We start from the raw sequence: 57,040 nt of genomic DNA, 5'->3' as shown, positions 1-57,040 counted from the left end.
TGGTGACCCATGAGATGGGGTTCGCCCGGCAGGTGGCGGACCAGGTGGCGTTCATGGATCGCGGGGTCGTGGTCGAGTCCGGCGTACCGGAGAAGCTGTTCACGGCGGCTGAGTCGCCGCGGTTGCAGCAGTTCCTGTCGCAGGTGCTCTAGCTAAATCCGGCTCGGCGGCCGATGGTGGAGATGAGTGACTCGTCGACGCCTGGGGGTTCGGATGGCCGGCCGGATGATCAGATTGCTGGTGGCGGTCGGCCTGATCGCCATGCTGGCTGGGTGCCGTCCCCAGGCTGCCGGCAGGGCGCCTGCGGCCGCTGCTCCGCGGGGCGCGGTCGCGGCGAAGTACGTGGTGCTGACCTTTGACGACGGGCCCAGTCCGCAGTACACGGCTCAGGTGCTGGCCATTCTGCGGCGGTACGGCGTGCAGGCTACGTTCTTCGAGCTGGGGCAGAACGTGCGGAAGTACCCGGCCGTCACCCGCAAGGTCCATCAGCAGGGGCACAGCGTCCAGAACCACACTTATTCGCATCCGGATCTGCGGAAGGTGTCGGCGGCAACCTTCCGGTCGCAGATCCAGAGCGCGGATCGGTACATCCGGGCGCAGACCCGGTCGAACCCGCGGTGTCTGCGGCCGCCGTACGGCGGGGTGAACGCGACCGTCCGGCGACGAGCGGCCGCGCTCCACAAGTCGATCCGATTGTGGACCGTGGATCCGCGCGACTGGTCCCGGCCGGGCACTTCGGTGATCACGCGGCGGGTGCTGTTGTCGGTACGCAACGGGTCGGTCATCCTGCTGCACGACGGCGGCGGGAATCGCAGCCAGACGGTCGCCGCGCTGCCGACGATCCTGCGGACGCTGAAGGCGCGCGGCTACACGTTCCGGTTGGCGTGCTGAGTCAGGACATCGAGGCGATCAGCGGTACGACGTCGGCGATCGACTCGACGATGCGGGTCGGGCGGTACGGGAAGCGCTCGACCTCGTGCTCGCCGGTGGAGCCGGACAGGACGAGGATGCTGCGCAGACCGGCTTCCAGGCCGCTGATGATGTCGGTGTCCATCCGGTCACCGATCATCACGGACGTCTCGGAGTGCGCCTCGATCCGGTTGAGGGCGCTGCGCATCATCAGCGGATTAGGCTTGCCCACGAAGTACGGCGCGACCCCGGTCGCCCGGGTGATCAGCGCGGCAACCGATCCGGTCGCCGGCAACGGCCCCTCGGTCGACGGCCCGGTCGGATCCGGGTTGGTCGCGATGAAGCGCGCCCCGTCGGCGATCAGCCGGATCGCCCGGGTGATCGCCTCGAACGAGTACGTCCGCGTCTCCCCCAGTACGACGTAGTCGGGTGCCCGCTCGGTCAGCACATACCCGACCTCGTGCAAGGCCGTCGTCAACCCGGCTTCACCGATCACGTACGCCGTACCGCCAGGCCGCTGATCGTCGAGGAACTGAGCCGTCGCCAACGCCGACGTCCAGATCGCCTGCTCCGGCACATCGATGCCCCCAGCAAGCAGTCGCGCCCGCAGATCCCGCGGCGTGAAGATCGAGTTGTTCGTCAGTACCAGAAACTTCTTCTCCGAAGCCTGCAACGACGCAATGAACTCACTGGCCCCCGGAATAGCCCGCTCCTCATGAACAAGCACCCCGTCCATATCGGTAAGCCAACTCTCCACCGGCTTGTGCTCACTCATCCCTGCACTCCTCGCTAGACACCTGGCAACCACTTCGCATCGTAGACGAGGGCTCCCTCAGGCGGGCGAAAGCCGCACCACACCCACGTCCACATGCTCAGCACTGATCTCGACAGCGGCGATCCGCCAGCGTCCTGCCTCGATCTGCACAGGAGCCTCGGACGGGAAGCCAAGGCCATCCGGGTACGGCACGCCCAGATCCTCGCCTGCCTCGGCCGAATCCATCAGCACGGCGGCGCCGTCCGTCTCCCAGACGCCGCAATCCACCCACGGCGTACTGTCGTCGGCGAGCACCGCCTCGGCAGCTTCGAACAGTTCGGCCGCTGAGCTGGCCACGCTCCATCGGATGAAGACGCGGTGCTCGGCCAAGTAGCAAGTTCTGTAGGAGACCTCGCCCAGTACCAACGCCTGGTGATCGCCGACCTCGATCACACCGGCCCAGTCGTCGACCCGGCAGGCACGGTCGTAGTCATCGACGACCGTGCCATCCCCGATCATCGTCCCCTCCATGGTGCAGCCGTGCCAGCTGTCCAGCGCGGACACCGGAACAACAATCAGCGGACCACCCATGGACTCAACCCATGCCGCGCCACCCGCACCTGCTAACACCTCGCTCGCCGGCACCTCACTGGCTGGCACGTCGGTGGGTGGCAACTCAGTGGGTGGTGACGTCGGCGGCCAGGGTGCGGAGTTTTTCGACCATGGTGTTGGGGTCGTCGGCGTTGTAGACGGCTGAGCCGGCTACGAAGACGTCGGCGCCGGCCTCGGCGCAGCGTTCGATGGTTTCGGTGGAGATGCCGCCGTCGATCTCGATCCAGAGGTCGAGGCCGTGCTTGGCGATCAGGTCGCGGGTGCGGCGGATCTTGGGGACGCAGACGTCGAGGAACTTCTGGCCGCCGAAACCGGGCTCGACCGTCATGATCAGGATCATGTCGAACTCGGCGAGGATGTCCTCGTAGGGCTCGATCGGGGTGGCCGGTTTGAGGGCCAACGCGGCGCGGGCGCCCTTGGCGCGGATCTCGCGGGCGGTGCGGATCGGGGCCCGGCAAGCCTCGGCGTGGAAGGTGACGCTGGAGGCGCCGGCCTCGACGTAGCCGGGGGCCCAGCGGTCGGGGTCCTCGATCATCAGGTGGCAGTCGAGCGGTTGCGCGGCGGCCTTGGCGAGCGACTCGACGATCGGCAGTCCCAGCGTCAGGTTCGGGACGAAGTGGTTGTCCATCACGTCCACGTGCAGCCAGTCGGCGTTCGACACCGCCGCCGCCTCGTCAGCCAGCCTGGCGAAGTCGGCAGTCAGGATGCTCGGCGCGATCTGAATTCCCATGAAACGACAATCTACCGGCGGTACTCCGCACGGCTGATCACCCGGTCCAGCCCTCCACTCCACCCGCCGCCTCCAGCCAGCCGGCGATCCACCGCACCGCGCTCCGCCGTCCCCAGTCAGTCAGCCTCCGCCGTCCCAGCCAGTCGGCGCCGCGCCCCGCCGACTCCAGTCAGTTGGTGAGCCAGCGGCGTACTTCGTCGGGCGTCTCCGCCATGGCGATGCCGGGTGGAAGGGGTGGGCGTTCGATCAGTACGACCGGGATGCCCAGCTCGCGAGCCGCCGTCAGCTTGGCAGCGGTCATGTCGCCACCGCTGTTCTTGGTGACCAGTACGTCGATCCGGTGGTTCTGCAGTAGGTCCAGCTCGGCGGGCAGCTCGTACGGGCCGCGGTCCAGCAGTAGCTCGCACCAGGTGGGGAGCGGGTCGGGCGGGTCGACACAGCGTGCCAGCGTCCAGAGGCCTGTGGTGGCGAAGGCGGCCAGGCCCTGGCGGCCGATGGTTAGGAAGACTCGTCGGCCGAGCGCAGGCAGGAGTGCTGCGGCAGCTGCAACGTCGGGGGTCCAGTGCCAGATGTCGCCGGGCTGCTCGCGCCAACCGGGGCGGCGTAGTACGAGCAGGGGAAGACCGAGGGCGCTCGTGGCTGCGACCGCATGCGCAGTCATCGTTGCGGCGAAGGGGTGCGTGGCATCGACCACCGCCTCCACCCCGTGCTCGACCAGCCACGCGGTAAGTCCCTCCACTCCGCCGAACCCACCCTGCCGAACCTCCCCCACCGGCAACCGCGCCTCCCCGATGCGCCCGGCCAACGACGACACAACGTCGTGCTCAGCGGCCAATACGTCCGCCAGCCGCCGTGCCTCGCCGGTACCGCCGAGCAGCAGTACCTTCATGAGGGCGGGCCCTGGACATCAAGGTGGAAACAATTGGTCGCTGGGTGCAAGTTAGTTACCACCTTGGTCGCCAGGAGGCGATCAGGCACGGTCTCGGGTGGTCGAGTACAGGTGGCTGTCGCGGAAGGCTGTTGCTGCTAGCACCTTGCCGACCAGGATGACGGCGGTTCGGCGGATGTCGGCGGCGCGGACCAGGGCGGCGATGTCGGCGAGGGTGCCGCGGAGGATCACCTCGTCGTCGCGGGAGGCACGGGCGACCACAGCGACTGGGCAGTCGGCGCCGTAGTTGGGGGTCAGCTCGTCGACCACCCGGTCGATCTGCTGGACGGCCAGGTGGAGGACGAGGGTCGCCTGGCTCGTGCCGAGGGTTGCGAGGTCTTCGCCGGGGGGCATGGCGGTGGCTCGGCCGCCGATGCGGGTGAGGATGACGGTTTGGCCGACCTCGGGGACGGTCAGTTCGCGGGCCAGGGAGGCGGCTGCGGCCGCGTACGCCGGTACGCCGGGCGTCACGTCATACGGGATCTCCAACGCGTCGAGCCGGCGCATCTGCTCGGCCATCGCGCTGAAGACGGAGGGGTCGCCGGAGTGGAGGCGGGCTACGTCAGCGCCGGACTCGTGGGCGGTGGCGAGTTCGGCGATGATCTGGTCGAGGTTCAACTCGGCTGTGTCGACCTTGCGGGCGCCGGGCGGACAGTGGTCGAGCAACTCGAGTGGGACCAGCGCACCGGCGTACAGGCAGACGGGCGAGGCGGCGATCAGGTCGCGCCCCCGCACGGTGATCAGGTCAGCGGCACCCGGCCCGGCCCCGATGAAGTGCACAGTCACGCGACCACGCTCCCGAAGGACGGGAGCTGGGTGACCAGGCCCCGGTCGGTGCGGGGTGGCGCGGCGCTTTGGGGGTGGGTGGTCATTTGGTGAGGCTCCAGATGGTGACGGGCATCGCGGGGCGCCAGCCGGTCATGGTGCCTACGGCGGATGCTCGTTGGACGGCTAGGCGGACCAGGTCGCCGCCGCGTTCGGCGTACCAGCGGGCGATCAGGGCCTCGGTCTCCAGGGTGACGCCGTTGACTACCAGGCGACCGCCGGGGCGTAGGGCCTCCCAGCAGGTCTCGATGACGCCGGGGACGGTCGCGCCGCCGCCGACGAAGATGGCGTCGGGTGACTCCAGGCTCTCCAACACAGCGGGCGCGGAGCCGACGACGGTGCGGACGGCGACTCCGAGGGCTGCGGCGTTGCGGTCGAGGCGTTTGGCGCGGTCGGGGTCTTGTTCGATCGCTACCGCGCGGCAGCTCGGGTGGTGCCGTAGCCACTCGATCGCGATGCTGCCCGCGCCGCCGCCGACATCCCACAGCAGCTGCCCCGGTACCGGCGCCAGCCGCGACAACGTCACCGCGCGGACCTCGCGCTTGGTCAACTGCCCGTCACTCTCGTACGCCGAGTCAGGCAACCCCGGCGCCGTCGACAACAACTCCACGCCGTCGTCCGCCGCGCAGAGCACCCCGATGACGTTGAGCGCGTCGACCTCGCCACTCCATTCGTCTGCCCTGGTACTACGTACGCGCTCCTCCCCCGACCCCAACTGCTCGAGCACCGTGAACGCACTCCCGCCGTACCCGCGCTGGACCAGCAACTCCGCCACCTCACCCGGCGTCTGCGCACCCCAACTCAAGATGACGAGCCGTCGCCCCGGCTGGACGTGCGGCTGGACGAGTTCGAGTGGATGCCCGACCAGGCTGATCACCTGCACCTGATCCTGCGGCCACCCCAACCGAGCACAGGCCAGCGAAACACTCGACGGATGCGGAATCACCCGCACCGCCTCCGCCCCCAACATCCTGGTCAACGTTGTCCCGATCCCATGAAACGTCGGATCCCCACTGGCCAACACACAGATCCGCCGCCCCCGATGGGTAGCCAGCAACCCAGTCAAAGACTCCGACAACGGCGAACTCCAGGCCACCCGCACCTGTCCCTCGTTCGCAGGGAGGAGGGCTAGTTGGCGGGTGCTGCCCAGGAGGACTTCGGCTGTGGTGACGGCTTGTTGGGCGGTGGGTGAGAGGCCGGGCCAGCCGTCGGCGCCTATGCCTACGACGGTGAGGGGGTCAGGCATTGCCGAGGACCTTGGTGATGGTGATCTCCAGGACTACCCGGGTTGGGTTGACGCGCGGCTGGCGGTAGCGCTCGGCGTACCGGCGTACGGCGTCGGCGACCCGCTCGGGATCGTCGCTCACCACCGCGCGCCCCTCGAGCGTCGACCAGCGCCGGCCCTCGAACTGGGTCACCGCGACCGCCGCACCAGCCGACCCGGCCGCCCGGACCTGCCGGGCCTTGTGCGACCCACCCGAGCAGATCACCCGCGCGATCCCCGTCTTGAGATCCACCGTCACCCCGACCGGCGTCGCGTGCACAGTCCCGTCCGAGCGCACCGTGCTGAGCACACACAGATGCCGCTCGGTCCAGAAGTCCACGAACGACCCAGACCGTTCACTCAGCGCCAGTTCCACCCCGTGATCGTAGACACCGCCCCGGCGGGTTCAGGCAGCCACCGTGTACGTCTTCGTGACAGCCCGCCCCGACGCGTGCCCAGTCCGCCCGCAGGTGACTGCGGCGTACACGGTCTTCTTCGCCATCGCAGCGGTCAGCACCAGACCCGACTTGGTACCGCTGGCAACTGCCTTGCCAGCGGAGTACCACTGGTACCGGTACGACGTACAGGCCGGCGCCCAAGTCCCCGCGGACACGGTCACCGCCTTCCCAGCCTTCACCGTCCCCTTGAGCACAGGCAACACCTTCGCCACCGGAGCCAGCCCAGCAGCCACCACTACTCCGGCAGACGTAGCAGCAGCACTTGTGGACCCGGCCCGCGAAGCAGTAACCGTCACACTCAACTTGTGCCCGACCATGGCCGCCACCGGCGTATAGGTAGCCGCCGAGGCGCCCCGGATAGCCACCCCGTTGTCCCGCCACTGGTACGCATACCCCGTAGCCGCAGGCACCCACTTCCCCGGCGTAGACCGCACCACGGCACCTACCCGCACAGGCCCCACCACGGTCGGCGCACCTGCAACCGCCAATGCCTTGGGCCCAACCGTGAACGCCTTGGCCAGCGTCACGGTCTCCCCAGCAAACGACCCCACAGCAAGCGTCCGCACTCCCGGAGCCGCCCCAGCCAGATTCGCCGTCACCGTGGCCTTGGTCCGATCAGCCGACACCGTCTTGACCACGCCGGCCACCGCCGGCAACCCAGAAGCCGTCAACCGCACCACATCCTTCAGATGCAGCGACTTCCCGGTCATGGTCAACGTCGCCGTAGTACCTGCAGCCGCACTCGCCGGAGTCACCCCACTGACCCCGAACACAGCCCCACCACACAACGGGATGTCGCAGCCGGCGCTGAGTCTGTACTTGACCGACGTCGACTTGTCCTCCGGAAGGCTCAGCACGATGATCTGGTTCCAGCTGGGCGTGCTCCAGCCGTAACAGCTGAAGCCGCCCTGACCGTCACCGAACGAGTTGCAGTTCTCGCCGTTGGCGCTCCCGATGCCGCTGACGAACAACTCCGGCCCGCCGCTCGCCAGATTCACCGCCTGGCCGGTCAGTTGCTTGTTCGCGACCATCGGGAAGCTCGTACAGGTAGCGGTCCTGGCAGTCGTCAGCTCCCCGGTGAACGGCCCGAATCCGTAACCACTGTTGGCCACCTTCGTGCACTCCGCCGCCGGCCCGGCCGCCGTGGCGACCTTGAAGGCCTCCAGTTTGTACGCCGCCCCCGGCACCACGGCTCCACCCTGCTGGACGATCACCTGGTACGACGCGAACCCGGTGGCCAGGCAGCCCGTGCCACCGGTGAAGCGGCAGGCCTCCTGCCCGTCAGGGCCGAGCACCGTCATGCCGATGTCCCCTGTGGCGTCCCGGGTGTTCATCAGGAACTTGTCGGTGGTCGCGCCGGTGAGCTTGTGGCAGCGCACTTGCGTACGGTCGGTCGTGCCGCTCGCAGCAGTCGTCCCGACCACGGTCGAACCGACGGCGCCACACCCCTTCGCTCCGGCCGTGACGTCTCGCCGCACGGCCTGGTACGTCGACGTCGCATCGGATCCGACCAAGTAGGCCTGATAGGCGCTACCGGTGTCGAGCAGGCAGAACCTCCGCTCGTTCGCACTCTGGTTCGAGGCGCACTGCTCCCGCCCGGTGCTGTCCAGTACGAAGATCCGCGCGGTTCCGGTGCCGGCGGTCCGGTTGAACTGCACGATCTCTTCCGTACTGTGCGCGCCGGCCGGAATGGTCAGACAGGCCGCGAAGCGATCCGGCCGCAACGCCAGCGACACGCCACCGGGCGTGGTGAAGTCGCCCTGCGGGAACGCCTGGCATCCGGTCGTCTCGTCGATCCGTGGCATGGTGAAGGCATAGCTGGACGGGTTCTGGCCGACCCGGGACGTGAGCAGTGCCCGGAAGGGCGCCGTACCGGTCAGCTTGCACGGATTGTCGTCCCGCTCGCGCAGGCAGAGTTCCGCGCCGGTCGCGTCGAGCACCACTCCCGAGGTCAGGTCGGCACCGGACGGCTCGATCGGCAGCAGGACAGCACCCGCCGGAGCGTTCAGCTGCACACAGTCGAACTGCGCGTAGCTGGTCATGGTGCCCCGTACCGGCGTGAAAGCATCAGCCGGTTGCGGCACGCAGCCGTCCGTCGCGGTGACCGGGAACGCGGCGATCCGTGCGGTCTGCGGGGTGATGACGAAGTACTGGCCAGCCTGCAGCGAGCACCGCGCCAGGTTCTCGCAGGCGTGCAGCCCATCAGTCCCGTACGCCGGCTTGCGCTGCGTGACCTCGTCTCCCTGCGTCATCCCCGACTCGATCATGTACGTCGCGGGAGTCGTCACGGTCAGCTCGCGGCAACGGCTACCGTCCGGACCCGCCGGTGGTGCTACTCCGAACTTCGTCAGAGCCAAGGGTGCGCAACCAGCCGGGTTCGTCAGCCGGCCGAAGTCCAACTGGTACTCGCCGCTGTCGGAGTTCCCCGTCGACAGCACCCGGTAGGGCCCGGTGCCCTCGAGGACGCACTCCTGCTGCCCCCAGGACCGCTCACAGGTACCAACGCCGTCGCGGTCGACGACGCGGACGCTGGCCGGATCTCCGGACCGGATCATCAGCCGGTCACCGGCCACGGCCTTGATCGGCTGGCAGTCGAGCTGGAGGGCGACCGTGTTGGGCTTGCTGAGCACCGGAAGGTTCCAGTCGGTACCCACCTCAGGAGCACAGCCACGCGTGTCCCGCAACGCGATCACCGAGGCGCCGAAGGCGAGTGCCTGGTCGCGGTAGTTGCCGATCTCCAGCAGATAGGTGCCGTCGGCCGGGATCTCGCACGAGTCCCGGCTGCTGCCGTCACACAATGATCGGCCGGCGTGGTCGTAGAAGGAGAAGGTGACCGGATCTCCGAAGCCGCCCGCCTCGGAGTACGTCCGGATCGCATGCCGGCCGGCCGACAGCGTGACCGATCGGCAGGTCGTCGCCTCGGGCGCCAGGGTGCCGCTGACGGTCGCGGTACCAGGTGTCCCGAAGGGCGCGACGGCGAGTGCCGGGCAGCCGGTCGCGTCGTTCAGCTTGGCCAGCCGCAAGGTGTAAGCGGTCTGGTTCTCCCGCGGCTGCAGCACCAGGGCGCGGTACGGCCCCGTGCCGGTCATCGTGCAACTGGTCGGCTGATAGAACCTCGAGCCGCAGACCTCGGTGGCTCCGGCGTCGTAGATCGTGACGATCTCCGTGCCGCCGCCGATCTGCACGATGTCGTCGGCTACTCCGGCGAACTGGTAGCAGTCGCCGACCGTGGTCGCCGCCAGGTCACCGGTACGACCGGGCGCCGTCGGCGAGAGGTCGGCCGCGCTCAGCGGCGTACAGGCCGAGGAGCGGATCGAGGCGACCGACAATGTGTACGCGGACGATCCGTCGCTGTCGACGGTGATCCGGTAGGTCCCAGCTTCGCCGACCGCGCACTCCCTCACGTCCGGAAACGGGCTGAAGATGCACTGTGTGCCGTCGGGGGCGGTCAGATGCCCGACGACTCGCGCCTCCGGGTTCGCCTCCGACATCCGGAACAGCAGCCGGTCGGGCGCCTCGAGGCTGGGCAGCGTGTAGGCGTGCTCCTGCCCGTCTTCGATTCCGGCGCACGAGACGACTGTGTACCAACTGATCGCTCCCCCGCAGACCTCAGCAGAGGCCTTCTTGGCAGCGCTGGTCGTCTTGGCGGCCTTCGTGGTGGCTTCGGCCGGTTTGGGAGGCGTTGCCGACGGTGTCGCCGCGGCGTTCGTGGCTACCAGCAGAGAGCCGGTCAGGGCCAGCAGTACACCGGCCACCAAGGCGGTCAGTGTGCTGCGGCGCCCAGCTCCGGGCATGCTGCTGCGGACGTACTTGCCGGTCAAAGGTCCTCCCCAGATTGCTCACCCCGAGCGCGGGGAGCGTACCAGCGCTCGGGGTGTGGGAGGAGCGGATTGCAGCTTGTTGCAAAGGGCTAGCCGATGTCTCGGCGGCGGAAGGTGGTGGCGCCGGTGAGGAGGAGGGCGGTGGCTATTGCGGCTAGGACGACTACTGGGGTTGCGGAGAAGTCGCCGCCGGGGAGGCGGGGGGTGTGGGCGTACGGGGAGATGTCCATCAGGGCTTGGGGTAGGTCGAAGAGGGGGCCGAATTGCCCTAGCAGGATGAAGGCGCCGAAGAGGGCCCAGGCTGCGGTGATGAGCTTGGGGGCCAGGCCGAAGAGGAGTACTACCAGGGCGGTGACCAGCCATATGGCGGGGAGTTGGACTGCCGCGGCGGCCAGCATGCGTGGGAGTTGGCGGCCCATGTTGCCTAGTGAGGCTCCACTGGAGATGCCGGAGCCAAGGCCGCCTACGAGGACCAGTGCGCCGGTACCGAGCAGTGCCATCAGTACATGGCTGGCAAGCCACTGGTAGCGCGTGACACCCGTTGCCAGCAACGGTTCTGCGCGTAGGGCCGTCTCCTCGGAGCGAAGGCGGAGCGCTGCCTGGATACCGAAGGCTGACGCGAGCAGGCCGAGGATGCCCATCTCGGTGGAGAGGAAGGCGTCGGTGATGCCGTTGACGCCGCCGAGCTTCTCCACCATGTCGCGGGCGCCGTCGCTGGTGACGAAGCCGTCGACGTTCGAGGCGATGTTGCCGACCACGAAGCCGAGCAGCAGGAAGGCAGCGCCCCACGCAGAGAGCGAACCGCGATGCAGCCGCCACGCCAACGCGAGCGGTGACCGCAGGGACGCCGCACCCGTCGCAGGCCCCGGCCGCGGCCGGACCAGGCCGGCGCCGACGTCGCGACGACGCAGCAGCGCGAAGGCGGCGGCGATCAGCAGCCCCAGTAAGGCCAGCGGAAGCAGCGCGACCAGCCACCGGTCACCGGCGTACGCGCGGATCTGCTGGGCCCAGCCGATCGGAGACAACCAGGAGATCCAGGCAGTACCGCCGTCGGAGGCCGAGTCGCCGGCCGCGCGGAGGATGTAGCTGACGCCCAGTACGACCGCAGTGATGCCGTTGGCCGTGCGGGCGCCTTCGGTCAACTGCGCGGCCAGTGCACCCACGCCGGCGAAGGCGAGCCCGGCAACGATCCAGGTGAGCCCGAAGGCGAAGGATCCGGCGGCAGGGAGGCCGGTACCGATCAGGCTGAGCGCGGTCAGCAGGCCGAGGACGATCACAGTGCCGGCCGAGACGATCAGCGCTGAGGTCAACGCGGCGTACCGGCCGAGCACTCCGGCGCTGAGCAGTTCGAGCCGGCCGTTCTCCTCCTCGGCGCGGGTGTGCCGGACCACCAGCATCGCGCCGAGCAGTCCGACCAGCAGCGCACCGAACGCGGTCAGCTTGAACAGCGACAGCTCGCCGAGCGACGAGGGGTCGAAAATCCTTCCGTACAAGGAGACCAGGGCCGGTGAGGAGTTCGAAGTGTTGGCGGCCGAGACCCGCGAGGCGACGTCCGGGTAGAGATCGATCGACGCCTTGGCGGAGCCGGCGGCCATCGAGACGAAGACCAGGATCCAGATCGGCAGCAGCACCCGGTCCCGCCGCAGCGCGAGTCGCACCAGGGTCGTAGTACCAGCGAAGTCGTTCATCGCGCGGCCGCCACCGGTTCAGGCGCGGCATCGTCCTCGTAGTGCCGCAGGAACAGCTCCTCCAGCGTCGGCGGCTGGGCGACGAGGCTCTTGATCCCGCTCGCCGCGAGCTGCTTCATCACCCCGTCGAGTTGCGCGGTATCGACCTCACAGCTCACCCGGTTGCCTTCGACATCGAGGCTGTGTACTCCGGGCAGCTGAGCCAACCCATTGGGCGAGGAGGCCAACTCCGCCTGGATCGACGTCCGGGTGAGGTGCCGTAGGTCGCCCAGCGTGCCGGTCTCGACGACCTTGCCGCGCCGGATGATGCTGATCCGGTCACACAGCGCCTCGACCTCCGACAGGATGTGGCTCGACAGCAGCACGGTGCGATCGCGGTGCCGCTCCTCCTCGATGCACTGCCGGAAGACCTCTTCCATCAGCGGGTCGAGGCCGGAGGTGGGCTCGTCGAGGATCAGCAACTCGACGTCGGAGGCGAGCGCCGCGACCAGCGCGACCTTCTGCCGGTTGCCCTTGGAGTAGGTCCGGCCCTTCTTGGTCGGGTCCAGGTCGAAGCGGCGGAGCAGGTCGTCGCGCTTCTTCGGGTCCAGCCCGCCGCGGAGCCGGCCGAGCAGGTCGATCACCTCGCCGCCGGTCAGGTTCGGCCACAGGTTCACGTCACCAGGGACGTACGCGAGCCGCCGGTGCAGCTTCGCCGCGTCGTGCCACGGATCGCCGCCGAGCAGCGACACGTCGCCCTCGTCGCCCTTCAGCAGGCCGAGCAGGACCCTGATGGTGGTCGACTTCCCGGCGCCGTTCGGGCCGAGGAAGCCATGCACCTCACCGGTCGCGACATCGAGGTCGAGACCGTCGAGGGCGTGCGTGCTGCCGTACGACTTGTGCAGTCCGGAGACCACTATGGCTGATGTCATGATTCATAACGTACACTTCATTCAGAAGTTTGTGAATCTTACTAACAGATTTCTCACGCGTCAGGTTTTTCGGTGCCGGAAGGAGATGATGGGACGGTGAGCGCAGCGATGGAGCGAGACGAAGCGGTGGTCCAGCGGTACGCCGAGCAATTCGGCAACACCCTGGCCGAGCAGGGCTGGCCGCGGATGTCGGCCAGGGCCTTCACCGCCATCCTGGCGAGCGAGGACGGCCGGCTGACCGCCGCCGAGCTGGCCGAGCGCCTCAAGGCGAGCCCGGCCGCCATCTCCGGCGCGGTGAACTATCTGCTGCAGCTGCGGCTGGCCACCCGCGAGCGGGAGCCCGGCAGCCGGCGCGATGTGTACGTGGTGATGGACGACTTCTGGTTCCAGTCGATGATGAGCCAGGACCGCGGGCTCAGCCGCTGGGAGGAGATCCTGCGCCAGATGCTCCCGTACGTCGGCGCCCGCACCGAGGCGAGCCGCCGGATCCGCGCGACGATCGGCTTCGTCGAGTTCATCCAGAACGAGGTCGATGGCCTGAGCGAGCGCTGGATCAAGCGCAAGGCGGAGATCGACGCCGAGATAGAAGCCGAAGACAACAGCTGAAAACCCCGCCTTCTCGCTCCGCTCGAAGGCGGGGGTGGCGAGAGGCAGGCGAGCGCTCCAGGTGCTGGGTGCCTGGCACTAGTCGGCGGCTCGCACTCGTCGGTGACTGTCGCTGGTTGGGGGCTGGTGGTGCGGGTGGCCGGCAGTGTGCCGGCCACCCGCAGTGTGGTTACCGCAGGGCGCTGGCTGCGACGGTGTCCATTACCTGCTGGAGGAGCGGGTTGGTCTTGGGGGCGGCTGCCTTCGACTTCGGCAGGTGCACCGATTTGCCGTCGACCGGGCCCTTGACGGCGTAGACCGAGAGGTCGCCGGGCAACGGGGTGGTGCCGCAGAACTGGTCCTTGGCGGGGAGTTCGCCGGTGAAGATGTACTTGTCGCCGATCTGCTCGGCGCACGAGGAGCGGTTGCCGAGGATGTACTGGCCGTGCTGGCCCTCGTCGTCGATCGCGACGAAGCGGGTGGCGTTCTTGGTGTCGTTGTGGGTCCGCAAAGACCCCTCGTACGCCGTGGCCGGGTCCATCTCGCTCTGCACGATCAGGATCCGCGGCGACCCGGTCAGGTCGAGCTTTCGGTCCTGCGGCGCGTACTTCCAGAAGGCGCACATCGGGACGCCGTTCAGGTAGCCGAAGAAGTCGTACTTCCTGGCCATCCGATCGGCTTCCTTCAGGTAGAAGTTCGTGTCCTTGCTCCACGCCGTGTCGTTGCAGCGAACCGTCGTGCTGATCGCCCCGACGTTCACCAGCTCGTCACCCGACCTGGCGCGAGCCGCCGAGACCTTCGCGTCCGCGATGATCGACCGCAACGTGTCGACCTGCGTCGCCGCGACGGCGCTCGCCGTCGGAGTCGTCGGCGTCACGCCGTACCGGGTCCGCAGCGCCGCCAGGGTGTCGAACTTCTGCAACTCCGGCGACAACCGCGCCCACGCCGCGTCGACCTGCGCCAGCTCGATCTTGCCCGAGGCCGTCGGCGCCTTCGTGAACTCGTCATGCACCAGGACGTCCAGGGTCGCCCGGATGAAACGCGTGTTGTTGTAGATCGCGCTGTAGATCAGCCCGTCGAGGTTGTCGCCACGGACCGAGCTCTCCCCCGCCTTCACCAGCGTGGTCAGCGACGCGCGGATCCCGTTGTACTTCGCGGTGACCTGCGCCGGCGTACTCCCCAACCCGCTGATCTGGTCGGCGTGCCGGGCGATCCACGGGAAGAACTGGGTGTCGCGGCGACGCTGGCCGGAGAACGGGTCGAAGTTCACGTTGTCCCACTGGGTGTGGGTCCAGTCCATGTTCGAGTCGAGCACGAACCGGCCGACCTTCGACGGGTAGGTGTCGGCGTACCAGCCGCCGAGCCAGGTGCCGTAGCTGTACCCGATGAAGTTGAGCTGCCGGGCCTTGAACAGCGCCCGCAGGAAGTCCATGTCGTAGACGGTCTGCTGGCTGCTGACGAACTGGCCGAACTCGGTCGCGGAGCAGGCGTCGGCGTAGAACTTCGCCTCGGCGACCTCGACCTTGTGGGTCTGCTTGGTGCGCTCCTTGTAGTCAGGAGTGACCGGGATCGCCGCGATGTCCTCGGCCGAGGCCAGGCACTGCAGCGGAGTGCTCGTCCCGAAACCACGCGGGTCGAAGCCGAACAGGTCGAAGTCGCTGAACAGCTGCGGCTTCGAGACGCCCAGGTTGGCGGTCAGGTTGAGGCCGGCGCCACCAGGTCCGCCGGGGTTGCTGGTCAGCAGGCCCTTCGAAGTACCGGTGGCCTTGCTGTACGAGACGGCGACCTGGATGTCGGGGTGCGCGTCCGGATGCGCCCAGTCCATCGGCACGTTGACCTTGGCGCAGTTGGTGGTCGGGGCCTGCGGATAGTTCCGCTTGATGGTGGCGTCGAACGCGCAGACCGACCAGTTGATCGGCTGGTCGAGGTAGCGCTGCGGGATCGCCGGCACGGCCGGATCCTGGGGCCCGGAGGCGGCGGTGGCTGCCACGGCGTTAGTGGCCGTCAGCAACGGAGCAAGCAATGCGACGGCGACGGCGGCCGCGAGTTTGCGGGGGCTGGGCACGCTGAGAACTCCCTGTGTCAGGCGGACGGGAAGCCGTCAACGTATTCGGCCGGACACCGTCGGCGACACCCATCGGCCCAACCGCAAGGGCAAACCCGCGTCTACAGCTCGTACACCGTGAAGATCGTGCAGTACACCGGCGGCGATTCGAGTCCTGGGTAATACAGCCGGCCGGCTTCGTCGGTGACCTTGAAATAAGCCGTGGACGCTCCGACCTGGGACGGCGCCTGCAGCCGCATCTTCACCGTCACGACCTCGCCCGGTACGGCGTCCGGCAGCCGGGCGCGAGACGGCGAGCGGAGCCATCCCGGCGTACCGGCTGCTCCTTGTCTGGTGAGCCAGCGGTCGTGCCAGTTGCTCTCCCCGCTGTTGCGGATCTCCCAGGTCTTGTCGAACTCCTCGTCCCGGATCACCCGGGTGCCGTCGGGCACGGTCTCGCCGACGAGCTCCGCGCGGTCCTCGGGATGATGGTCGGCCGGTACCGACCCGCCCAGCAGCGTCGGGTGCGGGAGCGAGTCGCGGCGGCGCAGGTCCCGCATCGACATGTCCTTGCCGGCCCGTACGGCGGCGTCGAGCTCCATCAACTGGTTCACCAGAGCGCGACCGGCGCCGAAGGAGTCGTCGTACCACTCGATCAACTCGCGGCTGGGCTTGGTGTGCCCGCGCTCGACCCTCGAGAGATGGCCCTTGTCCCAGCCGGACAGCGCGGCCGCGCGGGTGAGCGGCACCTCTGCCGCCTCTCGCAACTCGCGCATCCGGCTGCCGATCACGTACCGCGCCTGTGCTGGCCTCACAGCGAACTCCCCAGTGTCACTAGTTCACGGAGACTACCTGGTTTCGGTTACTCGCTTTCGTTGCCTACTGCGACAACTCCGTGACGCTCTGATTCTGTGGGGTGTAGTGCCAGATCGCCAAGGATCCGCCCACTCCGAGCGACAGTTCACTCCCAGAAAGGCCACGACCATGCGGACCGCCCTCACCCGTACTTTCGCCAGGCTCACAGTTACCACCCTTCTCGGCGGCGTCGCCGTCCTCGGCGGCGCGGCGCTGCCGGCCCACGCCGCCACCGGCACCGTCGTGACCGATTCCGGGGCCGGGGTGACGATCCGCTCCGGCAACGCGACCACCTTCGGCGCGGTCGGCACCCAGCCCAACGGCGCGGTCCAGATCGACTGCCAGATCTACGGCGAGCCGGTGACCGGCAAGTTCGGCCGCAGCCTGGTCTGGGACCACGTCCCCGGCAAGGGCTTCATCTCCGACTCCTACGTCAACACCGGCAGCAGCGGCCTGGTCGCCCCGCTGTGCACGAGCAACCCGCGCGCCGACAACGCGATCAACTGGTACGCCGCCCGCAACGGCTCGACCGCCTTCCAGGGGTACTGCGAGATGGCCGCCGAGAACTCCTACGGCAAAACCGGCATCTGGGCCTCCGCCAAGGCCGACTGGAACGACGCCGTCGCCCGCGGTGTCGCCCACCGCGACCTGAACGCCCCCAAGGGTGCCCTGGTCTTCTGGGACCTGGCCGCCCCCTACGGCCACGTCGGCGTCTCCCGCGGCGACGGCTACTTCTGGGCGACCAGCGTCAACGGCAAGATCGGCCTGGCCAAACTCCCCTACTTCAACTCCTACCTCGGCTGGGCCTGGCCCAACTTCTGAACTCCCATCAGCCCTAGGCACGGAGGCTGAAGGGACACCAAGCACCCAGGCGCACCCGCCCCTCAAGCGCCTGGGTGCTTCTGAACGTTCGAAACCGTGCGTGACTGTGACGTCACTCACGGATAGCGCTTACTTTCATGGCCACCCCGCTGAACCGTCGGTACGGTGCGTGCAAACGCTCTCATCCGAGCGCATCTGCCCGCCCCGACAGAAGGATTCGAGATGAGCTCACAACGCTCACGCTTGTTCCATCGTTGTAAGCCAACTGTTCTCCTGATCGCCCTGGCGACCGCGGTCGCGGTCCTGCTCGCCAACACCGGAATCCAGCCCGCGCTGGCCAAACCGGCCGCCGAGGACCGCGTGGTCAGCCACAACTTCGAGAACCCGGCGCTCGCCGCCCACTACATCCAGCAGTTCGACGCGATCAAGGCCAAGGGCCAGAAGCTCAGCCAGGCCCTCGAGGAGCAGACCAAGGGTCAGCTCCAAGACGTCATGCCCAGCCTCCGCTACATCGAGTTCGACGCGGAGACCAAGGTCGAGGGCACGATCGCGACCATCACCATCAAGGCGCCGGACGTCGAGGTCGACGCGACCTGGTGGCAAGGCGCGCTGATCGTCGCAGGCTCGATCCTGATCGGCTTCGGTGCCGGCGCGGCCTGCGTGTACGCCGGTGGGCCGGCGACCGTGTGCGCCGGAGTCGGTGGATTCGTCGGCGAGTTCGTGAACGGCGCGCTCACCCAATGGGCGGACGGCAAGCTCGGCGACGCCGACGAGTGGGCCAACACGATGGCCAAGTCGATCGCCGCCGGCCTGATGACATTCGCGATCGCCTGGGCCGGTACGCCGGAGATGCTCGCCTGGTACAAGGCGACCAGCGCATCGCTCGTCCGCTTCGTCCGGACCGTGGAGGCCTTCTTCGGCGGACACGCGGCCGGCGACGCGCTGGCCGGCATGCTGGACACGCTCGAGCAGTACCTGCCGAGCTACCTGCGCTCGGCGGCCTCCGCGACGGGCACCTGTCGCGAGTCGGTCGGCGACGAGCCCGGCGGCTGGGCTCCGCTCGGCCAGATCGTCCGGAGCGCCGACGGTGCGCAGACCAGGTTCATGGACGTCGACGGCGATCGGGACGTCGATCGCGCCGTCACTGTGAACGGACGGCTGTACACATGGCAGAACGGCGGCTGTGGATCCGACGGCAAGCGGGTCTGGTTCCCGTTGGGCGACACCGCCCCGGCGAGCGCCAGGCAGACGCCGAAGCCGGCCTTCTTCGGCGACCTCGACCGCGACGGCAAGGACGACCTGGTCAACTTCCTCACCGCCGCCGAATCGGGCACCGGCGTGGCCGCGATGAAGGTCTGGCGCAACGAGTCCGACGGCCAGAACGTCCGCTGGGCCAACCCGGTCATCGTCGCGAACGATCTCGGGTACGTCGGAATCCCGGTGTTCGCCGATCTCGACGGTGACGGGGACGACGACATCATCATCCCCGACCGCCTCAACTTCCTGACCGCGTGGGAGAACACCACGACCGGCGGGCTGCCGAAGCCGGGCAACTGGAACAAGATCGAGGGCTTCACCCATCCCGCGGAAGGCCCGGTCGGGTCGGTCTCCTACCCGGACATCAACGGTGACGGCAAGGCCGACGTCGTGGTCGTCCGGTACACGACCGGTGACGTGGACGCCTGGGAGAACCTCGGTGGTGGCTGGGGTGAAACCAAGGCCAAGAGCAAGACCGGGGCGGCGGCTGCTGACGGCGGCTGGAAGGCGCTCGGCAAGATCCGGTCCGGCAACGCGTTCGGCGGCGCCGTCGGCGACTTCGGCGACCTCGACGCCGACAAGGTCTCGGACTTCCTGTTGTTCAACTCGACATCCAAGGGTGTCGATGGATGGCTGCTGCCGACCGACCGCGTGGCGGCTGCCAACGGCGGAGTCGGCGATCCGATGGAGCAGCACCCGGGCGGCGACGACGGCGGAACCCGCCCGCCCGCGAGCGGCGACTGCCGGCCCGACGGTCTCGCGACCACGCCCGGGGTCGCGACGCCGTACTGCAAGATCTATCAAGGTGACGGTCGCGAGTGGCTCGGTCAGGGCCGGGACCGCCGAGTCGTTGCCTACTTCAACGGTGGCCGCACGGGCGCCGACGGCACCCCGCACTACCTGGTGAAGAACATCCCGTGGTCGAAGGTCACGCACCTCAACTACGCGTTCGCCTCGGTGGACGCCAACCGGATCTCGGTCGGCGCGCCCGGTCCGAACAACCCGGCGACCGGGATGGAGTGGCCCGGTCAGGTCGGGGCGGAGATGGACACTTCGCTGCCGTACAAGGGGCACTTCAACCTGCTGACGAAGTACAAGCGCCTGCACCCGCGGGTGAAGACGATGATCTCCGTCGGTGGCTGGGCGGGATCGGGTGGCTTCTACTCGATGACGACGAACGCCGATGGCTCGGTCAACCAGGCCGGCATCAACACGTTCGCCGGCTCGGTCGTCGACTTCCTGCGGACCTACGGATTCAATGGTGTCGACATCGACTTCGAGTACCCGACGGTGCTCGACGACACCGGCAACCCGAACGACTGGGGTACGGCGAACCCGCGTCGCAAGGGGCTGCCCACGGCGTACGCCGCGTTGATGAAGACGCTGCGCGATTCGCTCAACCGGGCATCGGTCGCGGACGACAAGTACTACCTGCTGACCTCCGCGTCGTCCGCCTCCGGCTACCTGGTGCGCGGGATGGCCAACCAGACCGCGCTCGACTACCAGGACTTCACCAACCTGATGGCCTACGACTACCACGGCACCTGGAACAACGTGGTCGGTCCGAACGCCGCTGTCTTCGACGACGGCAAGGACCCGGAGCTGGCCGACCAGTACTCCGTACCGGAGTACGGCGGCATCGGCTACTTCAACACCAGCTGGGCGACGAAGTACCTGCGCGGCGCACTGCAAGCGGGCCGCGTCAACATCGGCATCCCGTACTACACGCGCGGCTGGAAGAACGTCACCGGCGGCACGAACGGTCTGTGGGGCAACTCGCAGAAGCCGGACTGCGAACCCGGTACCGGCATCCGCCGCCCGTGTGGCGACGGCGCGGTCGGCATCGACAACATCTGGCACGACGACACCTCCAACGGTGGCGAGCTCGGCTCCGGCACCAACCCGCTCTGGCACACCAAGAACCTGGAGAAGAACATCCTCCCCAGGTACGCGCCGAGCGTCGGTCTGACGCCTGACACCGACGCCGCCGACCGGCTGACCGGTCAGTACACGCGGTTCTGGGACAACACGACCAAGACGTCCTGGCTCTGGAACAACGACAAGAAGGTGTTCCTGTCGACCGAGGACGAGCAAGGCATCGACGCTGTCGTCGACCTGGTGAAGTCCACCGGCGCGGGCGGCGTGATGATGTGGGAGCTCGGCGGCGACTTCGCCTGCCCGGCTGTCGTCGATGCTCAGCATCCCTGCGGTATGGGCTACACCCTGACCACCCGGCTGAACGAGAAGCTGGGCAACTCGGGTGCCTATGACAACAACCTGCGCAGCGGCAGTACCGGTACCGCGCCCACGGTGACCGCCAACATCAGCGTCGACATGGTCAACTACCCGACCCAGACGGCCAACCTCTGGCCGCTGCAGCCGACCGTGCGGATCACCAACAACACCGGCCGGACCCTCGGCGGCGGCAAGGACACCAAGCTGTCGTTCGACATCCCGGCCTCGACGTCCCCGCTGGTCAAGGACGTCAACTGGCAGACCGGCGATCAGGGTGGCCAATGGAAGCTCACGCCCGGCTCCACCTTCCACCGGATCACCACCACGCTCGACTACTGCCAGATCATCCCGTCCGGCAAGACCCTCGACCTGCCGATCATCTACTTCCTCCCCATCACCGGTCCGGTCAACACGAGCCTGTCGATCGGCGGTACGTCGTACGCACCCGTCACCGACAACCTCAAGGGACTCGGCACCGCGACCCCGCCGGCCGGCGGCTGCAATGCGGCCAACTGGGACTCCACCAAGACCTACGACCCGGCCGCGCAGCCGGTGGAGCAGGTCACCGTCAAGTACAACAACAAGATCTGGAAGGCGAAGTGGCAGACGATGAACAATGCGCCGGGCACCGGGGCCGACCCGGATCACGAGCCGTGGAAGCTGATCGGCGTGGCTAGCTAGCCTCCATGCGGTCCAGCCAGTCGGCGACCAGCGCTTGGTAGAGCGCTGGTCGCCGTACCGGCAGGCCGTGGTCCTCCTGATCGAGGACGGCGAAGGTCGCGGTCGGGTAGTCGTCGAGCAGGGCCCACGCGTCGGCGTACCCGGTGATGGTGTCCTGCCGGCCGGTCACGATCAACGTCGGCCGCTCGAACCGTGCAGCCGGGTCTTCGCGCAAGGCATAGGTCGACGGATCGGCCTGGATCCGGTCGAGGAACTCCAGATCCGCAGCCTGCTCGGCTGGGTCGTAGTAGGCGTCGTCCTTGGCCTGTACGGCGGCGTCGAACGCGGCCGTGTGGTGAAGATAGTCGTCTGTCGGCAAGGTGCGAGCAGCACGATCCGCGATGACGCCCGGGACGCGGAGCAACAACCCCAGCACCCGCGCCGGGTCGCGCCTGACCAGCCCCCGCGCGTGCAATGCCCCCGCGGACGTACCTGACAGAGCGAAGGTGTCATCCCCCAGAGCTTCGGCGATCGTCTCCGCGATGGCGTCGAGAATGCCGTCCTGATCGGCGATCGACGGGTCGCCAGGGCGGTGGTTGGTGCCGGGTGGGTCGACGTAGATGCGGCGCCAGCCGGTCCGGTCGGCGAAGACCGGCTCGTGGACGGCCTGGCTCTCGCCGTTGTCGCCACCCCAGCCCGGCAGGAACACGATCGGGCGACCTTCACCGAAGGACTCGTAGTACGTCACCCGATCAAGCTACCTACTCATCCACCGGATCGTCCCGCTGCTTTGCCCGTGGCAGAACGCTCGCCGGAGCCGCGTTGGATCAGCTGGCAAGGGAGGACTATGCGTTGGGGTGGTCGGGTGTCGGATTTGGATGCCCGGTCGAGGAGGAGGCGGGCGGCGATCCGGCCCAGTTCGGCGATGTCGGAGGCAACGACGGTGACCGGGGTGGGGAGCATGTCGGCCAGGCGGAAGTCGTCGAAGCCGACGACCGCGGGCTCACCAAACCCGGGCTGCTTGGTGACCTCGCGCAGCGCGCGGAGTACGCCTTCGGTGAGGAAGTTGGTGGAGGCAAACAACGCCGTGGGCGGGTCGGGGCGGTGCATCAGCTCGCGGGTCGCCTTCTCGGCAGCTTCCGCGGTGCCTTCCGGGAGCTGGATGACGAGGCTTTCGTCGACCTCGACACCGGCTGCTCGGCAAGCTCGCCGGTAGCCGCGCAACCGCCGGCCGGTGGTGTAGTACGACGGGGCGAGCAGGATCGCGATCCGCTCATGTCCCTGCTGCAGAAGGTGATCCGTGGCGAGCTTGCCACCACCCTCGTTGTCGACCATCACGATGTCGGCCTCGATCCCGTGCGCCGGCCGGTCCACGAACACCACCGGTACGCCGGCACCCGCCAGGAACGAATGGTCGCCCTGGTCGGGAACGATCATCAGCCCCGCGACCTGACGCCCCACCAACTCCTGGATCGCCCGCCGCTCCCCCTCCGGGTCCTCGTCGACCGAGCCGAGCACAACGGCGAACCCGTCCTGCCCGGCCACCTCCAGCGACGCCTTGGCGATGGTCGCGTAGAACGGGTTGGTCAGGTCGCCGAGCACCAGCGCCAGGCTGGACGACTTCTTGCCCGGCCGTAGCGCTCGCGCGACCTCGTTGCGCTGGAAACCCAGTTCGTCGATCGCCACCCGGACCCGGCTCGCGGTCTCGTCGCGCACACCGGCTCCGCCGTTGACCACCCGGGAGACCGTACCCAACCCGACACCGGCCCGCTTGGCCACGTCGATCATCGTCGGCCGGGCGGACTCGGCTGGTCTTGGAAACGTTTCGGACACAGGGTTGACTTCCCTCTCAGGGCACGGCATCGTCACCTCACAGTAAACTTTGGAAACGTTACCGTCCAGGAGGCAGGATGAATCGTGACGGACGGAGTCGTGGCGGCCGGACCGGGTTCAGCCGCAACGCCGGTTCGGACACCTTGGCCGCCTACCTGTTCATCGCGCCGGCCATCATCGGATTCACCGTCTTCGTCGGCTATCCGCTGGTCCGCTCGTTCTATCTGTCGCTGACCAAGTACAACGGCCTGACCGACCCGGTCTTCGTCGGCCTGGCCAACTTCCGCCGGCTGTTCACCGTCGATCCGGCGTTCTGGCCGTCGCTGCGGGCAACGGGGTACCTGGTGGTCCTCTATGTGCCGCTCTCACTGGCTCTCGGCCTCGCGCTGGCGATGTTCTGCAACCAGCGCTTCGCCGGCGTCCGGATCGTCCGGACCCTGGCGTACCTGCCGGTGGTACTGCCCGCCGTCGCGACCATCACGCTGTGGAAGTTCATCCTCAATCCCCAAGTGGGCTTGGCGAACACGATCCTCGACAAACTGCATCTGCCGACCAGCCTGTGGTTGCAGAGCCCAACGATGTCGATGCCGTCGATCGTGATCGTGATGCTGTGGGGCGTCGGCGGGACGATGATCATCTTCCTGGCCGCACTCCAGGCGGTGCCGACCGAGCTCTACGAGGCGGCCCGCGTCGACGGCGCCGGACCGTACTCGGTGTTCTTCCGGATCACCTTGCCGATGATCAGCCCGATCATGCTGCTCCAGGTGATCCTGCAGACGACGGCCGCGCTGCAGACCTTCAACCAGCCCAAGATCCTCACCAACGGCGGGCCTGGCTTCAGTACCAGCGTCTTGATGCTGTCGATCTACAACAACGGTTTCTCCAACCTGGGCAGGGTTCCGCAGCTCGGTTACGCCTCCGCCCAGGTGTGGGTGCTGTTCATCGTCATCATCGCCGTGATCGCCCTGACCGCGAAGTTCTCCTCGCTCTGGACGTACAGTGACAACACTCCCGACTGAGTCCCGCCGCCGGTTCGGCGGCACGACCGCCTGGTACGCGACCGCGCTGTTCATCTGCGCGGTGATGATCGTCCCGCTGCTGTGGATGATCACCATCGGCCTGAAGAGCCGCAACGCCGTCTTCGAAGTACCACCTAGGCTGCTGCCGCACGACTTCCACTGGCGCAACTTCCTCGACGGCCCGCAGGCGATCCACTTCCCGCGGCTGTTGCTCAACTCAACGATCATCACCGTGCTGAGCGTGCTCGGCGGCGTGATGACCGCGATGATGGCCGGCTACGCGCTGGCCCGGCTGCGGTTCCCGGGCCGGAAGGTGTGGTTCTACCTCTTCGTCGGCAGCATGCTGCTGCCCGGGGTGGTCGGCCTGATCCCGCTGTTCCAGTTGTACAAGTCCATCGGCTGGTACGACACCTGGCTGCCGCTGATCGTGCCGGCCTTCTTCGGCGGCAATCCGCTCTTCATCTTCCTCGCCCGGCAGTACTTCCTGGCCATCCCGTACTCGATCGACGAGGCGGCCAAGATCGACGGCGCCGGGCACCTGCGGATCTTCGTCAGCGTGATGCTGCCGTTGACCCGGCCGGCCTGGATCACGATGGCGATCCTCGCCTTCCAGGCGTCCTGGAACGACTTCCTCAATCCACTGGTCTACCTGTACTCCGCCGACAAGTGGCCGTTGTCGGTCGGCATGGCCCAGTTCGTCTCGCCCTTCGCCGGGCAGACGCCGAACTGGAGCTACTACATGGCCACCAACCTGCTCTACATGCTGCCGCCGCTGATCCTCTTCTTCGCCGCGCAGCGCTACTTCATCCAGGGCCTCGGCTCGCTGGGCAGCACGACGCAGAAGTGACTCACCCCCTGAGGAGCACAACAGTGAAAGCGATCATCGGCACCACCCTCGCCTGCGCCGGGTTGCTGACGGCAACGGCTGCCTGCAGCGGCTCGGACTCCGGCGGCAAGTCCGACGGCCCGGTCACCGTGACCGTGATGACGTGGGAAACCCCCGAGACGAACACGGCCATCAAGAAAGCGCTCGAAGGCTTCAAGGATGACAACGTCAAGGTCCAGCTCGTCGACACCCCGAGCGGCGGGTACGGCGACAAGCTCGCGTCGCTGACCCAGGCGAAGAAGCTGCCCGACCTGTTCTGGTGCGGCAACGACACCGAGCAGCAGTACACGTCCCAGGGCCTGCTGGTCGACTGGTCGAAGCGGGTCGACAGCGGTGACGGCGGCCTCAAGGCGGACGACTTCGTCGGCTCGGCGATGAAGAACTGGAAGACGAGCGACGGGCAGATGGGCGGGCTGCCGTCGCTGATGAACACCTACGGCGTCTGGTACAACGCCGACGCGTTCAAGGCGGCCGGGATCCCGGAGCCCAAGTCGGGGTGGAGCTGGGACGACATGTACTCCGCGGCCGGCAAGCTCGCGGGGAAGAACGGAGCGAAGTACGGGCTGGTCGCGGATCAGCTCACCTCGGCGGACGCGCCGTTCACGATGTCGATGTACGCGGTGTCCGCTGGTGGCGCACCGTTCACCGACGACGTGAACCACCCGACCAAGGCGGAGATCGACGGCAAGTACACCGAGGGCGTGGAGAAGCTGGCCGCGGCAATCAAGTCCGGGGCGGTGGCGCCTCCCGGGTACGACGCGTCGAACGTGCCGGCGCTGTTCTCCGGCGGCAAGGTGCCGATGATGTTCGGCGGGCAGTGGCTGGCGGCCGGGTTCCAGACGGACAAGCCGAAGATCAAGTACGGGTTCGCGCCGTTCCCGCAGGTGACGACACCGGCCACGCTGTACGACTCGGTGGGGATCTGCACTCCGCAGTACACGGCAAACGAGGATGCGACGTACAAGGTGCTCTCGTATCTGAACACCAAGGTGTGGGACGCCGTACTGCCTGCGTCGCCCGTCGCGCCGCCTGCCTATACGCCGGCGCAGGAGAGCTACTTCGGCGCGTTGACCAAGGCCGGTCAGACCACGGTCGTGGACACGGTCAAGGCTGATCTCTCGGCAGAGAAGACGGTCGGGGTGCGGTTCACGACGCAATGGGCCTCGCAGGTCGGGGATCTGACGACGGCGATGTACCAGCCGATCCTCAGTGGGAAGAAGCCTGTTTCGGATCTGCAGGCGTACGTGGGGAAGATCAACGACCTGATCAAGTCGCAGGGCTAGACCGTCACCAGCGGAGGGGGCCCGGTGAGAAGGTGCAACTTCTCCCGGGTCTCCTCATCGACAGGCGTGTAGGTGACCAGCCTCGGGCGGTTGGAGCCGGGCTGGGTCCAGAGGCTGGTCGCCGACAGGCGCAGTACGCCGGCCTGCGGGTGGTGGTAGACCTTCAACTGGTTGCCGGGGCGGAGTACCTCGTGGTCGTCCCAGTACTCGGCGAACTCCGGTGATGCCGCCTGGAGTCGCTTGAGCAGCGCCTTCCAGGTGGGGTCGTCGAGATTCTCGACCATCGATGCGCGGAACTTGGCGACCATCGCGCGTTGGGTCTGCTCCAGGTCAGGCAGGGTCGCCTTCCACTGCTCGTTCAGGAAGCCGAGCCAGATCACGTTGCGATCCTCGGGCGGAACGGCGTCGAGGTCGCACATGAGCTTGCTGAACGGACGGTTGTAGGCAAGCAGGTCGTACCGGCCGTTCTGTACGCAGGCGGGCAGCGGCTCGAGCTGATCCAGCAGATCGCGCAGGGCGTCGGTGACGGGCGTGAAGGCGGCGGCCGGGCTGGGGTCGATCGCCCCGGCCAGCGCGAACAGATGCTCCCGCTCACTCTGGTCCAGCCGCAGCGTCCGGGCGATCGCGTCCAGCACCTCGGCGGAGACCTGGATGTCGCGCCCCTGCTCGAGCCAGGTGTACCAAGTCGTCCCGATCGCCGCGAGCTGGGACACTTCCTCCCGCCGCAGCCCCGGAGTCCGGCGCCGCCGCCCACGCGGCAGCCCGACCTCCTCAGGCGCGATCCGCTCCCGCCGGCTCCGCAGGAAGCTCGCCAGCTCCTCCCGCCGCTGATCCGTCACGAATACCACGATGCCGCATCGGCAATCCTGGTACAAGGTACTTCTTGTACCAGGATAAAGACGCTCTGGTACCACCCTGAGAACCCAGCGACGCTCGACCCATGACCGAAACAGCCCAATCCCCCACTGCCCACGGCGCAGCCAACCCAACCGCCGCGGGCGGGGCGGGGGTGGCAGCCGCTCCTCCCACCCCGCGGACCGGCCGGGCCTCTGTGCTTTCCGGGGCCGGGTTGCTTGCCTTGCTGCTCTGCGCCGCCCTGCCGATCCTCGACTTCTTCATCGTCAACGTGGCCTTGCCCTCGATGGGTCGGGAGCTCCGGGCCGGGCCGGCCCTGCTGGAGTTGGTGGTGGCCGGCTATGGCGTCGCCTTCGCCGTACTGCTGGTGCTTGGTGGGCGGCTTGGCGACACCTTCGGGCGACGCCGGTTGCTGCTGATCGCGATGACCGCCTTCACCCTCAGCTCGATCGCCTGCGGTTTGGCACCCAATGCAGCCGTGCTCGTCGGGGCCCGCATCCTGCAGGGCGCATCGGCCGCGCTCCTCAACCCACAGGTCCTCGCGACACTGCACGCGACCACCTCCGGCGACCGGCGCAACCGCGCTCTCAGCCTGTACGGCGCGATGGCCGGCCTCGCGATGGTGGCCGGTCAGATCCTCGGCGGCCTGCTCGTCGCCGCCGACATCGGTGGAGCCGGCTGGCGGGCCGTCTTCCTCGTCAACGGTCCCGTCGGCGTGATCGCGTTCATCCTCGCCTGGCGCACGGTCCCCGCGACCCGCTCCGATCGTCCAGCTCCGGTCGACCTCGCCGGTACCGCCCTCCTCGCGATCACCCTGACCGCCCTCCTCGTACCACTCAGCGAAGGCCGAGCGGCAGGCTGGCCGCTCTGGTCCTGGCTCTGCCTGGCCGCCTGCCCGATCGCCGCCGTCGCCCTGCTCTTCGTCGAGCGCCGGCAAGAACACGCCGGCCGACTTCCCCTGCTCCCACCGAGTTTGTTCGGCTTCGGCGGAGTACGGCTCGGCCTCGGACTCATCGTGCCGTTCTCGATCAACTTCGGCGGCTTCATGTTCGTGATGGCGATCGCTCTGCAGCAGGGTCTGCGCTTCGGCCCGGTCCAGGCCGGTCTCACCCTGGCGCCGCTCGCGGTCACCCACCTGCTCGCGTCGCTCGTCAGCCCGCGCCTGATCGGCCGCTTCGGCAGCCGGGTCATCCAGGTGGCCGCGTCCATCCACCTGATCGCCTTGGTCGTCCTCGGTGTCACCGTCCTGCGCGGCTGGCCGGACCTGACCGCGCTCGACTTCGCTCCCGCGCTCGCCTTGTGGGGAGTCGCCTCGGGTTCGCAGATCCCGGTGTTCTTCCGGATCGTGCTGGCCGATCTCCCCGCCGACCGGGCCGGCATCGGCAGCGGCGTACTGGTCACCTTCCAGCAAGCCTCCTTCGCCCTCGGCGCTGCCGTGATCGGGACGCTCTTCCTGTCGCTGGAGACAGCACAGGGCGACCCGGGCAAAGCGCTGGCCGAAACCGTCGCCGCCCTGGCCGCCCTGGTCCTGCTGACCTTGACGCTCAGCACCCGCCTGCCGAGGCGGCTGTGATCAGACCGCCTGCCACAGCGAGAGCGCGAAGCGTTCCTCGGAGTCTGTCCACCAGGCGCCGTTGGTGAAGCCGGCCTTGTCGAGTTCGGCCTCGACGCCGTGGCGGTGGAACTTGGCGGAGACCTCGGTGCTGAGTTCCTCGCCTTCGGCGAAGTCGACCTCGAGGCCGATCTCCGGGATCAGGACCTTCATCGCCCGGTCGGCGCGCAGATGCATCTCGATCCACTCGTTCTCCGGGTCCCAGATCGCGCGGTGGCTGAAGGAGTCCACGTCGAAGTCCGCACCGAGTTGGCGGTTCAGCACCCGCAGTACGTTCCGGTTGAACTCGGCGGTCACCCCGGCGCTGTCGTCGTACGCCGCGACGAGGGTGGCCGGGTCCTTCACGAGATCGGTGCCGAGCAGCAGCCACTCCCCTGGCTCGAGCACGTCGCGGATGGACTTGTAGAAGTCGGCGCGCTCGTCCGGCAGCAGGTTGCCGATCGTGCCGCCGAGGAACGCGACCACGCGCGGCGCCTCGCCGGGAAGCTTGTCGAGGTGCTCGGTGAAGTCGCCGACCACGCCGTGCACGGTGAGGCTCGGGTAGTCGGTGTTGATCGCGGCGGCGGCCTCGCGCAGGGCCGATTCCGAGACGTCGAGTGGTACGAACGTCGTCAGCGTGCCGTGGTCGCGCAGGCCGTCGAGCAGCAGCCGCGTCTTCTCCGACGAGCCCGAGCCGAGCTCGACCAGCGTGTGCGCGCCGGTGAGCTCGGCGATCTCGCCGGAACGGGCGTCGAGGATCTCCCGCTCCGCGCGGGTCGGGTAGTACTCCGGCAGCCTGGTGATCTCCTCGAACAGCTCGCTGCCGCGCGCGTCATAGAACCACTTCGGCGCAAGCCATTTCGGCTCAGCCGTCAGACCGTTGCGGGCATCCTCCCGCAGGGCGCGGGCGGCATAGTCCGCAGTGAGGTGGATATCGATTGAAGTCCCCTGTCCGGGGCGGTGGGGTGGGCTCAGATGTGACACTGTCGTCCTTCCAGCAAGGGGGTGACGGCTAGCGTGCTTTTGGTTGCCAGTAGCAATGAATGGTCGGGGATCTCTTCCCAGCCTTCGGTGGTCCAGGGCTCGGAGCTGACCGCAACGGAGTCGGTGGTACGGCGGACCCAGAGCGAATGCGTCCAGGTGGTGGCGACGATCTGCTCCCCATCGGTGAGCAGAAGATTGAGCCTGCTGTCGGGTGCCGCCGCAGCAACATCCCGTACTACGGAAGCCACCGCCTCAGGCGCCCCCAAATGCAAGCGGTCTTGCACAAGAGCCCACAGCAACGCCGAGTCCATCGGCGCATCGAGCGTCAACAACTCAGACACCGGCAAGGCTTCCGCCAACTTGGACACCGCCCCCGGCCAACCGCTGATCAGCCCGTTATGACTGAACAACCACTGGTCCTTGGTGTACGGCGCCACGGCGATCTCCGTGAGCGGCGCCCCCACGGTCCCATTCCGCACTGCCGCCAGCACCGCCCCCGAGCTGACCGATCCCGCCAACCCCGGCAACGACTCATCAGCCCAGATCGGCACACTCCGCCGATACCGCACAGGCAGGCGGCCAACGGACGCACCGGCCGATCGGGCCGAGCCGGTATCGTCGTCGGGGTACCAGCCGATGCCGAAGCCGTCGGCATTGACGGAGCCGCCGCCACGCATGTCCGCCGGAGCCCAACTCTGCCGATACAGAGAGTGCGGCGGTTCCAGCACAAGTGAGGCGAGGGAGACGGGCGGGCCGAGGTACGCCAGGTGGCGGCACATCAGCAACCACCCCAGCGAGGGCGCCTGCTGCGCCGCCTACGGTGTTCGGCGATCACCGGGGCAGCTCCTCCGGGGTTGGGGTTCTGGCGCAGCGGAAGCCGGCGAAGATCTGGCGGCGGATGGGGTAGTCCCAGTTGCGGAAGGTGCCGCGGGCGACGATCTCGTCGGTGCCGAAGGAGCCGCCGCGCAGCATCTTGTAGTCGTTGCCGAAGAAGACCAGCGAGTACTCGTCGTACGGGAACGCGCGGAAACCCGGGTACGGCTTGAAGTCGCTGCTCGTCCACTCCCAGACATCGCCGATCAACTGCTCGACCCCCAGCGGCGACGCACCCGCCGGGTAGGCGCCGATCGGAGCGGGACGCAAGTGCCGCTGACCCAAGTTCGCGTGTTGCGGACCGGGGCTCTCATCACCCCACGGGAAGCGTCGCGTCCGCCCGGTCGCCGGGTCGAAGCGGGCAGCGAACTCCCACTCCTCCTCGGTCGGCAGCCGCTTGCCGGCCCACTTCGCGTACGCCTCCGCCTCGTAGAAGCAGACGTGCATCACCGGCTCGTCGAGCGGCAGCAACTCCCGATGCCCGAACCGCGTCCGCACCCAGTGGCCGTCCTCGCGCTCCCAGAACCGCGGCGCGACCAGCGACGCCTTCTGCACATGCGCCCAGCCGGCCTCCGACCACCACTGCGGATCCTGATACCCACCACCAGTGACGAACTTGAGGTAGTCGCCATTGCTCACCGGCGCCGTGTCGATCACGTACGGATCGACGTGCACCGCATGCGCCGGCCGCTCGTTGTCGAGCGCCCACGGCTCGATCGAAGTACCCATCTCGAAGACACCACCCGGTACGAGCACCTCGGCCTTGGCCAGCCGTCGACCGGGCGGCGGCGCCGGCGCATCGAGCACCGGAGCACCGGTCCGCAACTGATGCGTGGCGAGCATCGTCTCGTCGTGCTGCTGCTCGTGCTGCACGATCATGCCGAACGCGAACCCGTTGTCGACCAACTCGCGGTCGCCACCGAACTTCACGTGATCCAGCACGTCGAGCACCTTGTCGCGCACCTCGACGACGTACTGCCGGGTCTCCGTCGGGCTGAGCAGCGGCAGCGACGGCCGGTCGGCCCGGGCGTGCATGAACGCGTCGTACAGCTCGTCGATGTCCTGCCGGACCGGGTCGCGGCCGCCGACGTCGCGGACCAGCCAGAGCTCTTCCTGGTTGCCGATGTGCGCGTAGTCCCAGACCAGCGGCGACATCAGCTTCGAGTGCTGCCGGATCAGGTCGTCCGTATCGACCGCGTCGGTCAGCTGGACGGTCCGGTCGCGCGAGCGCTCGAGCTGCTCGGCGACGAACGACCGCAGCCCCTCGGCGGTCAGATCTGACAACTGGTGGTTCATGAAGCTCGCCTTCTCTGGGTGTCGTCGACGATGTAGTGCAGTCGCTCGCCGGCCTCGGTGATCAGGTCGTGATCGACTCCGGTCCGGCTCAGATTGGTGGTGGCCAGGTCGACCAGATCGCGCGCGGCCTGCAGTACAGGCTTGTCGTGCAGACCTTCCCGTGCCGCGGGGAACCAGCGACCGGCCGCCGGCGCAGCAGCAGCCAGTGCCTGGTCGGTGACAGCCGGGTCGGACATCAGCGCGGACAACAGCAGGGTCGGCGTGATCCAGCCGTCGCCGTCCTGAGCATCGAGGTAGCGGACCTCCAAGTAGCCTCGCGGCCGCACCGGCGGGAAGAGCGTGGACAGGTGATATTCCAAGTCCCCATACGTCGGCCTGTCTGCCAGCGGATCACCAGTCCCGGCGCCGCTCGCCAGGCCGGTGCCGTCCAGGGCACCGTCGGCCCATGCTCCGAATGTGAGCCCTGCCGGTGCGTCCCAGCTGTCTCCCCGTCTCAGACAGAGGACCGGTGCTTCCATCGCAGTGCGGGCCCAGGCCTCGGCGGGGTCGCCGTCGAGGGACGGGGGCTCCGTGAAGGGGGCGCAGGTGCCGAAGGTTGCCTCGGTGCGGGCGGAGGCCCAGCCGGTGTCGCTGCCTTCGCGGTGGCGCGAGTTGGCGAAGAGGGCGACCAAGGCCGGCCCGAAGTCGTGGAGTGCTCGCCAGCGCAGTGCGGTCTGGTCCGCTTCGCCTGCGTCGAGGCAGACCTGCAGACCGGCCGAGCTGCACATCATCCGGGGACCATGCGGGCCGAGCTGTGCGAAGGCTCGCTCCATCGCGGCGTACCGCGGAACGGTCAGGATGCGGCGGGGTGGGCGGAAGGCGTCGAGGCCGTGCCGTCCAGGCACGAGGCCTTGGGTGGCGAGCAGTTGCGTGAGCTGCGCGGCGTCGGCCGTCGTGTCGTCGATCAGCCTGGGGATGGAGTCCGAGGCCTGGCCGGAGATCTCCACCTGGCCACCCGGCTCGACGGTGACCAGAGAACCCCGGCCGAGTGGCAGCTGCGGGCTGTCCGGGACCAGGGTCGGGGGCGCGTGCACGCCCAGGGCGGTGCTGAGTCGAGCGGCGTCGAGAGGTCGATGCGGATCATCCGCGTGATGCACCGTCCACTCCAGCTCGACGCCGTGCAGCTGTGGAGGACCATGCTTGAAACACACCATCGCGACATAACCCTCTGCCTCCACGCGGGAGCCGATCGGGGTGGTCGCCGGAAACTCGCCGGGCGCGGTCACGTCAGCGAACCTAACCGCGCCCCTGGGCGCGTTCAACCGATAGTGGGTTACCCCTCGATGACGTGGCAGCCGGGGCCGGAACCGTCCAACACTGTGTCGAATTCATGATCGACATCGTGCCTGCGGCCACCGACAATATTCGCGCGCACGGCAAGCACCCTTTTGTAGCGCTTCGGTCGTCCCCGCCGGTACGCCGTGACGAGCCACCGCGGTCCGTTGCGCTCAGAGCGAAACCCCCTGCGTGCTGAGCGGTATCCGGACGGGTAGGAAGGGTGCATGCAGACCTATGACGTGGTCGTGATCGGGGCCGGCGCGATGGGGTCGGCTGCGGCTCGTGCACTCGCGGTGGCCGGGCGTGAGGTGCTGGTGCTGGAGCAGTACGAGCTCGGGCACGACCGGGGTGGGTCGCACGGTGGTACCAGGCTGTTCCGGTTGGCGATCGACGATGAGGGCGAGCTGTTGCGGGCGGCAAGGTCCCGGGAGCTCTGGCACGAACTGGAGAGCGCTACCGGCGTACAGATGCTGGACCTCGTCGGGGGTGTGGACCATGGCATGTCCGAGGCGCAGGTGTCGGAGTCTGCCTCGCTGCTTGGGCGGCATGGGGTGGAGCACGAGGTGCTGACGGCCGAGGCCGCTGGTGAGCGGTGGCCGGGGATGCGGTTCGACGGGTCTGTGCTGTACCAACCGGGGTCGGGGCGGGCGTTGGCTGCGCAGGCGTTGGGGGCGATTCGGGAGTCGGCGGTGGCGTTGGGGGTTGAGTTCCGGGGTGGGTGCGCGGCTCACGTAGTACGGGTTGTCGGGGATGGGGTTGAGGTTGAGACAGAGGCCGGCGTCGTACGGGCTGGGCAGGTGGTGGTGACGGCTGGGGCCTGGACTGATCGGCTGCTGGCTGGGGTGCTCGAGGTGCCGGCGATCGCGGTGTCGCAGGAGCAGCCGCGGTTCTTCGCTGCACGGGACGAGTCGGCCGAGTGGCCGGTGTTCGTGCATCGGCGGGAGGAGACTCCGGCGTACGGGGTGTTCGAGGAGGGACGCGGGGTGAAGGTCGGGCTGCATGCGACCGGGCCGGTGATCTCACTTGACCAGCGCGACTTCCAGGTGGAGCCGACGCGGGATGCGGCGCTGGTCGAGTATGTGCGGGAGTGGTTTCCGGGCGTGGATGTTGCGCGGTCGGAGGCGATCAGCTGCCTCTACGACAACACAGTGCGCGGGGACTTCGTCATCGACCGGCGCGGACCGATCAGCGTGGCGGCCGGCTTCCACGGCGAGGGCTTCAAGTTCGTACCGCTGGTCGCCCGCTACCTGACCGACCTGGTGACCGGCGCCGGATCCGTGCCTGCTGTTTTCAGCCTCTGACCCGCGGGCATCCGCCGCAGGGGTTGACGTTGGGAAGCGCGTAGACGAAGCAGCACGAAGTACGCACCTTCTGCTCCAGATCAATCCTGAATGCCTCGGCTGCCGTAGCCGCCTGCACCGCTTCCTCCGGCAGCCGAAGAGCCGCCCGCAGCTCATCCTCGACCGCACCACGCTTCTGCCGGGAACTCATCTTCACGCCGGGCCGGTAGCTATCCGTGAACGCCCGAGTGTGCTCCTCAACCTGCCGAGCCGCCTCCTCGATGGACACCACACGCTCCGACAGCAAGGCGACTTCCATCGGATAGTGCGCCGTCGGATGCTTGCGAAAAGCAAGCGCCTCAGCCGACACGTCCGGCGAAACCCCGGTCAACGCGGTCGAGATCCCCGCCACGATCGCCGGCACCGACACGTACCACATCAACACGAACATCGCCGCGACCTGCACCGGCGGCTCGATCCCGTACTCCCGCCCATAATCATCCAGCAGATCCTGCCGCCACCCCAACGTAGGATCCCCACCCGCCAACTGCTCTTCAAGCACCTCAGCACACGAAATCCACTCAGGCCCAGGCACCGCCCCCGCCGCCCGAACAGCCAGCCAGGAAACCTCCCCATCCAGCTTGCCCGCGAGCCGCCCCACGGTGTAATCCACACCCCCACCCTACGTTCCACCCCCGGGTAGGGTCGGCGCATGGGACTGGAGCGTTGGCATGTGGGGCCGTGGACGGCGCGGGGGTCGGTTCTGGGGGAGCCATTTGAGGCTGGGGTGAAGCGGACGCCGGATGAGTTGAACTTCGACGTCGTTGGGCTCTCGCGGATTCTTGGGCGGCGGCAGGCTACTGCTGAGGAGATGTTGATGCGGCGGTGTCAGGGGTTGTTGCGGCCTACTGATCCGCGGGTTTGTGGGGTGCAGACGATCGAGGACGCGGAGGTTGCTCGGCAGTTGGCGGAGTTGGCTGAGGTGGCGTTCGGGTGGATTGCGGAGCAAGCGCCGGAGGGGTACGAGTTCGTTCGTACTGATGCTGTTGAGTTGCGGCCGGTGATGGACCTGGCGGCTGAGGTGGTTGCTGTGGAGGCGGTGGTGCAGGCGGCCGTTGAGCGCGGGGACGCGTTGCCGGCGGATCGGCTCGCGGCTTCTCAGGTACGCCGGTCGCGCACGGGCGACTGGTACGCCGGTGACGCAGTCTGCAACTGGTCGGGCCCCTACCCGACCGCCGAGCAAGCCGCCGACGCGGTGCGGGCCGCCCGGGTCGAGTTCGTCAACCAGCTGGCCGAAGCGGGCCACGATGACCTTGCAGCCACCGCGACCCGCTGGCCCGAAGTCGTCACGCAACAGCCCTGAGGCTTGCTACGCAACGGACCCGAGTTCCACGCCACAGGCACTGGAGTCGCTAGGCCGCCGTCCGGAAGCCGTGCTTCAGGCCCAACCTCTTCAGCGAGTCCATCCCAGGGATGCCGTCGGCGTCCTTGCCGGTGAAGCCCAGTTTGCGTTGGAACTGTGCATAGGCCTTGATCGTGACCGTGCCGAACGAACCGTCCTTGGCGAAGGCCGGCGACAGCAGGCCCTCAGCCACCAACGCGGCCTCCACGACCCGGACCTCCGCCGGGAACGAGGTCGCACCGTCGGGACCCGGTGCGTCCTTCTTCGCAGCAGCGACCACGCGAGCCAGCGACACCGTCGGTACGCCGGGCCGCAGAGCGCTCCCGCGCCCGACCGCCTTGTAGTCCGGACGCCCGAACCCACGGATCATCGTCGCCCCACCGGTCCAGCGCCGGCTGTGCCGGAACACCCCGACGCCGGTCCTGCTGCCGTCCAGGTTGGTGTTGCCCTCGATCGTCTTGACGAAGTCCCCCTCGACCCGCTCGACGAAGAAGACGTGCGCGATCCGGCCCAGATCCTTGTCGAACAGGAAGCCGACATCACCCGCCCGCGGGCTGTTGAACAGCTTGCCGGCGTTCTTGAAGCCGGCCTGCATCGACGGGGTGAACGCGGTGTCCGTCCCCGCCACCAGCGGCACCTTGTTGATCTTCCAGCCCGCGACCAGGAACGTCGCGCACCAGGCCTGGCCGTTCGCGTGACCCGCCTTGGCCGCGTACGGGTTCTTGTTGGAACCGAGCGGCTTCTCCATCGTGCGCACCTGCGCCGCTGCCCAGGTGAGCAGCTCCCGCACCGTGCCGCTCATGAGTCGGACTCCAGCGTCGCACCGTCCACCAGGTCCTCGTCGTACTGCGGCAGCCGGGTCTGCACGACCTGGTCCTGCGCGCCGTCCTCCGGTAGCGGGTAGTTGCCCGTCTCCACCGGATTCTCCTTGTCAGGCATCCTCTTCTCCCCCTTGAAATCTGGAGGCCGGCCCGTCTCGAACCGGCCCTACCCAACAGATTCCACGAGGGTCTTCAGAAACCCTTAAAGTGCCCAGCTCGCGACGAAATAGCCGACGCCGTACGGCGCGGCGTTGTACCCGAGCCGGCCGCGCAGACCAGGAGCCGCACCGGCCAGTACCTGCCAAGGGGCCCGGCCCGCGGCGTGGAGTTCGGTCGCGAGATCGGGGTCGAGCGCGGCCAGCGTCTCCGCGTCGGCCAATTCCAGTGCGGCGGCAACCGTACTGTCGAAGATTTCCGCGCGTGGGTGGAGATGTACCGGGGCGTGATCGCTGCGTCGCGCAGAGCCATCACCCATCACCAGCAAGGCGATCCGTTCGTTGCCATGGGCAAGCTCTTGACCGAGCGCGAGGCAAGAGGCCGGAGCTTCAGCGGCGGCCACGGTGATCGAGGTCCGCGGCAGGTCCGCCGCCTTGCTCTGCTCGACGAGCCAGGTGCCGACAGCAAGGGACAGGGGCAGTACCGGCGTACCGGCGCTGGAACCGGAGGCCGAGCGCGGGCCGCCGACGGTTACCTCGGGAGCCCCATACGGACCGAAGCTGCCGAGGGCGGACGCGTCGTACCGCGTGCCAGTCAAAGGCCCCGTGCCGACGATCACCAGCGCGTCCGCATCGGCGAGCCGGTCGACGGCGGCGAAGCACGCGGCGCGGAGTGGATCGAGTTCGAAGGCTGCCCCGGAGGCGAGTTCGGGGATCAGCAGAGGTGGATGCGGGCAGACCGCGGCCGCGACGACAGGCACCCTCAGTTCCTTCCGTACCGCAGGAAGAGGTAACCGTCATCCCCGTTGAGCACATGCAAAGGCGTCAACTGATGGACCTGCGTCGAGGCGATCCCGTCCGTGATCCGCCGCGCCCCCGGCCCGGCCAGCAACGGCGACACCGTCAGACACATCTCGTCCACCAGACCCGCCGAAGTCAGCGCCCCCAGCAGATGCGGCCCACCCTCACACAAGATCTGCGGCAACCCGCGCGAGACCAGGGCATCGACCGCCTTGGTCAGATCAACCACGTCATCCCCACAGACCAGTACGTCGGCAACCTCCGCCAACGCCTTGCGCTGATCCGCCGGCGACGACTCGCAGGTGATCACGATCGGCCGCACCGGCGCCTCGGTGAAGACAGAGCTCCCAGCGCTCAGATCAAGCCGCGCCGAAACAACCGCCAGCACCGGATTCTCCGGCAACCCTTGCAAGGCACGCCACTCCCGCCGCGCCTTGCCCAACTTCAAACCGTTGTACTGCTCAGCCCGCAGCGTCCCAGCCCCAACCAGCACGACATCCGCCAACTGACGCAGCAGCCCGAGCACATTCTGGTCGTCCTTCGACGACAACCCACCGGACAGCCCGTCCAGCGTCACCGCCCCGTCGATGCTCGTCACGAAGTTGGCCCGAAGCCGACGCGCCGAGCGGTCCGGTACGGCGTACGCGGCGATCAACTCCTCGCCGGTCAGCTCCTTGCCCTCGGCAGACCAGCGATGCATCAAACCAGGCTCCTTCTCGTGTACGCGGGCTGTTTCGTCCGCTGCAGAACGGCGATCAGGTCGAGCGCCTGCCGGATCCCGGCGACGTCGTGCACCCGGAAGACCCGGGCACCTAACCAAGCCATCACACTGACCGCCGCCATCGTCGCCGGCCCCCTCCGCCCGGACGGCAGATCGAGGCTCTCACCGAGGAAGTCCTTGTTCGACGGCGCGACGAGCACCGGCCAGCCGGTCGCGGCCAGCTCGTCGACCCGGCGCGTCACCTCCAGCGAGTGCCAGGTGTTCTTGCCGAAGTCGTGGGTCGGATCGATCACGATCGCGTCCCGCCGTACGCCGGCCGCGACCGCGCGCTCGGCGAGAGCGGTCGTCGTCCGGATGACGTCGGCGACCACGTCGTCGTACGCCATCCGATGCGGATCGGTCCGCGGCGCGAGCCCTCCGACGTGACTGCAGACGAGCCCTGCGCCGACCTCGGCGGCCGCCCCGGCGAGCTCGGGATCGGAACCCGACCACGTGTCGTTGATGAGGTTCGCGCCCGCTTCGCCGACCCGCCGGGCGACTCCACTGCGGTACGTGTCCACGCTGATGATCAGTTCGGGGTGCCGCGCCCGGACCTCGGCCACGAAGTCGACCGTCCGGCGGAGCTCCTCGGTCTCGCTGACGTGCTCGCCGTACCCGGCCTTGACCCCGCCGACGTCGACCACGTCGGCTCCGTCCGCGACGGCCCGGTCGATCGCCTCGAGCGCCGCCTCGGTCGCATAGGTCGCGCCGCCGTCGAAGAACGAGTCCGGCGTCCGGTTCAGGATCGCCATCACGGCGAACTCCCCCGGCCCGAAACTCCGCCCGCCGAGCCGGAGCACCCCATCGCCGACCCTGTCCTCGGCCCCGTCCACGGCGCCGTGCCCGGTCCCGCCGTCAGCCTCGTCGTCAGCCACGGGGCGACTCTATCCATTGCATTTTCTTGAGCAGGTGAATTAAATGGGTCAACCAGTGCACTCTGACCCACATATCCTATAGGATCTACGGGACAGATCGGATCACTGCCAGAAACGGGTCTCTGCATGCCGCGCTTCTCCGAGGTCGAGACGTACGACGTCCGCTTCCCCACGTCGCTGGACCTGGACGGCTCCGACGCGATGAACGCCGACCCGGACTACTCCGCGGCGTACCTGATCATCCGCACCGACGCCGGCGACGGGCTGGAAGGCCACGGCTTCGCCTTCACGATCGGCCGCGGCAACGACGTCCAGACCGCCGCGATCGAGGCGCTCCGCGACCACGTCGTCGGGCTCGACGTCGACGCGACGCTCAGCGACCTCGGCGGATTCTGGAAGTCGCTGGTGCACGACTCACAACTGCGCTGGCTGGGTCCCGAGAAGGGCGTCATGCACATGGCGATCGGCGCGGTCGTCAACGCGGTCTGGGACCTGGCCGCGAAGCGGGCCGGCGTACCGCTGTGGAAGCTGTTGTCGGATCTCTCCCCCGAGCAGATCGTCGATCTGGTCGACTTCCGCTACCTCACCGACGCACTCACCCGCGACGAGGCGCTGGAGATCCTGTACGCCGCTCAGCCCGGCCGCGCCGAGCGGGAAGCGCTCCTGCGCGAGCAGGGCTACCCGGCGTACACGACCACGCCCGGCTGGCTCGGGTACGACGACGCCAAGCTGGTCCGGCTCTGCCGCGAGGCCGTCGCCGAGGGGTTCAGCCAGATCAAGCTCAAGGTCGGCGCGAACCTCGAGGACGACATCCGCCGGATGCGGCTGGCCCGGGAGACGGTCGGCCCGGACATCCGGATCGCGATCGACGCGAACCAGCGCTGGGACGTCGGCGACGCGATCGGCTGGATCGAGGCGCTGAAGCCGTTCGACGTGTGGTGGGTCGAGGAGCCGACCAGCCCGGACGACATCCTCGGGCACGCCGCGATCGCCCGCGCCGTCGCGCCGGTCCGGGTGGCGACCGGCGAGCACGTGCAGAACCGGGTCGTGTTCAAGCAGTTGCTGCAGGCGGAGTCGCTGTCGTTCGTCCAGATCGACTCGGCCCGGGTGGCCGGCGTCAACGAGAACATTGCCATCTTGCTGCTGGCGGCGAAGTTCGGCGTACCGGTGTGCCCGCACGCGGGTGGGGTAGGACTGTGTGAGCTGGTGCAGCACCTGTCGATGTTCGATCTGGTCGCGGTCAGCGGCAGTACCGAGAACCGGGTGATCGAGTTCGTCGACCATCTGCACGAACACTTCCTGGAGCCCGTGGTGATCAAGGACGGGAACTACGTCGCGCCGCTGCGGCCGGGGTTCAGCGCCGAGATGGACGCGAAGACGCTGGACGACTACCGCTATCCGGCTGGCAAGATCTGGACCGAGCTGACAAAGGAGAGCGATCAGTGACCGATTTCGCCGGCCTGAAGGCCGTGGTGACCGGAGGAGCGTCGGGGATCGGGCTGGCGGCGGCCTCGCTGCTTGCCGCCCGGGGCGCCGAGGTGATCGTCTTCGACCTGAAGCCGGACGTGCCCGCGCCGCTGAGGGGGATCGCCGCCGATGTGAGCGACGACGCCTCGGTCCGGGACGCGGTGTCGGCCGCCGCGTTGCAGCTCGGCGGGATCGACATCCTGATCAACAACGCCGGGATCGGCGCCCAGGGGACGGTCGCGGGCAACGACGACGACGAGTGGCATCGGGTGCTTGACGTGAACGTCGTCGGGATCGCTCGGGTCACTCGCGCGACACTGCCATATCTGCGGCGGTCGTCGGCCGCGGCGATCGTCAATACGTGCTCGATCGCGGCGACGGCGGGGCTGCCCAACCGCGCGTTGTACAGCGCGAGCAAGGGCGCCGTACTGGCGTTGACGATGGCGATGGCAGCGGATCATGTGCGCGAGGGGATCCGCGTCAACTGCGTCAATCCTGGTACTGCGGATACGCCTTGGGTCGGGCGGTTGCTGGATGTGGCGACCGATCCTGCCGCGGAGCGTGCTGCCCTGGAAGCCCGGCAACCGATGGGCCGCCTGGTGACGGCCTCGGAGGTCGCTGCCGCCATTGCTTACCTGGCCAGTCCCTTGGCCGGCTCGACCACCGGTACTGCGCTCGCCGTCGACGGCGGCATGCAAAACCTCCGCCTCCCGGCCGCTCCCGCCCCGACCTCGGCTCCTCGGTCATGAAGCTCTTTGCGGACGACAACCGGATCGGGCTGGGTGGCGCGCCTCTCGCCGGCCTCTTCTCCCCTGTCGCCGACGCCGAAGCGGTCGCCACCGTCCAAGCTGCCTGGGACGAGGGCTGGCGGTACTTCGACACCGCCCCGCACTACGGCCTCGGGCTGGCCGAGGAACGCCTCGGCGCCGGGCTCGCGGGCAAGCCGCGTTCGGAGTACGTGCTCTCCTCGAAGGTCGGCCGCATCATCTACGAAGCCGACACCCCCGCACCGGACGACGAAGGCTTCGCCGTCGTCTCCAACCGACGCCGCCGCTGGGACTTCACCCGCGACGGCGTCCTCCAGAGCATCGAGGACTCGCTGCGCCGCCTCGACGTCGACCGCCTCGATGTCGTCTTCGTCCACGACCCCGACGACCACTACGACGAGGCCGTCGCGACGGCGTTCCCGACGCTGATCGAACTGCGCGACCAGGGCGTGATCGGCGCCATCGGCTCAGGCATGAACCAGACCGCGATGCTCACCCGCTTCGTCGAGTCGGTCGACATCGACGTCATCATGCTCGCCGGCCGCTACACCCTGCTCGACCCCGACGGCCTCGACGACGTCCTCCCCGCCTGCCTCGCGAACGATGTCCAGGTCGTTGCCGTAGGCATCTTCAACTCCGGCCTCCTGTCCCAGCCGCGCCCCGCCCCCGACGCCACCTTCAACTACGCGCCGGCCCCACCCGCCTTGCTCGAGAAGGCGAACAAGCTCGCCGACGTCTGCGAGTCCCACGGGGTCACCCTCCCCGCCGTCGCCCTCAAGTTCCCGCTGGCCCACCCGGCCGTCGCCGGCATCGCCGTCGGGTGCCGCACGGCCGACGAGGTCCACGCAAACGCGGCCCTTGCGCGTACCGAAGTACCGGCCGAGGTCTGGTCCGACCTCAAGTCGGGGGGCCTCCTGCGCGAGGATGCGCCGACTCCGGGGTAGGAGCGACGCCCAGCCCATCAATAGGTCGAGGTCGGTCGGGCCCCAGCCCCCACTCGAGCGCGCGCCGGCCTGCCGCGCCGAGCCTTTGATGGGCTGGCGGTCGGCCCACTCGCTATCGTTTCGCCCCTGAGGCACTTGACCTGGGGAGGAAGCACCGTGGGGTTCTTCGGCACGTACCTGTACGCCGGCGACCAATGGACCGAGCACGATCCGGACCAGCCGGTCAACGAGCCCGGCCCCTGGCTCCGGATCAACATCCACGACAGCGACTTCACGATCGTCACGTACAGCCCGGAGTACGAGGGCACCGGCGTCGCCTACCTGGGATATACCCCACGCATGTACTTCGAATCCGAGGACGACTCCCGCACCAACCCCGCCCAGGAAGCCGCCGCCCTCACCACCTGGTGGACCAACCACACGCCGACCGCGGACCCGACCACCGCGGACTCCAAACGCGCCGAACTCCTCCCCTACCTGGCCGAAGACAAAGACACCTTCGACGAGGACGAGGACGAGGAAGACGACGAAGACCTCCCCGATGCGGAGATCTACGTCGAGGTCAAGACCGCCGACTTCCTCACCTCCCTGAACCTCCCCCTCCCACCCGCCCTCGAGCAGCTGCTCGCATGACCAGCCATCGAACCCGCGGTGGTCGTTGGAATGGCTGAGCTGGTGCTGGAGACCTGGCCGGTTGGGGAGTTGGGGACGGAGCGGCTGGTACTTCGGGAGGCGCGGGAACTCGATCGGGACGGGCTGCTCGGGTTGTTGTCCTCGGTGGAGGCGTACAGCTTGAAGCGGCGGGATGAGGAGTGGCCGGGAGCGATGGGCGGGGCGCTCGACATCGGCTACCTGCTGCTGCCGGAGCACTGGGGCAAGGGCTATGCGCAGGAGGCGGTTGGCGCTGTGTTGCGTTGGCTGCCGGGCGTCGTACCGGACGAGACGGTTGTCGCGACCACTCAGTCGGCCAACGCGGCTTCGCTGCGGCTGCTTGGGAAGTTGGGGTTTGCCGAGGTGGAGCGGTTCGAGGAGTTCGGCGCCGAACAGGTTTTGTGCGTCGCCGAACTGCCTCGGTAAAAGCTAGAGCGGGTCGATCTCGGTCAGTTCGTTGTGGTCGAGGTGGAGCCAGCGGGTGATGCCGATCTCCCGGAGGAAAGGGAGGTCGTGGCTGGCGATGACCAGGGCGCCGTTGTAGGAGGCCAGGGCGTCTTGGAGCTGGGCGACGCTGGCCAGGTCGAGGTTGTTGGTCGGCTCGTCGAGCATCAGGAGTTGGGGTGGAGGCTCGGCGAGTAGCAGCGCGGCGAGGGTTGCCCGGAAGCGTTCGCCGCCGGAGAGGGTGCTGACCGGTTGGTCGGCGGCCCGGCCGCGGAAGAGGAAGCGGGCCAGGCGCGAGCGGCGGTATTGGTTCTCCGTGCTCGGAGCCAGCAGGGCCAGGTTTTCCACTACGGACAAGGAATCCTGGAGCAGGTCCAGGCGCTGGGGTAGAAGGCGCCACGGGACCAGCGGCTTGTCGTCGGCGGCGATGGCGTGGAGGAGCGTGCTCTTGCCTGCGCCGTTCGGGCCGGTGAGGGCGATGCGTTCGGGGCCGCGGATCTCCAGGTCGGCATGCAGTCCGGTACGGAGTACATAATCTTCCAGCCGTACTACGATCCGCCCGGCCGGCACAGTGGTCTTCGGCAGGTCGACGCGGATCGTGTCGTCGTCGTGGACCTTCTCCTCCGCCTCCGCCAGCGCGCTGGCCGCCGTGTCGAGCCGATCGCTGTGCATGCCGATGTGCTTGGCCGCCGACACCTGCGCGTTGCGTTTCAGGTTCCCCGCGACGATCTTCGGGATGCCGCCCTGCTCGAAGGCACGCTGACCCGCCGCTCGCCGGCGGTCCATCTTCATCCGCGCCTCGGCCAGCTCGCGCTTCTGCTTCTTCAGGTCGGATTCGGCCGCGCGGACCATCCGCTCGGCCGCCTCCTGCTCCGCCGCGACAGCTTCCTCGTACGCCGTGAGGTTGCCGCCGTACCAGGTCAGCTCGCCCTTGCGCAGATCCCCGATCTGGTCGACGCGATCGAGCAGCTCCCGGTCGTGGCTGACGATCAGCAACGCACCACGGAAGGCGTCGACCGCGTCGTACAGGTGTTTGCGGGCGCGCAGGTCGAGGTTGTTGGTGGGCTCGTCGAGCAGCAGTACGTCGGGACGCTTGAGCAACTCGGCGGCCAGCCCGAGCAGGATCGTCTCGCCGCCGGACAGCTCGCCGACGCTGCGGTCGAGGGTGATCGCGCCGAGCCCGAGCTTGCCGAGCATCGCGTCGGCGCGCTCCTCCACGTCCCAGCCGTCGCCGACGATCGCGAAGTTCTGCTCGGACGCGTCGCCGGCCTCGATCGCGGTGATCGCGGCCCGGATCGCGTCGATGCCGAGCGCCTGGTCGACGCGCAGCGTGGTGTCGAGGGTGAGGTCCTGCGGCAGGTACCCGAGCTCGCCGCTGACCCGGATCGCGCCGCGTTGCGGCGTGAGGCGTCCGGCGATCAGCCGCAGCAGGGTGGACTTGCCGGCGCCGTTGCGCCCGACCAGCCCGGACCGCACGGGTCCCGCCACGAAGGTCAGCCCGTCGAACAGCACGCCGCCGTCCGGCCAGGCGAAGGAGAGGTCAGTACAGGTCAAAGAGAAAGACATGGGGTGCTCCGAGATCTCGAACGAGACCGCCCACCGATCGGTGGCGATCAACCGCTACTGAAGAGAGATCTCAGTTCGACAACCCGAACCCCTGACGCCGGCAATGTGACACCGACAAGCGTAGGCGCTCCCCCGCCCGCGCTTCAACTCCATTTCCGATCGGTTGCTCCAAGCAACAGATCGACCGGTACTGCGGGACCTACTTGCGCCAAGGCATGTGCTGGAGCGTCCACGTGTTGCCGTCCGGGTCGGCGAACCAGGCGTAGAACACGCCTCCCATGTCCTCGACCGGCGCGACGTCGACGCCACGGCCGATCAGCTCGTCGCGGGCCGCTTCAATGTCCGCGACCACGAGGTGCAGACCGCGCAACGACCCGACCGGCATGTCTGCCTGCGCGATCCCGGTGCTGAGCGTGATCGAGGCGTACGACCCCGGCGGCGTGAGCTGCACGATCCGCACCCCCTCGGCCGGCGCCACGTCGACATCAACAGTGAACCCGAGCTGGTCGGCGTAGAACGCCTTCGACTTGTCGAGGTCGCTGACCGGCACCATCACCAACTCCAGCAGGAACGCTCCGGGGCGGACATCGGCGGTGGGGTTCTTCTCGGTCATCTGAGTGGTCCTTCTGCTCTGAGTGGTTGCCTGACATGCGGTACGTCGGAACCGATTCCCCGTTCTCGACACGCCCTTGTGGTTGGTTCCCCCATAGATCCCTGGCTCGTCACCTGGTGCCGACAGGAGCTGGGTGCCACGCCGGTCGAGCGGTTGATGGTCTCGTCGCAGGTTGTCTGGAGAGCGGGGAGGAAATTGACCCGATCCGGGGGTACAACCCTCCCCAGATCCCTGATCAGCGGGCTTTGCGGAGCCAGGTTTCCACGCCGGAGATGTGGGCTGTCATCCAGGCTCGGGCGGCGTCGGTGTCGTTGGCTTCGATGGCGTCGAGGATGGCGGTGTGTTCGGCGAGGGTGCGTTCGACGGCGCCGGCCTGGGTGACGCCGCGCCAGATGCGGGCCCGCTGGGTGGCACCGGAGATGCCGTCCAGCAACGAGCAGACGACGGCGTTGCCGCTGGCCTCGGCGATTCCGCGATGGAAGCGCAGGTCGTTGGCGACCAGGTCGTCGATGGCCGCGTCGGCGGTGAGGTCACTCGTCAGCAACCGCAGTTCGGCCAGCTGTTCGCGGCTGATGCGAACGGCGGCCAGCGCGGCGACGCCGGGCTCCAGCAACCGGCGTACCTCGAAGAACTGCAGGACCGAGTCGTCCTGGTGCAGATCGACCATGAAGCTGAGCGCGTCGAGCAGGTGCGCCGAGTCCAGCGACGTCACATAGGTCCCGTCGCCGTGCCGCACGTCGAGCACGTTGACCAGGGTGAGCGCTTTCACGGCCTCCCGCAGGGAGTTGCGGGACAGCCCGAGCCGGGCCGCGAGGTCCGCCTCCTTGGGCAGCCGGTCGCCCGGCCTCAACTCCCCCGAGGTGATCATGTCCTTGATCTTGACGATCGCCTCATCCGTCAACGCCATTCGGTCAGTATGCCGCTACGCGCGGTCGCAAGGCGCCAAATCCGCCGGTTGGCACGCAGCAGTCGAGCACCGATGATCAGGGCTATGACGGACGGGTACTCCGGGAAGCCGCTTGCCACGAAGCTCGGGATCAAGCCCGAGCACACCGTGGTGCTCGACAACGCCCCACCCGGCTTCGCCATCGACGGCCTGCCGGACGGCACGAGAACACTCACCCGGCCCGGCAGGGCGGAGTACGACGTGATCCTTGCCTTCTGCCCGGATCGCGCCCGGCTCTCGGCCAGACTTCCCGTACTCCTGCCGAGAACCAGCACGGCTGGGATGATCTGGGTCGCCTGGCCGAAGCGCGCTTCCGGCGTACCGACCGATCTGGACGAGAACGGCGTCCGCGAGCTGGCCCTGCCGCTCGGGGTGGTGGATGTGAAGGTGTGTGCGATCGATGCCACCTGGTCGGGGCTCAAACTGGTCCGCCGGCTGGCCAATCGGTGAGAACTGGACTGATCCGCTGAGTGACGTTGGCCACATATGTACGGAAGAAAGTCCATCACGACCGGCGATCACCCGGCTGCATACTGTGGCCAGCAAGGCTCCCCAGACCATCGCCGGTAGACCGGAACGTCCGCCGGAACCCCACCCCTGCAACGGGTCCGGCAGTCAATCCGCCGTCAGTCCAGTTCCCGCCGCCGCGACCCGGCGGGGCGATCGCTGGAACACCTGCCACGGCAGTGTTTCAGCCCTCGATCGATCAACTGCGCGGGCGCCAACCACTCGATCGACTGGTCCGGTGATCCCGGGCTGCGGATCTGTTGCGGCAGCTATTAGCCTTGGCTCGGGAAGTCCCTCATAACTTCCCTAGTCATAACTCTGACCCGATCGGAAGAGGCGAACTGCCCAGTGGCCACCGAGCCATCAGAACCTGACCCCTTTGCAGCCTTCGGCGCGAACGAATGGCTGGCCGACGAGATGTACGAGAGCTACCTCTCCGATCCGAAGTCGGTGGACCCGGCCTGGATCAAGTACTTCGAGTCCGACAGCTTCAAGGGGAACAGCCCGGGTGATGCGAAGCCGGTGACGTCCAGCCCGGTCGACGCTCCCCGTCCGGACGCCGTGTCAGACAACAAGACCCCGGAGGCACCGAGCCGCGGTACGGCCGCTGCCGCCCCCGCCTCCAGCCAGCCGGCTGCCCAGGCCGCGGCGCAGGCCCCCGCGCCGGCCGCACCGGCTCCGGCTGCCCCGGCGACCCCGGCCCAGCCCGCGGCGCAGGCCCAGACAGCTTCATCCCCACAGAAGGCAGCTGCTGCCGGAGGCGGCACCCCTACCGGAGGCACGGTGAACCAGCCGACCAGCGCGCAACCCAAGCCCGCACCCGCGACCGCCGCGGACGCGGAGCGCAAGATCCTGCGCGGCGCGCCCGCCCGGACCGCGCAGAACATGGAGACCAGCCTCACGGTCCCGACCGCGACCAGTGTTCGCGAGGTGCCGGTCAAGCTGCTGATCGACAACCGCATCGTCATCAACAACCACCTGCGCCGGGCGCGCGGTGGCAAGATCTCGTTCACCCACCTGGTCGGCTGGGCGCTGGTGAAGGCGCTCAAGACGCTGCCGGAGATGAACGCGTCGTACGACGTGACCGACGGCAAGCCGACCCTGGTCCAGCCCGAGCACATCAACCTCGGCCTGGCCATCGACATGTCGAAGCCCGACGGCACCCGGCAACTGCTGGTGCCGTCGATCAAGGCCGCCGAGTCGATGACGTTCGCCCAGTTCTGGATGGCCTACGAGGACGTCGTCCGGCGGGCCCGGGACAACAAGCTCGCGCTGCCCGACTTCCAGGGCACCACGATCAGCCTGACCAACCCCGGCACGATCGGCACCCAGCACTCGGTGCCGCGGCTGATGAGCGGCCAGGGCTGCATCGTCGGCGTCGGCGCGATGGACTACCCCTCGGCGTACCAGGGCGCGGCCGAGGAGACGATGGCCAAGCTCGCGGTCAGCAAGGTGATGACGCTGACCTCGACCTACGACCACCGGATCATCCAGGGCGCCCAGTCGGGTGAGTTCCTGCGCCGGCTGCACCGGCTGCTGCTCGGCGACGAGGGCTTCTACGACGAGATCTTCCAGTCGCTGCGGATCCCGTACGAGCCGATCCGCTGGGCCGCCGACCTCCCGCACAGCCACGAGGAGGACATCAGCAAGCAGGCCCGCATCCTCGAGCTGATCCACGCGTACCGGGTGCGCGGCCACATCATGGCCGACACCGACCCGCTGGAGTACAAGCAGCGCAGCCACCCGGACCTGGACGTCGCCACCCACGGCCTGACGCTGTGGGACCTGGACCGCGAGTTCGCCACCGGCTCCTTCGGCGAGCAGAGCGACCGCCGGTTCATGAAGCTGCGCGACATCCTGGGCATCCTGCGCGACTCGTACTGCCGGACCACCGGTATCGAGTACATGCACATCCAGGACCCCGAGCAGCGCAAGTGGATCCAGGAGCGGGTCGAGCGGCCGCACACCAAGCCGCCGCGCGAGGAGCAGCTCCGGATCCTGGCCAAGCTGAACGAGGCCGAGGCGTTCGAGACCTTCCTGCAGACCAAGTACGTCGGCCAGAAGCGGTTCTCGCTGGAGGGTGGCGAGACCACCATCCCGCTGCTCGACGAGCTGTGCGAGGAGGCTGCCGGGGCCGGCCTCGACGAAGTCACCATCGGGATGGCGCACCGCGGCCGGCTGAACGTGCTGGCCAACATCGTCGGCAAGTCGTACGGGCAGATCTTCCGCGAGTTCGACGGCAACATCGACCCGCGGACCGTCCAGGGCTCCGGTGACGTCAAGTACCACCTGGGCGCCGAGGGCGAGTTCGTCTCCGAGTTCGGCGACAAGATCAAGGTGTCGGTGGCGGCGAACCCGTCCCACCTGGAGACCGTCGACCCGGTGCTCGAGGGCATCGTCCGCGCGAAGCAGGACATCCTCGACCAGGGCGCCGCCTTCCCGGTCCTGCCGGTGCTGGTCCACGGTGACGCGGCGTTCGCCGGTCAGGGCGTCGTCGCCGAGACGCTCAACCTGTCGCAGCTGCGGGGGTACCGGACCGGTGGCACGATCCACGTGATCGTCAACAACCAGGTCGGTTTCACCACCTCGCCGGCCTCGTCGCGCTCGTCGATGTACTGCACCGACGTGGCCCGGATGGTCCAGGCGCCGATCTTCCACGTGAACGGCGACGACCCCGAGGCCTGCATCCGGGTCGCCGATCTGGCCTTCGAGTACCGCCAGGCGTTCAACAAGGACGTCGTCATCGACCTGGTCTGCTACCGCCGTCGCGGTCACAACGAGGGCGACGACCCGTCGTTCACGCAGCCGCTGATGTACGACCTGATCGAGCAGAAGCGGTCGGTCCGCAAGCTGTACACCGAGGCCCTGATCGGCCGTGGCGACATCACGGTCGAAGAGGCCGAGCAGGCGATGCGCGACTTCCAGCAGCGGCTCGAGCGGGTGTTCACCGAAGTACGGGAGGCGAAGAGCCAGCCGGACACGCCGGCGCCGTACGTCACCGTCCCGGTCTACCCGGACAAGCCGGAGGGTCCGGACGCGACCGCGACCACGCCCGAGGTGCTGAAGAAGATCGCCGACGCGTACACCACGCTGCCGGAGGGCTTCACCGCGCACCCGAAGGTGATGCCGCAGCTGCAGCGCCGGGCCGCCGCGATCACCCAGGGCCCGGTCGACTGGGCCTCCGCGGAGATCACCGCCTTCGGTTCGCTGCTGCTGGCCGGTCGCCCGGTCCGGCTCGCCGGTCAGGACAGCCGCCGCGGCACGTTCGTCCAGCGGTTCGCCGCGGTCATCGACCGGGTCAACGGCCAGGACTACGTCCCGCTGCAGAACCTGGACGAGCAGCAGGCCAACTTCTACGTCTACGACTCGCTGCTCAGCGAGTACGCCGCGCTCGGCTTCGAGTACGGCTACTCCGTGGCCCGGCCGGACGCGCTGGTGCTGTGGGAGGCGCAGTTCGGTGACTTCGTGAACGGCGCCCAGTCCATCATCGACGAGTACATCTCGGCCGGTGAGGCGAAGTGGGGCCAGAAGTCCGGTGTCGTGCTGCTGCTGCCGCACGGCTACGAGGGCCAGGGCCCCGACCACTCGTCGGCCCGGATCGAGCGCTTCATGGCGCTGTGCGCCGAGAACGCGATGACCGTGGCCCAGCCGTCGACACCCGCGTCGTACTTCCACCTGCTGCGGCGGCACACGCTGCAGGAGGAGCACAACCCGCTGATCGTCTTCACGCCGAAGCAGCTGCTCCGGTTGAAGGCAGCGGTGTCGCAGCCGGAGGAGCTGACCAGCGGTACGTTCCACCCGGTGCTGGGCGACGCGGAGGCCGAGCAGAACCCGGCGGCCGTCGAGCGGGTCATCCTGTCCTCGGGCCGGATCATCTACGACCTGCTGGCCGAGCGGAAGAAGGCCGAGCCGGACAAGATCAGCACGGCGGTCCTGCGGATCGAGCAGCTGTACCCGCTGCCGGCCGAGGAGATCAAGGCCCAGCTGGCGAAGTACCCGAACCTGCAGGAGATCCGCTGGGTTCAGGACGAGCCGGCGAACCAGGGTCCCTGGCCGTTCATGGCGCTGAACCTGACCGAGCACCTGGGCGGCAAGCCGTTCTACCGGGTGTCCCGGCCGGCCATGTCCGCCACGTCGGTCGGCTCGCACGGCGTGCACGTCGCCGAGCAGGCGACGCTGATGAAGCAGGCCTTCAGCTGACGTGTACTTCACCGACAGAGGAATCGAGGAGCTCGAGGGCCGGCGGGGCGAAGAAGAAGTCCCGCTGGCCTGGATCGCCGAACGCCTCCGCGAGTTCGTCGACCTGAACCCCGACTTCGAAACCCCCATCGAACGCTTCGCCACCTGGCTCGCCCGCCTGGACGACGAAGACGACTGAGAACCCCTCTGGGTTTAGTTTGTGCAGATGCCCTTCGCCAGTCATCCGGTACGCCGGGTAGCCGCGGCGGAGGGCATCAGCGTGTCCCGCACCTGGCCCCACACCATCCCGGCCGTGCGCCAACTCCTGACCGACGGCCTCGACCTCGGCCCCGGCGTCACCTTCCTGGTCGGGGAGAACGGGGCGGGCAAGTCGACTCTGGTGGAGGCGATCGCTATTGCGTTCGGTATGTCGCCTGAGGGCGGGTCGACCGGTGCCAGGCTGACGACTCGTGCTTCGGAGTCGTCGCTCTCGCGAGACATCCAGCTGACCCGCGGCGCAGGCTCAGCGCGCTGGGGCTTCTTTCTCCGGGCTGAGACCATGCACGGGTACTACACGTACCTGGAGCAGAACCCGGGCGGACGGGACCCGAAGTTCCACGAGTTGAGCCACGGCGAAGGCTTCCTCGAAGTACTCCAGAGCCGCTTCGACAGCCCGGGCCTGTACTGCCTGGACGAACCGGAATCCGCCCTCTCGTTCTCCTCCAGCCTCGCCCTGGTCGGCGTCCTGGACGAGCTGGCCAAAGGCGGCGGCCAGGTCATCTGCGCCACCCACTCCCCCGTCGTCTGCTCCCTCCCCGGCGCCACAATCCTGGAGGTCGGCGACTGGGGCCTCCGCGAGACAACCTGGCCCGACCTCCTCCTGGTCCAGAACTGGCGCGCCTACCTCGAAGCCCCCGAACGCTACCTACGCCACGTCATTGGTAATGAGCCTGACCGACCTTGAGCGCCGTGATTCGGCCGTAGCGGGCTCGGCCGTTGTAGGTGGAGCAGTAGAGGGTGGCGGTGCCGGGAGCGTCGAGGACCAGCAGGTCCTGCACGCTGACGGGGATGCGTGGGGAGGTGATGCTCCAGCCGAGGCGCACGGGAGTTACGTCGCCGGTGCTGAGTTTGCAGTAGCCGTTCTGGTTGTCGCCGTCGAGGTTCTGCAGCTCCGCCTTACCGAAGAGCGCGTACGAGCCGGCCGGCAGCTGGATCGAAGCGACCGGCGTCTCGGTGTGGTTGTGCAGGTCGACGTTTCCACCGGCCATGTAGGCGTCGCTGAAGCCAGGAGCGCCTTGCTCCCCTTGCGCACCCTGCGGCCCTGTGGGCCCGACAGGTCCCTCGGCACCGGTTGCGCCGGTGTCGCCCTTGGCGCCTGTCGCCCCTACCGGTCCGACAGGTCCCACCGGACCTTGCGGCCCGGTCTGGCTCCAGGTCGTCGGCAGTTCGGTCGAGCGGCACCTCTCGCCCTTCTCGACGACTCGCAGCGCGCCCTTGTCCTGCAGCAGTCCGCCCTTGTTGTAGCAGCCGTGGATCACGCCGTCATCGTCCGGAATGGCCGCGTACGCGACACTCCCCACTCCGATCAGCCCCACCGCGACCGCGATCCCGGCCAGCCGTGCCTTCTTCATGAGTCCTCCCCTGGGTCGGCCGGCCCCCGCGATTCGGCCGGCTCCTCACGAACCGGCTCGGCCACCCACGAACTTAGGTGCCCAAGGCATGGGTTCGGCCCAACCCTGACCCAGCGACCACCACACCCTGCCCTCGAAGCCCGGTGCCAGTTGCCCTCAGACGCAGTACGGCCCTAGTCCGTATGCGGCGGACGGCGGCGCAGCGGCGGGTCGGGGGCCAGGGAGCCATCAGGGGCGATGTGCTCGAAGATCTGGTCGACCATGTTGAGGACGTGCGGGTCGTCGACGGTGTAGATGTGCCGGCGGCCCTCGCGGCGGGCGGTGATGATGCCGGCCAGGCGGAGCTTGCCGAGGTGCTGGCTGGCGGTGGCGATGCTGACGCCGACGCGGTCGGCCAGCGTGCCGACGTCGTACTCGCCCTGGGCCGCCAGGGACACCAGGTGCAGCCGGACCGGCGCCGAGAGCATCGCGAACGTGCTGGCGGCGGCGTCGAGCTGGGCTCGGGTGGGTTCAGGGGGTGTGCTCATCGCGGAGTCATTGTGACCTTTCCGGAGGTCCCCTGGTACTCGGCAGGCCGAGCGTGAGTACGGTCTCATACTTGCGCAATTGCGAAAGTATCAAAACGATGGCAGGCTGGACATCGTGATCAGAGCACTCCGCCCCGTCCTGATGCTGCTTCTCGCGGCTGTTCCGGCGATCGCGCTGCGGCTCAGCGGCGTCCATCCGGCAGCTCCGTTGGCCATCGTTGTCTTCGGGCTCGGAGTGGTCGCGGCGTCGTTCGTGCTGGCCTGGGCGGCCGAGGCGGCCGAGGTCGACATCTCCGGCGGCCTCGCGATCGCGCTGCTCGCGGTCATCGCCGTACTTCCGGAGTACGCGGTCGACCTGTACTTCGCCCACACCGCCGGCAGCCAACCGGAGTACGTCGCCTACGCCGCCGCCAACATGACCGGCTCCAACCGGCTACTGCTCGGCCTCGGCTGGTCCAGCGTCGTACTGATCAGCCTGTACGTCGCCAGCAAGCGCAGCGGCCGCACCATCAAGGCCCTGGTGCTCGAGACGGGCTACCGCCGCGAGCTGGGCTTCCTGGCCGTCGCTAGCATCGTGGCCTTCATCATCCCGATCACCGGGCAGATCCACTTGCTCCTGGGCATCGCCCTGCTGGCCTTCTTCGCGTACTACCTCTGGCGCGCGGCTACGGCCGACAGCGGCCACGAGCCGGACCTCATCGGACCGGCTGCCCGGATCGGTGCGCTCGCCAAGGTGCAGCGACGGATCACTGTCGTCGCGATGTTCGTGGCGGCCGCCGGGATCATCCTGCTGTCCGCAGAGCCGTTTGCTGACTCGCTGGTCGAGGGCGGGCAGGCACTGGGCATCGACCAGTTCCTGCTCGTCCAGTGGCTGGCCCCGCTGGCGTCTGAGGCGCCGGAGTTCATCGTGGCGATCCTGTTCGCCTGGCGCGGCAAGGGAGCGGCCGCACTCGGCCTGCTGATCTCCGCGAAGGTGAACCAGTGGACGCTGCTCATCGGCAGCCTCCCGATCGCCTACGGCATCGGTGGCGGCCCTGCTGCTCTTCCGCTGGACGGTCGCCAGGTCGAGGAGTTCCTGCTGACCGCTACCCAGACGGTGCTCGGCCTGGCGGTCCTGCTGAGCCTGCGCTTCCCGCGCTGGGCTGCTTGGACGCTGCTGGGGTTGTTCGCGGTGCAGTTCGCAGTACCAGGGCAGACCGGGCGCTATGTGCTCTCGGGCATCTACCTGGCGCTGGCGATCTGGGCACTCAGCTACAACCGCCAGTACGTCGTACAGACCCTGACATCACCGTTCCGCCGCACCTCGAAGGTCACGGCGGAACAGGAGTCGGAGTTGGCGGGGGTTTAGCTGGCCTGCTGCTCCTCGACCATCGGGGTCGGGCGGCGGCGCTCCTGCGGGCCGGGGCGGCCACGGCGGCGGCCGGAGAGGAACTTCTCGCCGGCGGCGGTACCGGTGAACTTGGTCCGGCGGGCCCACTCACGGCACTCCTCGATCACCGGGCAGGCGGTCATACAGATCGCCTGTGCCTTGCGCTGCTCCCAGGCGCTCGCGGTCTCGTCGTACGCCGGCGCCTGGCCGATGCATGCCGCACGCATCATCCAGCGGTCGGCGGGGTCGGCGATCACCGTCAAGGTCGGCCTCATGGGCACTCCTGCTCAAAGCTCATCGATCGGGCGGATCGATCCGGGGGGTTTCCCGCGGTACGACCAGCGTGCGCCAGCCTCGTTGCCCCGGTGCGACGGCAATGTTTCAGCCATGAAACGTCACGACCGGACAATGTCACACCGCAGCCGCCGCCAACCCCCGATTCGCCGCCCCCGTGAGCAAACTCCGCACGGTCTCCTCAGCACAAGCCTTGTTCGCTCCGATCCCGCCCTGCGCCCCCCGCTTGATCCACCCCGTCACAAAATGCCCCGGCCGCCCAACCACAGCCCCTCGCTCATTCGGCACCACCCCACGCACCTCATCAAACGGCAACCCAGCCACCGGCTGGCCGACGAACCCGACCGCCGTGAACAGGTTGCCCGCCGAGATGACGCCACGGCTGGTGCTGAGCCCGGCACCCGGATCCCACGCGGTCGGCGTGGTGTTGAAGCGCAGCACGATCCGTCGCCCAGGCAGCGGCGGCACGCCCAGCTCGGGAGATGTGTCCCGAGCGACAGGACATAGTGGCTGGTCGGCGATTGCCGGCGGGGTTTCTGAGCGCGGCGACGGGCTGGTTGAGTCACTATGTCCTGTCGCTCGGGACACATCGACGCCTTCGAGGTCCAGCAGGTCGCGGAGGGCCGAGTCGGAGTAGGCGGCGGCTTCGGGGCCTCGGCGGGCGAGGATTACCACCTCGGTGATGCCGCTGGTTGCGAGGGCCGTGCGGACTGCGGGCGGTAGGTCGAGGTCAGCCAGGCGGTCGGCGTCGCTGACCAGTAGGCGGGCCAGGTCCAGGGCCACATTGCCGTTGCCGACGATCACTGCTCGGGGGCCGCGCAGAGAGACCGGCAGGTCGGCGAAGCCTGGGCGGCCGTTGTACCAGGCAACTACCGAGGAGGCGGGGCAGCTGCCGGCGGAGTCTTCGCCGCGGATGCCGAGGCGGCGGCTGGTGTAGGAGCCGACCGCGTGGATCACGGCGTCGTACCGGCTCTCCAACTCCACCGCGTCTGCCTCGACGCCGGGGCGCCAGGTGACTCGGGGGTGGTCGAGGATGCGGCTGAAGGTCGAGATGATCTGTTTGGTCATCGGATGGTCGGGGGCGACGCCATAGCGCGCCAGCCCGCCGACCACGGGCAGCCGGTCATAAACAGTCACCTCGGCGGTACTACGCAACAGCAGCTCCCGAGTCGCGTACATCCCCGCCGGCCCCGCCCCCACCACCGCAACCCGCCGCGGCCCCGAAGTCCACGGCGAGAAGGTGGGCGCCTCCCAGGTGTTCAGGTCGAGTGCGTCGAGAGCCGGCGTCGATTCGAAGTACGAGCGGTTGAGCTCTACCTCGACCGGCGTCGCCTGCTCGGCCGGCTTGGCCGCGCCGACCGGACACGCATCCGCACAAGCCCCACAGTCGATACAGGTCCGCGGATCGACGAACAGCCCATCCATGCCACCCAACGGATGAATGCTGTTCATCGGGCACACCGCCACACAGCTCGCGTCCGAGCAGCATTCGCCCGTGATGACGTAGGCCATCAGCGCAACCCCGTACGCCGGTAAACCCGCGTCGCCGCCGGCGTCAGCAACCCGACCTCGCCCAGGAAGTCCATCAGGTTGGCGCAACTCGACCGCAGCAACGACCGGTGATGCTCATTCGCCCGAGCCTCCCGCAGCGCCCGCTCCGGATCGAGACCGGCGTTCGCGTAGACAGCCCGGGTCACCATGCTGCTCACGATCATGTCGGCCGCGATCGCGATCACCAGCGCACTC

At 68.2% G+C, this 57,040-nt stretch carries 54 protein-coding genes (2 of these 54 only partly in view); 21 read left to right on the top strand and 33 right to left on the bottom strand.

What is annotated here, in order from left to right:
- Both ABD116_RS03635 and ABD116_RS03630 read left to right on the top strand, forming a co-directional pair.
- Positions 1–152, top strand: the end of a protein-coding gene (locus tag ABD116_RS03635) for an amino acid ABC transporter ATP-binding protein (protein ID WP_343964756.1). 592 nt of this gene lie to the left of the window's left edge; only the last 152 of its 744 coding nucleotides appear in the window; its start codon lies off the left edge, out of view; it ends in the stop codon at positions 150–152.
- 34 nt (positions 153–186) lie between these two features.
- Positions 187–891: a polysaccharide deacetylase family protein gene (locus ABD116_RS03630; protein ID WP_343964754.1), complete on the top strand. Its 705-nt coding sequence runs from the start codon at positions 187–189 to the stop codon at positions 889–891.
- Position 892: 1 nt separating this feature from the next.
- Here ABD116_RS03630 and ABD116_RS03625 read toward each other — a convergent pair whose 3' ends face one another.
- The 10 genes from ABD116_RS03625 to ABD116_RS03580 all read right to left on the bottom strand — a co-directional run bounded on the left by ABD116_RS03625 (position 893) and on the right by ABD116_RS03580 (position 12,900).
- Positions 893–1,684 (bottom strand): HAD-IIA family hydrolase, encoded by a 792-nt coding sequence (locus tag ABD116_RS03625; RefSeq protein WP_343964752.1) that lies wholly within the window; start codon positions 1,682–1,684, stop codon positions 893–895.
- A 57-nt stretch (positions 1,685–1,741) separates the two neighbouring features.
- Positions 1,742–2,254 carry an Imm21 family immunity protein gene (locus ABD116_RS03620; protein WP_343964750.1) on the bottom strand — a complete coding sequence of 171 codons (513 nt, stop codon included), beginning with the start codon at positions 2,252–2,254 and terminating at the stop codon, positions 1,742–1,744.
- An 85-nt stretch (positions 2,255–2,339) separates the two neighbouring features.
- Entirely contained in the window at positions 2,340–3,005 is a 666-nt protein-coding gene (gene rpe, locus ABD116_RS03615; RefSeq protein WP_343964748.1) for a ribulose-phosphate 3-epimerase, read from the bottom strand.
- A gap of 169 nt (positions 3,006–3,174) precedes the next feature.
- On the bottom strand, positions 3,175–3,894 hold the full coding sequence (locus ABD116_RS03610; protein ID WP_343964746.1) for a cobalt-precorrin-6A reductase: 720 nt from the start codon (positions 3,892–3,894) through the stop codon (positions 3,175–3,177).
- An 81-nt stretch (positions 3,895–3,975) separates the two neighbouring features.
- Complete coding sequence (cobM, locus tag ABD116_RS03605) at positions 3,976–4,719, bottom strand: precorrin-4 C(11)-methyltransferase (RefSeq protein WP_343964744.1); 744 nt, start codon at positions 4,717–4,719, stop codon at positions 3,976–3,978.
- Between the two features lie 82 nt (positions 4,720–4,801).
- Complete coding sequence (gene cbiE / locus ABD116_RS03600; RefSeq protein ID WP_343964742.1) at positions 4,802–6,004, bottom strand: precorrin-6y C5,15-methyltransferase (decarboxylating) subunit CbiE; 1,203 nt, start codon at positions 6,002–6,004, stop codon at positions 4,802–4,804.
- On the bottom strand, positions 5,997–6,398 hold the full coding sequence (locus tag ABD116_RS03595) for a TIGR03618 family F420-dependent PPOX class oxidoreductase (protein ID WP_343964740.1): 402 nt from the start codon (positions 6,396–6,398) through the stop codon (positions 5,997–5,999). Before ABD116_RS03595 ends, cbiE begins: the two co-directional genes overlap by 8 nt.
- Before the next feature lie 30 nt (positions 6,399–6,428).
- Entirely contained in the window at positions 6,429–10,301 is a 3,873-nt protein-coding gene (locus tag ABD116_RS03590; RefSeq protein WP_343964738.1) for a hypothetical protein, read from the bottom strand.
- Positions 10,302–10,390: 89 nt separating this feature from the next.
- Positions 10,391–11,989 carry an ABC transporter permease gene (locus ABD116_RS03585; RefSeq protein ID WP_343964736.1) on the bottom strand — a complete coding sequence of 533 codons (1,599 nt, stop codon included), beginning with the start codon at positions 11,987–11,989 and terminating at the stop codon, positions 10,391–10,393.
- Entirely contained in the window at positions 11,986–12,900 is a 915-nt protein-coding gene (locus ABD116_RS03580) for an ABC transporter ATP-binding protein (protein ID WP_343964734.1), read from the bottom strand. Before ABD116_RS03580 ends, ABD116_RS03585 begins: the two co-directional genes overlap by 4 nt.
- A 96-nt stretch (positions 12,901–12,996) precedes the next feature.
- Between ABD116_RS03580 and ABD116_RS03575 the strand changes: the two genes are divergently transcribed.
- Complete coding sequence (locus ABD116_RS03575; RefSeq protein ID WP_343964732.1) at positions 12,997–13,506, top strand: GbsR/MarR family transcriptional regulator; 510 nt, start codon at positions 12,997–12,999, stop codon at positions 13,504–13,506.
- 169 nt (positions 13,507–13,675) lie between these two features.
- Here the strand turns inward: ABD116_RS03575 and ABD116_RS03570 are convergent, their stop codons facing one another.
- Together ABD116_RS03570 and ABD116_RS03565 are read right to left on the bottom strand one after the other, a co-directional pair.
- On the bottom strand, positions 13,676–15,550 hold the full coding sequence (locus ABD116_RS03570) for an alpha/beta fold hydrolase (RefSeq protein ID WP_343964730.1): 1,875 nt from the start codon (positions 15,548–15,550) through the stop codon (positions 13,676–13,678).
- 101 nt (positions 15,551–15,651) lie between these two features.
- Positions 15,652–16,344, bottom strand: a complete 693-nt coding sequence (locus ABD116_RS03565) for an NBR1-Ig-like domain-containing protein (protein WP_343964728.1) — start codon at positions 16,342–16,344, stop codon at positions 15,652–15,654.
- Positions 16,345–16,513: 169 nt separating this feature from the next.
- Here ABD116_RS03565 and ABD116_RS03560 point away from each other — a divergent pair, with 169 nt between their 5' ends.
- Both ABD116_RS03560 and ABD116_RS03555 read left to right on the top strand, forming a co-directional pair.
- Complete coding sequence (locus ABD116_RS03560) at positions 16,514–17,206, top strand: SH3 domain-containing protein (protein WP_343964726.1); 693 nt, start codon at positions 16,514–16,516, stop codon at positions 17,204–17,206.
- Positions 17,207–17,428: 222 nt separating this feature from the next.
- Entirely contained in the window at positions 17,429–21,379 is a 3,951-nt protein-coding gene (locus ABD116_RS03555; protein ID WP_343964724.1) for a glycosyl hydrolase family 18 protein, read from the top strand.
- Here ABD116_RS03555 and ABD116_RS03550 read toward each other — a convergent pair.
- Positions 21,372–22,106, bottom strand: coding sequence for an alpha/beta fold hydrolase (locus ABD116_RS03550; RefSeq protein WP_343964722.1), 735 nt, complete (start codon positions 22,104–22,106; stop codon positions 21,372–21,374). The genes ABD116_RS03555 and ABD116_RS03550 overlap by 8 nt on opposite strands.
- Before the next feature lie 17 nt (positions 22,107–22,123).
- A complete protein-coding gene (locus ABD116_RS03545; RefSeq protein WP_343964720.1) occupies positions 22,124–23,191 on the bottom strand; it encodes a LacI family DNA-binding transcriptional regulator in 1,068 nt (355 codons plus the stop codon).
- Between the two features lie 77 nt (positions 23,192–23,268).
- Between ABD116_RS03545 and ABD116_RS03540 the strand changes: the two genes are divergently transcribed.
- The 3 genes from ABD116_RS03540 to ABD116_RS03530 are packed head-to-tail and all read left to right on the top strand — an operon-like array spanning position 23,269 to position 26,379.
- Positions 23,269–24,210, top strand: a complete 942-nt coding sequence (locus ABD116_RS03540; RefSeq protein WP_343964718.1) for a carbohydrate ABC transporter permease — start codon at positions 23,269–23,271, stop codon at positions 24,208–24,210.
- Positions 24,191–25,057 carry a carbohydrate ABC transporter permease gene (locus ABD116_RS03535; protein WP_343964716.1) on the top strand — a complete coding sequence of 289 codons (867 nt, stop codon included), beginning with the start codon at positions 24,191–24,193 and terminating at the stop codon, positions 25,055–25,057. Before ABD116_RS03540 ends, ABD116_RS03535 begins: the two co-directional genes overlap by 20 nt.
- 23 nt (positions 25,058–25,080) lie before the next feature.
- The gene (locus ABD116_RS03530) at positions 25,081–26,379 is read left to right on the top strand and encodes an ABC transporter substrate-binding protein (protein WP_343964714.1); all 1,299 of its coding nucleotides are present in this window, start codon (positions 25,081–25,083) and stop codon (positions 26,377–26,379) included.
- On the opposite strand, the gene ABD116_RS03525 is transcribed toward ABD116_RS03530, so the two are convergent.
- A complete protein-coding gene (locus tag ABD116_RS03525; RefSeq protein ID WP_343964712.1) occupies positions 26,376–27,218 on the bottom strand; it encodes a helix-turn-helix transcriptional regulator in 843 nt (280 codons plus the stop codon). The genes ABD116_RS03530 and ABD116_RS03525 overlap by 4 nt on opposite strands.
- A 101-nt stretch (positions 27,219–27,319) precedes the next feature.
- Here ABD116_RS03525 and ABD116_RS03520 point away from each other — a divergent pair, with 101 nt between their 5' ends.
- A complete protein-coding gene (locus ABD116_RS03520) occupies positions 27,320–28,807 on the top strand; it encodes an MFS transporter (RefSeq protein WP_343964710.1) in 1,488 nt (495 codons plus the stop codon).
- On the opposite strand, the gene egtD is transcribed toward ABD116_RS03520, so the two are convergent.
- Genes egtD through ABD116_RS03500 form a run of 4 tightly spaced genes read right to left on the bottom strand, consistent with a single transcriptional unit; the run spans position 28,808 to position 33,243 of the window.
- Positions 28,808–29,809, bottom strand: a complete 1,002-nt coding sequence (gene egtD / locus ABD116_RS03515; protein WP_425552048.1) for an L-histidine N(alpha)-methyltransferase — start codon at positions 29,807–29,809, stop codon at positions 28,808–28,810.
- Positions 29,797–30,588, bottom strand: coding sequence for an ergothioneine biosynthesis protein EgtC (gene egtC / locus ABD116_RS03510; RefSeq protein WP_343964708.1), 792 nt, complete (start codon positions 30,586–30,588; stop codon positions 29,797–29,799). The genes egtD and egtC overlap by 13 nt, the downstream gene beginning before the upstream one ends.
- 52 nt (positions 30,589–30,640) lie before the next feature.
- Positions 30,641–31,978 (bottom strand): ergothioneine biosynthesis protein EgtB, encoded by a 1,338-nt coding sequence (egtB, locus tag ABD116_RS03505; RefSeq protein ID WP_343964706.1) that lies wholly within the window; start codon positions 31,976–31,978, stop codon positions 30,641–30,643.
- Positions 31,975–33,243 (bottom strand): glutamate-cysteine ligase family protein, encoded by a 1,269-nt coding sequence (locus ABD116_RS03500; RefSeq protein ID WP_343964705.1) that lies wholly within the window; start codon positions 33,241–33,243, stop codon positions 31,975–31,977. Before ABD116_RS03500 ends, egtB begins: the two co-directional genes overlap by 4 nt.
- Positions 33,244–33,519: 276 nt before the next feature.
- Here ABD116_RS03500 and ABD116_RS03495 point away from each other — a divergent pair, with 276 nt between their 5' ends.
- A complete protein-coding gene (locus ABD116_RS03495) occupies positions 33,520–34,596 on the top strand; it encodes an FAD-dependent oxidoreductase (RefSeq protein ID WP_343964704.1) in 1,077 nt (358 codons plus the stop codon).
- Here the strand turns inward: ABD116_RS03495 and ABD116_RS03490 are convergent.
- Positions 34,586–35,248, bottom strand: a complete 663-nt coding sequence (locus ABD116_RS03490) for a (2Fe-2S)-binding protein (protein WP_343964702.1) — start codon at positions 35,246–35,248, stop codon at positions 34,586–34,588. The two genes, ABD116_RS03495 and ABD116_RS03490, sit on opposite strands and share 11 nt — an antisense overlap.
- Positions 35,249–35,287: 39 nt before the next feature.
- Between ABD116_RS03490 and ABD116_RS03485 the strand changes: the two genes are divergently transcribed.
- Positions 35,288–35,938 carry a hypothetical protein gene (locus tag ABD116_RS03485; RefSeq protein WP_343964700.1) on the top strand — a complete coding sequence of 217 codons (651 nt, stop codon included), beginning with the start codon at positions 35,288–35,290 and terminating at the stop codon, positions 35,936–35,938.
- A gap of 49 nt (positions 35,939–35,987) precedes the next feature.
- On the opposite strand, the gene ABD116_RS03480 is transcribed toward ABD116_RS03485, so the two are convergent.
- From ABD116_RS03480 to folP, 5 genes are all read right to left on the bottom strand, one after another.
- On the bottom strand, positions 35,988–36,779 hold the full coding sequence (locus tag ABD116_RS03480; protein WP_343964698.1) for a hypothetical protein: 792 nt from the start codon (positions 36,777–36,779) through the stop codon (positions 35,988–35,990).
- On the bottom strand, positions 36,776–36,916 hold the full coding sequence (locus tag ABD116_RS03475) for a hypothetical protein (protein ID WP_343964696.1): 141 nt from the start codon (positions 36,914–36,916) through the stop codon (positions 36,776–36,778). The genes ABD116_RS03480 and ABD116_RS03475 overlap by 4 nt, the downstream gene beginning before the upstream one ends.
- Positions 36,917–37,000: 84 nt before the next feature.
- The gene (locus ABD116_RS03470) at positions 37,001–37,714 is read right to left on the bottom strand and encodes a class III extradiol dioxygenase subunit B-like domain-containing protein (protein WP_343964694.1); all 714 of its coding nucleotides are present in this window, start codon (positions 37,712–37,714) and stop codon (positions 37,001–37,003) included.
- 2 nt (positions 37,715–37,716) lie between these two features.
- Entirely contained in the window at positions 37,717–38,454 is a 738-nt protein-coding gene (locus ABD116_RS03465; protein ID WP_343964692.1) for a pyrimidine reductase family protein, read from the bottom strand.
- A complete protein-coding gene (folP, locus tag ABD116_RS03460) occupies positions 38,454–39,389 on the bottom strand; it encodes a dihydropteroate synthase (protein WP_425552047.1) in 936 nt (311 codons plus the stop codon). Before folP ends, ABD116_RS03465 begins: the two co-directional genes overlap by 1 nt.
- Before the next feature lie 126 nt (positions 39,390–39,515).
- Between folP and ABD116_RS03455 the strand changes: the two genes are divergently transcribed.
- The 5 genes from ABD116_RS03455 (at position 39,516) to ABD116_RS03435 (ending at position 43,644) form a co-directional block, all read left to right on the top strand.
- On the top strand, positions 39,516–40,835 hold the full coding sequence (locus ABD116_RS03455) for an L-fuconate dehydratase (protein WP_343964690.1): 1,320 nt from the start codon (positions 39,516–39,518) through the stop codon (positions 40,833–40,835).
- Positions 40,832–41,605 (top strand): SDR family NAD(P)-dependent oxidoreductase, encoded by a 774-nt coding sequence (locus ABD116_RS03450; RefSeq protein WP_343964688.1) that lies wholly within the window; start codon positions 40,832–40,834, stop codon positions 41,603–41,605. The genes ABD116_RS03455 and ABD116_RS03450 overlap by 4 nt, the downstream gene beginning before the upstream one ends.
- Positions 41,602–42,567, top strand: coding sequence for an aldo/keto reductase (locus ABD116_RS03445; RefSeq protein WP_343964686.1), 966 nt, complete (start codon positions 41,602–41,604; stop codon positions 42,565–42,567). The genes ABD116_RS03450 and ABD116_RS03445 overlap by 4 nt, the downstream gene beginning before the upstream one ends.
- 156 nt (positions 42,568–42,723) lie before the next feature.
- Complete coding sequence (locus ABD116_RS03440; RefSeq protein ID WP_343964684.1) at positions 42,724–43,200, top strand: hypothetical protein; 477 nt, start codon at positions 42,724–42,726, stop codon at positions 43,198–43,200.
- 30 nt (positions 43,201–43,230) lie between these two features.
- A complete protein-coding gene (locus ABD116_RS03435; RefSeq protein WP_343964682.1) occupies positions 43,231–43,644 on the top strand; it encodes a GNAT family N-acetyltransferase in 414 nt (137 codons plus the stop codon).
- A 3-nt stretch (positions 43,645–43,647) separates the two neighbouring features.
- On the opposite strand, the gene ABD116_RS03430 is transcribed toward ABD116_RS03435, so the two are convergent.
- The 3 genes from ABD116_RS03430 to ABD116_RS03420 all read right to left on the bottom strand — a co-directional run bounded on the left by ABD116_RS03430 (position 43,648) and on the right by ABD116_RS03420 (position 46,748).
- Entirely contained in the window at positions 43,648–45,228 is a 1,581-nt protein-coding gene (locus ABD116_RS03430; protein WP_343964680.1) for an ABC-F family ATP-binding cassette domain-containing protein, read from the bottom strand.
- 199 nt (positions 45,229–45,427) lie between these two features.
- Positions 45,428–45,841, bottom strand: coding sequence for a VOC family protein (locus tag ABD116_RS03425; RefSeq protein ID WP_343964678.1), 414 nt, complete (start codon positions 45,839–45,841; stop codon positions 45,428–45,430).
- 235 nt (positions 45,842–46,076) lie between these two features.
- Positions 46,077–46,748, bottom strand: coding sequence for a FadR/GntR family transcriptional regulator (locus ABD116_RS03420; protein WP_343964677.1), 672 nt, complete (start codon positions 46,746–46,748; stop codon positions 46,077–46,079).
- An 84-nt stretch (positions 46,749–46,832) separates the two neighbouring features.
- Between ABD116_RS03420 and ABD116_RS03415 the strand changes: the two genes are divergently transcribed.
- The 4 genes from ABD116_RS03415 (at position 46,833) to ABD116_RS03400 (ending at position 52,437) form a co-directional block, all read left to right on the top strand.
- Positions 46,833–47,237, top strand: coding sequence for a DUF3052 domain-containing protein (locus ABD116_RS03415; RefSeq protein ID WP_343964676.1), 405 nt, complete (start codon positions 46,833–46,835; stop codon positions 47,235–47,237).
- 405 nt (positions 47,238–47,642) lie between these two features.
- Positions 47,643–51,494 carry a multifunctional oxoglutarate decarboxylase/oxoglutarate dehydrogenase thiamine pyrophosphate-binding subunit/dihydrolipoyllysine-residue succinyltransferase subunit gene (locus ABD116_RS03410; protein WP_343964675.1) on the top strand — a complete coding sequence of 1,284 codons (3,852 nt, stop codon included), beginning with the start codon at positions 47,643–47,645 and terminating at the stop codon, positions 51,492–51,494.
- Between the two features lies 1 nt (position 51,495).
- On the top strand, positions 51,496–51,672 hold the full coding sequence (locus tag ABD116_RS03405) for a DUF6104 family protein (RefSeq protein ID WP_343964673.1): 177 nt from the start codon (positions 51,496–51,498) through the stop codon (positions 51,670–51,672).
- A gap of 27 nt (positions 51,673–51,699) precedes the next feature.
- A complete protein-coding gene (locus ABD116_RS03400) occupies positions 51,700–52,437 on the top strand; it encodes an AAA family ATPase (protein WP_343964671.1) in 738 nt (245 codons plus the stop codon).
- Here ABD116_RS03400 and ABD116_RS03395 read toward each other — a convergent pair.
- Positions 52,409–53,104 (bottom strand): hypothetical protein, encoded by a 696-nt coding sequence (locus tag ABD116_RS03395; protein WP_343964669.1) that lies wholly within the window; start codon positions 53,102–53,104, stop codon positions 52,409–52,411. The two genes, ABD116_RS03400 and ABD116_RS03395, sit on opposite strands and share 29 nt — an antisense overlap.
- 173 nt (positions 53,105–53,277) lie before the next feature.
- Positions 53,278–53,631 (bottom strand): ArsR/SmtB family transcription factor, encoded by a 354-nt coding sequence (locus ABD116_RS03390; RefSeq protein WP_328327299.1) that lies wholly within the window; start codon positions 53,629–53,631, stop codon positions 53,278–53,280.
- A gap of 115 nt (positions 53,632–53,746) precedes the next feature.
- Between ABD116_RS03390 and ABD116_RS03385 the strand changes: the two genes are divergently transcribed.
- On the top strand, positions 53,747–54,979 hold the full coding sequence (locus tag ABD116_RS03385) for a sodium:proton exchanger (RefSeq protein ID WP_343964667.1): 1,233 nt from the start codon (positions 53,747–53,749) through the stop codon (positions 54,977–54,979).
- Here ABD116_RS03385 and ABD116_RS03380 read toward each other — a convergent pair.
- From ABD116_RS03380 to ABD116_RS03370, 3 genes are all read right to left on the bottom strand, one after another.
- Entirely contained in the window at positions 54,976–55,275 is a 300-nt protein-coding gene (locus tag ABD116_RS03380; RefSeq protein ID WP_328327303.1) for a WhiB family transcriptional regulator, read from the bottom strand. The two genes, ABD116_RS03385 and ABD116_RS03380, sit on opposite strands and share 4 nt — an antisense overlap.
- A gap of 136 nt (positions 55,276–55,411) precedes the next feature.
- The gene (locus ABD116_RS03375) at positions 55,412–56,806 is read right to left on the bottom strand and encodes an FAD-dependent oxidoreductase (protein ID WP_425552046.1); all 1,395 of its coding nucleotides are present in this window, start codon (positions 56,804–56,806) and stop codon (positions 55,412–55,414) included.
- Positions 56,806–57,040 carry the 3' portion of an AurF N-oxygenase family protein gene (locus tag ABD116_RS03370; RefSeq protein WP_343964662.1) on the bottom strand. It continues 641 nt past the right edge of the window, so 235 of the gene's 876 nt are visible here — the last part of the coding sequence; its start codon lies beyond the right edge, outside the window; its stop codon occupies positions 56,806–56,808. The genes ABD116_RS03375 and ABD116_RS03370 overlap by 1 nt, the downstream gene beginning before the upstream one ends.

It is taken from the genome of Kribbella koreensis (assembly GCF_039525325.1).
Classification (GTDB): Bacteria; Actinomycetota; Actinomycetes; order Propionibacteriales; family Kribbellaceae; genus Kribbella; species Kribbella koreensis.
This window is presented reverse-complemented; position numbering and strand designations above follow the sequence as displayed.

Coding starts and splice junctions, on each gene's coding strand:
- ABD116_RS03435 (WP_343964682.1), top strand. CDS start 43,231: ATGGCTGAGCTGGTGCTGGAGACCTGGCCGGTTGGGGAGTTGGGGACG.
- ABD116_RS03495 (WP_343964704.1), top strand. CDS start 33,520: ATGCAGACCTATGACGTGGTCGTGATCGGGGCCGGCGCGATGGGGTCG.
- egtB (WP_343964706.1), bottom strand. CDS start 31,978: ATGAACCACCAGTTGTCAGATCTGACCGCCGAGGGGCTGCGGTCGTTC.
- ABD116_RS03415 (WP_343964676.1), top strand. CDS start 46,833: ATGACGGACGGGTACTCCGGGAAGCCGCTTGCCACGAAGCTCGGGATC.
- cbiE (WP_343964742.1), bottom strand. CDS start 6,004: ATGCCTGACCCCCTCACCGTCGTAGGCATAGGCGCCGACGGCTGGCCC.
- ABD116_RS03560 (WP_343964726.1), top strand. CDS start 16,514: ATGCGGACCGCCCTCACCCGTACTTTCGCCAGGCTCACAGTTACCACC.
- ABD116_RS03375 (WP_425552046.1), bottom strand. CDS start 56,806: ATGGCCTACGTCATCACGGGCGAATGCTGCTCGGACGCGAGCTGTGTG.
- ABD116_RS03465 (WP_343964692.1), bottom strand. CDS start 38,454: ATGCATCGCTGGTCTGCCGAGGGCAAGGAGCTGACCGGCGAGGAGTTG.
- ABD116_RS03475 (WP_343964696.1), bottom strand. CDS start 36,916: ATGCCTGACAAGGAGAATCCGGTGGAGACGGGCAACTACCCGCTACCG.
- ABD116_RS03420 (WP_343964677.1), bottom strand. CDS start 46,748: ATGGCGTTGACGGATGAGGCGATCGTCAAGATCAAGGACATGATCACC.
- ABD116_RS03395 (WP_343964669.1), bottom strand. CDS start 53,104: ATGAAGAAGGCACGGCTGGCCGGGATCGCGGTCGCGGTGGGGCTGATC.
- ABD116_RS03610 (WP_343964746.1), bottom strand. CDS start 3,894: ATGAAGGTACTGCTGCTCGGCGGTACCGGCGAGGCACGGCGGCTGGCG.
- rpe (WP_343964748.1), bottom strand. CDS start 3,005: ATGGGAATTCAGATCGCGCCGAGCATCCTGACTGCCGACTTCGCCAGG.
- ABD116_RS03380 (WP_328327303.1), bottom strand. CDS start 55,275: ATGAGGCCGACCTTGACGGTGATCGCCGACCCCGCCGACCGCTGGATG.
- ABD116_RS03445 (WP_343964686.1), top strand. CDS start 41,602: ATGAAGCTCTTTGCGGACGACAACCGGATCGGGCTGGGTGGCGCGCCT.
- ABD116_RS03585 (WP_343964736.1), bottom strand. CDS start 11,989: ATGAACGACTTCGCTGGTACTACGACCCTGGTGCGACTCGCGCTGCGG.
- ABD116_RS03390 (WP_328327299.1), bottom strand. CDS start 53,631: ATGAGCACACCCCCTGAACCCACCCGAGCCCAGCTCGACGCCGCCGCC.
- egtC (WP_343964708.1), bottom strand. CDS start 30,588: ATGTGCCGCCACCTGGCGTACCTCGGCCCGCCCGTCTCCCTCGCCTCA.
- ABD116_RS03400 (WP_343964671.1), top strand. CDS start 51,700: ATGCCCTTCGCCAGTCATCCGGTACGCCGGGTAGCCGCGGCGGAGGGC.
- ABD116_RS03520 (WP_343964710.1), top strand. CDS start 27,320: ATGACCGAAACAGCCCAATCCCCCACTGCCCACGGCGCAGCCAACCCA.
- ABD116_RS03485 (WP_343964700.1), top strand. CDS start 35,288: ATGGGACTGGAGCGTTGGCATGTGGGGCCGTGGACGGCGCGGGGGTCG.
- ABD116_RS03480 (WP_343964698.1), bottom strand. CDS start 36,779: ATGAGCGGCACGGTGCGGGAGCTGCTCACCTGGGCAGCGGCGCAGGTG.
- ABD116_RS03425 (WP_343964678.1), bottom strand. CDS start 45,841: ATGACCGAGAAGAACCCCACCGCCGATGTCCGCCCCGGAGCGTTCCTG.
- ABD116_RS03580 (WP_343964734.1), bottom strand. CDS start 12,900: ATGACATCAGCCATAGTGGTCTCCGGACTGCACAAGTCGTACGGCAGC.
- ABD116_RS03555 (WP_343964724.1), top strand. CDS start 17,429: ATGAGCTCACAACGCTCACGCTTGTTCCATCGTTGTAAGCCAACTGTT.
- ABD116_RS03430 (WP_343964680.1), bottom strand. CDS start 45,228: ATGTCTTTCTCTTTGACCTGTACTGACCTCTCCTTCGCCTGGCCGGAC.
- ABD116_RS03620 (WP_343964750.1), bottom strand. CDS start 2,254: ATGGGTGGTCCGCTGATTGTTGTTCCGGTGTCCGCGCTGGACAGCTGG.
- ABD116_RS03540 (WP_343964718.1), top strand. CDS start 23,269: ATGAATCGTGACGGACGGAGTCGTGGCGGCCGGACCGGGTTCAGCCGC.
- ABD116_RS03625 (WP_343964752.1), bottom strand. CDS start 1,684: ATGAGTGAGCACAAGCCGGTGGAGAGTTGGCTTACCGATATGGACGGG.
- ABD116_RS03455 (WP_343964690.1), top strand. CDS start 39,516: ATGCCGCGCTTCTCCGAGGTCGAGACGTACGACGTCCGCTTCCCCACG.